This window comes from Catenuloplanes indicus, from assembly GCF_030813715.1.
Lineage (GTDB): Bacteria > Actinomycetota > Actinomycetes > Mycobacteriales > Micromonosporaceae > Catenuloplanes > Catenuloplanes indicus.
In genome coordinates, this window is record NZ_JAUSUZ010000001.1 from 8,179,551 (window position 1) to 8,234,741 (window position 55,191).

Consider the following 55,191-nt stretch of genomic DNA (forward strand, 5'->3'; position numbering starts at 1 on the left):
GGCACCGACCCGGAGTACATCTGGTACTTCGACGCGGATGACGACGGCGCGGTGTGCGAGCCGCCCCCGGCCGGTGGCGGCTCGTCCTCCGGCAGCGGTTCCTCGTCGGGCGGCGGTTCCTCGTCCGGTGGGGATTCCGGTGGGTCCGGTGACCCGGGGGCGGCGCCGTCTACTACACGAACTGCTCCGCCGCGCGGGCCGCCGGTGCGGCACCAGTCCACGCGGGGCAGCCAGGCTACGGCACGCACCTGGACCGCGACGGCGACGGCGTCGGCTGCGAGTGAGCGCGCCCGGCGGGCGGGCGCCGCTCAGCGGGGGCGCCGCAGCGCCGCGTCGAGCCAGGCGAAGCTCTCCTCCTGCATGTCCGCGTCGAAGACGTGGCCGGAGAGCGCGGCGACCTGCCACGCGCGGAACGCGCCCATCGAGAAGCCGAGCGCGGCGATCCGGCCGCGGTCGACCTGGGGGAGCGAGGCCAGGAACGCAGCCGCGCGGGCGTCCTCGCGGGCGGCCGGGCCGGCCGGGGAGGAGCCGAGCCCGTAGAGGTTGCCGGCCAGCGCCTGCTGCGCCTCGTAGGTGAGCCCGGCCCGGTCACCCCAGCCGAGCGTGTCCACGGCCAGCACGGCGTAGCCTCGGGCGGTCAGTTCGTCGGCGACGAACCGGCCGCTCATCAGGCGGGTCGTCCACTCCCGGGCGGAGGCGAGGCGTGCCTCGTCGTACCACGGTTCGACGAGCTTCTCCTTGCCGATGTGGAAGCGGGAGCCGTGGTCGTGCAGCAGCAGCACGGCCGGGTGCGGGCCGGGGCGGTCCGGCGTGAGCAGTGCGGCGCGCACCCGGCTGTACCGGGTGATGTCGAACGCGACCAGGCGCCGCACGTACCCGCGGGGTGGTCCTCTGCTCGTCCGCACGGGCGTGCCGGCGCCACGCGCCGAAGTCGCGGATCGGGGAGTTGCCCCAGGCGTCCGGGTACGTCAGGCCGGTGAACACGTGCCCGGGTTCCGCCGGCCGTAGCCGACGGCCGCGAACGACGACGTCACCACGGTACGGCCGACGCCCGCGTCCCGGGCTGCCCGCAGCACCCTCAGCGTGCCGTCCCGGGCCGGCCCGATCACGTCGGCCGCGCGGCGCGGCTCGCCCGCCGGGAACGGCGACGCCACGTGCAGCACGGCAGCGCACCCGTCGACCGCGGCGTCCCACCCGTGGTCCGACATGAGGTCCGCGACCACGATCGACAGTCCGGCCGGGTCGCCGAGCGCGGCGCGGACCGCGTCGGCGCGAGCCGGCGACCGGACCGTGGTCCGCACCGGGTGCCCGCGCCGCAGCAGACGGGCCACGCAGTGCGCGCCGAGGGAACCGGACCCGCCGGTGACCAGCACGGTCACGACTGCGTTCCGGCGGCCGGAATGCGGTCGGTCAACGGACCATCGTAGAAGCCGCGGGCCCGGCACGGGCAGCCGCCGGGTACGGTCCGGGGCGTGGACATCGTGCGATCACTGGTGCTGTTCGGCCTCGCGGCGCTGGCCGAGATCGGCGGCGCCTGGCTGATCTGGCAGGGCTGGCGGGAGAACCGCGGCCTGTGGTGGATCGCGGCCGGCGTGATCGCGCTCGGCCTCTACGGCTTCGTGGCCACGTTCCAGCCCGACCCGAACTTCGGCCGCATCCTGGCCGCCTACGGCGGTGTCTTCGTGGCCGGCTCGCTCGCCTGGGCCGTGGTCGTCGACCGGTTCCGCCCGGACCGCTGGGACCTGGCCGGCGCGGCCCTCTGCCTGGCCGGCGTGGCCGTCATCATGTACGCGCCGCGCGGGGACGCGGGCTGAGGGACCTAGGTCTCGAAGTCGACCTCGTAGTGGCGGACGAGCGTGTCGTAGCGGACGAACAGCGCGCGCACCGCGTCCGCGATCACCGGTGCCTCCGGGTCGTCACCGGCGAACCGGTGCACCGCGTCCATGTCGGCGAAGTACGTGATGGCGAGGAACTCGACCTCGTCGCCGACCGTGCGGCGCATCAGCCGGGCGCCGCCGAAACCGTTGACGGCGCGCAGCGTGGACAGCACCTCGGCCCGGTAGTGCCGGTCGTAGCCGTCGGCGTCCTGGGCGCGGACCCAGCCGCGCCAGACTCGTGCGATCACGAACCGACCTCGCCTTCAGCGTTGGGTGTCGGGTCGATTGTGCCCGTTGGCCGCCGCACGCAGGGGGCGAACACGCGCCTCCAGCAGCGGGTTCACACGGCCGAAACAGAGCTGTGCGAACCCGCCGGGCCCGGGTTCAGCGGCGCTTCGCCCGGACCACCACGTCGTGCACGGTGGTGCCCCGCGCGGCCCGGGAACGCTCCTCGGCCACCTGGACGTCCCATTCGTCCGGCTTGAGGGTGGCGGCGATCTGTGCCGCGGTCATGAACATCTCGGGCAGGTCCGGGCGGTTCAGCGGCGCCTGCGCGACGTCGGTGTAGCTGTGGTTGACCACGAGCAGCGTGCCGCCCGGCGCCACGCCGGACCCGAGCCGCCGGTACAGGTCCTCGGCCGCAGCGCCGTACATGTGCACGAAGTGCGTGCTGACCAGGTCGTACGCGCCCGGCTCCGGGATCCACCCGGCCAGGTCGCCCTGTTCCCAGGCGACGGTCACGCCGGCCTCGGCCGCGTGCTCGGCGGCGCGGGTGAGCGCGGTCGCGGAGATGTCCACGCCGGTGGTCCGCCAGCCCTGCTTCGCCAGCCAGATCGCGTCGCCGCCCTCGCCGCAGCCGGCGTCCAGCGCGCGGCCCGGGGTGAGCCCGGCGACGTCGCTGACCAGGTGCGGGTTCGGGTTGCCGCTGAACCGGTGGCCGTGCGCGCTGTACCTGCGCTCCCAGTAGTCGCGGGAGTGGAGCTCGGCCGGGTCGTCGCCGCTCACGCCGAGCCGCCGGAACGCGACCGCGCGCCGCGTGTCCTGCTCGATCAGGTCCATGTTGAGCGCGGCGCCGGCCACCAGGCCACTGCCGGCCGCCACGATCACCTGCGCCATCGGGTCGACCACGTTGCCGGCCGCGAACACGCCCGGCCTGCTGGTCGCGCCGTTCGGGGCGACCGGGACGAATGCGCCGATCGGCACCGGGCCCATCCGCTTCTCCTCGGCCACGATGCCGAGCCCGGTCAGCAGCCCGTCGCGCGGCCGCACGCCGGTCTGCACCACGAGCACGTCGCGGGGGACGATCTCGCCGGACTCCAGGCGGACGCCGGTCAGCCGGTCACCGGTCACCTCCACGGCGGTGACCCGGCCCTCGACGATCCGCACCCGGCGCGCGTCCAGCTGCTCGCGCTGCTCGTCCGTGACCGTGAACCCGTCGTGCAGGAAGAGCGCGACGTCGCCGGTCCACTGGCCCCAGAGCAACGCGCCGTGCACCGCCATCGGCCCGGTCGCGATGATCCCGATCGCCCGGTCGCGGACCTCGTACCCGTGGCAGTACGGGCAGTGCAGCACGTCCCGCCCGAACCGCTCGGCCAGCCCGGGGATGTCCGGCAGCTCGTCGACGAGCCCGGTGGTGACGAGCACCCGCCGGGCTCGGACCCGGGCACCGGGTGTGGTCACGACGAAACCGTGGTCGGCGTCGCCGGTCACGTCGGTGACGGTGGCGTCCAGGAACTCGCCGCCGTACGAGGTGACCTCCGCGCGGCCGATCCGCAGCAGCTCGGCCGGTGGCGTGTTCTCCCGGCCCAGGTAGTTGTGCACGTGCCCGGCCGGTGCGTTGCGCGGCTCGCCCGCGTCGATCACCAGCACCGAGCGGCGCGCCCGGGTGAGCGCGAGCGCACCGCTCAGACCGGCGGCCCCGCCGCCGATGACCACCACGTCGTACTGCTCTCTCACGGTCCTGCCTCCTCGTTCTCCGCTGGAACGAGGGTGTCCCGGCTCCGTTGCAACGGCAAGAAACCTTGCCGTTTCGGCAAAATCGGCCCGGCGCGACGTCAGGCCAGCGCCCGGAAGATCAACGCGGTCGACGTCGCGCCCGGGTCCTGGTGGCCGATGCTGCGTTCACCGAGGTAGGACGCGCGTCCCTTGCGGGCCTGCAGGTCGGTGGTGGCGCGTGCGGCCTCCTCCGCCGCGGTCGCGGCCGCCTGCGGGCCCTTCCGCCGGAACGCCGCGACCGCCGGTAACCACGCGTCCACCATGGTCTTGTCGCCCGGCTGCGCACCGCCCAGCTTCCGGATCGCGGCGAGTCCGGCGTCGAGCGCGTCGCCGAGCTGTTCCGTGGTCACGTCCGGGCTGGTCAGCGTCTTGCCCATGGCCCGGAACGCGGAACCGTAGAGCGGCCCGGACGCGCCGCCGACCTTCGAGATCAGCGTCGCGCCGGTCTTGGTCAGTACGTCACCGACGGTGTGCGCCTCGAACCCGTCCAGCGCCGCCCGGACGGCCGCGAAGCCGCGCTTCAGGTTCGCACCGTGATCACCGTCGCCGATCGCGGAGTCCAGCCGAGTCAGCGTCTCCGCCTCCGCCTCCACGGTGGCGGCGATCGCGGCGATCCACTCGCGCGCCTGTTCGACGTTCACGATCACACCCCCCAGCGCAATCCGGGGGTACGGACCGGAGCGTCCCACAACCGCAGGATCTCCTCGTCCGCGTGGCAGACCGTCAGCGCCGCGCCGGCCATGTCCAGACTGGTCACGTAGTTGCCGACCAGGCTCCGGGCGATCGTGACGTCCCGTTCGCCGAGCAGTCGTGAGACCTCGCCGAACAGCACGTAGAGCTCGATCAACGGCGTCCCGCCGAGCCCGTTGACCAGCACGATCGCGTCGCCGCCGCCCGGCTTCGCCGTCAGGATCGCGTCCACCATCAACGCCGCGACGTCGTGTGCCCGGGTGACCTTCGCGCGGCGCCGGCCGGGCTCGCCGTGGATGCCGACGCCGACCTCCATCTCGTCGTCCGGCAGGTCGAAACCGGGCCGCCCGGCCGCGGGCGTGGTCGCCGCGGTCAGCGCTACCGCGAACGAGCCGGACCGCTCGTTCACCAGCCGCCCGATCGCGGCCACGTCCTTCAGCGACGCGCCCTCCGTGGCCAGTGCACCGGCCACCTTCTCCACGATCAGCGTGGCGCCGGTGCCGCGCCGGCCCGCGGTCCAGGTGGAGTCCTGCACGGCCACGTCGTCGTCGACGAGCACGGTCTCCACCGCGATGCCCTCGTCGCCGGCCAGCTCCGCCGCCATCTCGAAGTTGAGCACGTCGCCGGTGTAGTTCTTGACGATGTGCAGCACGCCCGCGCCGCCGTCGGCCGCGCGCGTGGCGGCCAGGATCGCGTCCGGCACCGGGGAGGTGAACACCTCACCGGCGCAGGCCGCGTCCAGCATGCCGGGGCCGACGAAACCGCCGTGCAGCGGCTCGTGCCCGGAACCGCCGCCGGAGACGATGCCCGTCTTGCCGCGGACCGGCGCGTCCCCGCGGATCACCAGTTGATTATCAGGGTCTACACGCAGCTCGGGGTGTGCGGCGGCCAGACCGGCCAGCGCCTGCGCCACCACGTCACCCGGGTCGTTGATGAACTTCTTCATCGGTGCGCTCCCTTCCACCGATCAGCTTCTCCCGATGCCCCGGATAACGCCAGGCGTTACGATCCCGGCATGGTGGGGATAGTGCTTGTTTCGCACAGCAGCCGGCTCGTGGACGGCCTCCGGGATCTCCTCACCGAGCTGAGCAAGGGCGTGGTGCCGGTCGAGACGGCCGGTGGCACCGCGGACGGCGGTCTCGGCACCAGCGAGGAGCTGATCCTCGGCGCGATCGCGCGCGCGGACCACGGCGACGGCGTGCTGCTGCTGGCCGACATCGGCAGCTCCGTGCTGACCGCGCTGACCGTCCTGGACGACCTGGACCGCACCGACCTGCGGCTGGCGGACGCGCCCCTCGTCGAAGGCGGCGTGGCCGCGGTGGTCACCGCGTCGACCGGCGCGACGCTGTCCGATGTGCTGGCCGCGGCCGAGGACGCCCGGGCCGCCCGGAAGCTGCCCTAGAACACCAGGTCGAGGTGGTGGCGGAGGACCGCCGTCGCGGAGCCGGCGTCGCGCTGGCCGCTGAGCACGCTGGAGCCGAGGCCGTTGGTGAGCGCCAGCAGGCCGGCGGCGGCCAGCTCGGGCTCCGCGATCCCGGCCGTGCGCAGCTGTGACGCGACCAGGCGTTCCAGGCCGTTCGGGTAGTTCATGCCCTGTTCGCTCAGGTGCGGCTCGGCGAGACCCAGGCTGTAGAAGGCGGCGAACGTACGCGTGATGCGCACGCTTTCCGGATCGGTGGGCAGCACGGCCAGCAACAGCTCGGTGACGAACTCGCGCGGCTCCATCGTGGCCGCCAAGCGCGCCTTCATCCGGTCGGCGAGCTGCTCGGCGAGATAGCCGAGCGACGCCAGCAGCAGCTCGTCCTTGGTGTGGAAGTAGTACTGCACCAGGCGGACCGAGACACCCGCGGCCGTGGCCACCTCCCGCATGCTGGCGTGCTGCAGGCCGCGCTCCTCCGCGATGCGCAGCAGCGCGCCGGCGATGTGCCGCTTCCGCTCGTCATGGTCAACCCGCTTCGGCATATTTTGATGATACGGTCGTACCATGAAATCGTCGTTCACCACCCCCGCCGCCCGCGCGCGTTTCCTCGCGCTCTACCGGCCCGCCCTAAAGCCGTTCTCCTCGTCGACGTCGATCTCCACGCCGTTCGGCACGGCCGTCGCGCACCGCGGCGGTGCCTCCGCCGGCACGCCGGTCGTGCTCCTGTCCGGCGCCGGTGGCAACGCGGTGGCCTGGCACCGGTTCGTCGAGCCGCTCGGCCGGGAGCGCCCGGTCATCGCGCTCGACCTGATCGGCGAGCCCGGTCTCGCGGAGCAGACCCGGCCGATCACCACCTCGGCCGAGGCGGTCGAGTGCCTCACCGCCACGCTCGACGGGCTGGACGTGCCGCGCATGCACCTGGCCGGCATGTCGTACGGCGGGTGGGCCGCGATGCGGTATGCGATCGCGGCGCCGTCCCGGGTGGCCGGCCTGGCGCTGCTCGACCCGGCCGGGTTCGGGCGGGTGTCCGCGGGCTTCATGGTGTGGCTGATCGCGGGCGGGCTGGCCGGCCTCGCACCGCGCGGGCTGCGGCACCGGCTCGCCGGCCCGGTCCGCAACGCCACGCTCCGCGACGACCACCTGGCCGCGATGCTGCCGTCGCTGATGGCGTTCCGGCGGCGGATACCGGCGCCGGCCGTGTTCACGGACGACGAGCTGGCGTCGATAAGCGCGCCCGCGCTGTTCCTGCTCGGCGAGCACAGCTCGCTCTTCCCGGCCGCCGCGGTCCAGGCCCGCCTGGCGGCGGCGATGCCGGCCGCCCGGGTGGAGATCATCAAGGGCGCGTCGCACGACGTGCCGACCTACGCGCCGGGGCCGGTCGCGGCGCGGATGACGGACTTCCTCGGCTCAGTCCATCATGGACAGTAGCTTCGTCACGGTGTTCCAGTTCCGTACCGTGGCGGCCGGGCCGTTCTTGATCTTCGAGAGAGCGGTCATCACCGGGCTGTCACTGAGGCCGTGCGGGCACCAGACGTACAGTTCCCGCCCGTGCACCGCGAAGCGGTCGTCACCCTGATCGACGCCGTCCAGCGCGGGCGTGAACGGCTCGTGCAGGAACGACACCACATATCGCGAGCCGTCGTGCGCCACGTCGCCGAGTGGGTCGAGCGCGTGCACCGCGGCCAGCTCGGCCCGGTCGCGCACGAACACGTCGACCGTGAACCCGAACCGCTCCTCGATCGCGGCCTCCGCCGTGGCCTGTACCTCCGTGCGCGGCTGGTCCGAGGAGAGCACGACGTTGCCGGACTGCAGCAGCGTGGCGACGTCCCGGCAGCCCCGCTCGGTCAGCAGCGCCCGCAGATCGGCCATCCCGACCCGGCGGTTCCGGCCGACGTTGATGCCGCGGAGCAGCAGCGCGAACGTGGTCACCCGGCCAGCGTAACGATTATCCTCGGCCGTCATGTCCCGACGCCTCACCGCCGCCCTCACCGACGGCGACCTGGCACCGCTGCCCGCGGCCGCGGTCGCCCACCTGGAGGTACTGCACGCGCCACCCCGGCTCGCCGCGCACCTGCGCGCCGTGCACGACGTCGCCCACCGGCTGACCGACGGCCTGGCCGGTCAGCTCGCGTTCGACCGGGAACTCGTGCTGTTCGGCGCGGCGGTGCACGACATCGGCAAGGTGCGGCACCCGCAGGAGCTGTCCGGCCCGGGTCACGCGCACGAGCCCGCGGGCTACGCGCTGCTGCTGGAACGCGGCGAACCGGAGCCGCGGGCCCGGACCGCACGCGACCACGCCTCGTGGACCCGTCCGGACATCCGCACCGAGGACCTGCTGATCGCGCTGGCCGACAAGATCTGGAAGGCCAAGCGGGTCCCCGACCTGGAGGACCTGCTCATCGACCGCCTGGCCGGTGCCGATCGCTGGTCCGCCTTCCTGCGACTCGACGACCTCCTCCAGGATCTCGCCGACGACGCCGACGCCCGCCTCGCGTTCCAGTCGGCCCACCCGATCGCACACTGACCCCGCTCACGCGGACGGCAGGGTGACGATGAAGCGGGCGCCGGGAGAGGCGTCCTCGTAGCGGATGTCGCCGCCGTGGGCGCGGGCCAGCTCGCGGACCAGCCACAGACCGAGGCCGACCGCGCCGGGGACGTCGCCGGACGTGCCGAAACGGGCGAACAGCCGGCCGCGGCCGGCCGCGGGGACGCCGGGGCCGTGATCGCGGACCGTGAGGCGGACCCTGCCGTCCGGGACGGGGCCGGCGGTGATCTCGATCGGGGTGGAGCCGTACTTCGCGGCGTTGCCGATCAGGTTGACCAGGATCTGTTCCAGGCGTTGTGGGTCGGCGCGCACGGTCAGGGCCGGCGGGACGTCGACCGCGACGCCGGGCAGGTTCAGGAAGCCGATCGCCTCCTGGCAGGCCCGGCGCAGGCCGATCGCGGTGAGTTCCAGGCGGAGCGTGCCGCGGGACTCGACCCGGTCCAGGTCGAGCAGGCCGGAGGCGAGGCGGCTGAGCCGGGCGGACTGGCGCAGCGCCGACTCCAGGAACTGGCTGCGCTTGTCCGGCGGCAGGTCACCGTCCCGGATCATCTCCAGCACGAGCTGGATCGTGCTGAGCGGTGACCGCACGTCGTGCGCGACCGCGGAGGTGAGCGCGCGCCGCCAGCGTTCCACGCCGGCCAGCTCGACCAGCGCCCGCCGCTGTGCCTCGACCCGCTCGTTGATCACGAGGGCGACGCCGACCGCGACCGGCATCAAGCCGGCGACGCTGCCCACCACGTCGGGGGACTGGCCGGTGAGCAGCAGCGGCACCACGTAGCAGGCCGCGGCGACCGGGCTGAGCGCCCAGGTCACCCACTTCGGGAAGTGCAGCCCGAGCCAGGCGAAGAACAGCACGAAGAACGGCCCGGTCCCGGCCGCCATCCCGCCGAACACCCAGGTGGAGAAGCCGAGCACGCCGAGCGCGAACGGGGTCACCGCGATCGGGGCCAGCGGCGGCCAGCGCGACCAGGGCAGCAACCAGACCAGCGCGGCGGACAGCAGGTCGGTCGCGGCGATGATCAGCAGTGCGCCGGCCCGCGGCGACCCGGCGGCCAGCGCCAGCAGCGCGACCAGGCCGGAGATCGCCAGCAGCACGGCACCCTGACGGGCGGCGGCCCGCGGACCCTCCCCACCGAGCACTGCCCGCGCGCGTAGCCCGGCCCACCACCGCCGTGAGCTGGCCATACGCCCGAAAGTAGCGGGCCGCCGCCGTGAGATCCGGCGAATCTGCGACAGACTTCGCCATGACGTACCGGCGGAAGGGCCGGCCGCGTGCGGGCGGGCCGGCACATCACCGGTGCCGGACCGGCCTGTGTAACGGCCAGGTGCGCTAGCCGCCCGGAATTTCGGGACGAGGTCATCGTCCACCGCGCCTGGTGTCCGTATCCGTCGTGGGTCCGAAGCCTGTGTGCCCACCTGGATGGCGGGCGCGCTCGGCGACGAGGCCGTCACCGAGATCGGCAGCGGCCGGTTCGCCGACTTCGGCGTGCTCGCCCTGGTCACCACGGGCGCGCTGCGCACGCTCGCGGACCGGCGTGGCGCACCGGTCCCGGCCGCCCGGTTCCGCCCGAACCGCGCAGCCGGGCCACGACGCCGACCGTGCACTGCTCGCCACGCTGGCCCGCCACTACCGGCGCGACCTGCCCGGTCTCGGCCGCGGCGCCTGCTTCGGCAGCTACGCCGAGGTCCTGTAACCCGGCCCGATCACCGTGGGCGACGAGGTTCGCCGGGCCGGGTTCTCGACCGCGCCGGAACCGGCAGGGAGGAGCGCAAGCGACGACCGGGGCCCGCGGGAGCGTGCGGAGATCGGCCACGCCGGAAGCGGGAATATCCGCTTCTAGCGGGTTTTCTGCCGCAGGCCGTCGAGGAGCAGGTCGAGCAGGCGGCCGGCCTGGGTGCGCTGGTCGGGTTTGCCGGCGGCGAGCGTGATGCCGGAGAGCGCGACCAGCACGTCGTCCGTGGTGACGTCGCGGCGGATGAGGCCGGCGTCGGTGCCCGCGGTGAGCAGGCCGTCGAGCGCGGCGAGCATGCGGTCGCGACTGTGCGCGTACGGGTTGCCGCCGGACGCGATGACGGCGCGCAGCGCGTCGGCCATGCCGTGCTTGGTGGTCATGTAGTCGAGGAACCGGTCCATCCAGGCGCGCAGCGCCCGGTCCGGCGGCAGCGTGGCGGCCAGGTCGGGGGCGGCGTCGCAGAGCCGGGACAGCTCGTTGCGGTAGGCGGCCTCGACCAGCGCCTCGCGCGTGGGGAAGTGGCGGTAGAGCGTGCCGATGCCGACACCGGCGGACTTGGCCACGGACTCGAGCGTGACGTCCGGGCCCTCCCGGGTGAAGGCGTTGACAGCGGCGTCGAGCAGCCGTTCGCGGTTGCGCTGCGCGTCCGCACGCATGGGTTGAGCGCCCTCTCTGGTCGTCGAACGGGATTGGACAGGATATCGCGCCTGGTTGTTCCCGCCTGTGGTGGATGAGTCGAGGCCCCGGCGGATAACGTTACCGGAGGAACCTCCGGTTAAGATCCACGAAGGGAGGCACATGGTCAACCGGGAGACCACCGCTGCGGAGATCCTGCGGGACGTCGACCTGAGCGGGCAGCGCGCGATCGTCACCGGCGGCGCCTCCGGCATCGGCCTGGAGACCGCGCGGGCGCTGGCCGGCGCGGGTGCCGAGGTCACGCTCGCGGTGCGGGACACCGCGGCCGGTGCGCGCGCGGCCGCCGGGATCGGTCACGGTGCAGTGCGCGTGGCGTTCCTGGACCTGGCCGATCCGGTCGGCGTGGGCGCGTTCGCCCGGCACTGGGGCGGGCCGTTGCACATGCTGGTCAACAACGCGGGCCTGATGGCACCGCCGCTGCGCCGCAACGGCGTCGGCTGGGAACTGCAGTTCGCCACCAATCACCTGGGACACTTCGCGCTGGCCCGAGGGCTGCACCGGGCGCTCGCCGAGGCTGGCGGCGCCCGGGTCGTGTCGGTCAGCTCCCGCGCGCACCTGCGCTCGCCGGTGGAGTTCGACGACGTGCACTACCGGACCCGGCCGTACGACGCGTGGCAGGCCTACGGTCAGTCGAAGACCGCGAACGTGCTGTTCGCGGTGGAGGCGTCGGCACGGTGGGCACGCGACGGCATCGACGTCAACGCGCTCCACCCGGGCGGTATCCGGACCGGCCTCCAGCGGTACGTGCCGGAGGCCGAGCTTCCGGCCGACGTGATCTGGAGGACGCCGCAGCAGGGGGCGGCCACGTCGGTGCTGCTCGCCGCGTCGCCGACGGTGAAAGGCGTCACCGGCCGGTACTTCGAGGACTGCGCGGAGGCGGCACCGCACGTGCCCGGCGTCCGGCGCGGCGTCGCAGCATGGGCCGTGGATCCGGGCGCCGCGGCCCGGCTGTGGGAGCTGTCCGTGCGGACGCTCCGATGAAAAACCTCACCACGCGGTACGGCCACCGATCGTTGATCATGAGGACATGGAGATCTCACCGCTGACCGCCGAGGACCACGCCGCCGCCGAGACCGACCTGGCGGAGGTGCTGCTGGAGTGCGTGCTCGGCGGTGCGAGCGTCGGGTTCACGCTGCCGTTCACGGTGGCGGACGCCCGCGCGTACTGGCGTGGCGCGCTGGCCGACCCGGACGCGCGCACCTGGGTCGCGCGGGACGGCGGCCGGATCCTCGGCGTGATTCGCCTGCTGCCGGCCGCGCAGGCGAACGCGCCGCACCGCGCCGAGATCGCCAAGCTGCTGGTCCACCCGGACGGGCGCGGCCGGGGCCTCGGCGGCGCGCTGCTGGTCGCGGCCGAGGAGGGCGCCCGTGCGCTCGGCCGCTCGCTGCTGGTGCTGGACACCGAGACCGGCAGCGTCGCGGAAGGGCTCTACGCGCGGCGAGGCTGGACCCGGGTCGGTGAGATCCCGGAGTTCGCGCTCACTCCGGCGGGTGACCGGGCCGCTACCACGATCTTTCGCAAGCACGTGTAAGAAAGCAGAAATAGGTTGGTCGGCGCGCGCCCGGCCCCGGATCATGGGACAGATGAACACGCCCCGGCAGCCCGTCGACTCGCGGGACATGAAGACCGCCCGCAGCGGCGGCAAGGCGGAGCGCAACGGCACCAGGGCCACCGCCGGCAAAGCGGCCGCGAAGGCCGTCGAGCAGGACAACGGCCTGGTCGGTGCGCTGCCGATGGCCGGGTCCGTCGACGACGGCGACCGTCTGGTCGACGTGGTGGACCTGCTGGCGATCAGCGCGTTCACCACCGGCCGGGAGCCGTACGGCCGGACCACCCACCTGGAGAACGTGCGCTCCGACGCGCGGCTCACGGTCGACGGCGCACGCGTGCTGCGCGAGGCGGTCGAGGACACCGGCCGTGGCCGGCTGCTGGCCGGCGACGGGTTCACGCTGCACGTCAACCACTGGACGCAGTCCCGCCGCGCCACCGTCATGGTCACCGCGATCAGTGCGGAGCTGGCCGAGTCCGTGGTTACCGAGGTGATCGACGGCGCGGTGGAGGAGCCCGAGCCGACGCCGGACACGGTCGGCATCGGGTTCTGGCACTTCGGCCCGCACGGCCCGCGCCGGGTGGAGCGGCAGATCGACGCGGCGCCGTGGGAGACGATCCGCGGGAACTACGCCGGTGCGGTCGCGTCCGCGCTGGACCGGGTGATGGCGCAGGACGGCGAGTCGCTGGACGGCCGGCTCCTGCTGCTGCACGGCCCGCCCGGCACCGGCAAGACCACGCTGATCCGCGCGCTGGCCCAGCAGTGGAAGTCGTGGTGCCAGGTCGACTGCGTGCTCGACCCGGAGCGGCTGTTCGCCGACCCCGCCTACCTGATGAACGTGGCGCTCGGCGGCGACGACGAGGACGGCCCGCGCTGGCGGCTGCTGGTGCTGGAGGACTGCGACGAGCTGATCGGCGGCGAGGCCAAGATGAGCTCCGGGCAGTCGCTGTCCCGGCTGCTCAACCTGACCGACGGGCTCCTCGGCCAGGGCCGCAACGCGCTGATCGCGATCACCACGAACGAGGACCTGGCGTCGCTGCACCCCGCGGTGATCCGCCCGGGCCGCTGCCTGGCCCAGGTCGAGGTGGGCCGGCTGCCGCGCGACGAGGCCACCGCGTGGCTGGGCCGCCCGGACGGTATCGGCCCGGACGGCGCGACGCTCGCGGAACTGTTCGCGCTGCGCTCCGGCACCGCGCCGGTGGCGGTGCCGGAGCCGCCCGCGAACACGGGCATGTATCTCTAGAGCCTCTATCCACGTGGGATGCCGGGCTTTCGATACAGGATCCGCGGCCGGGCGCTTGTACTTGCCGGCCGGCTCAGCAGCGGGTCGGTGCCGGTCTGCCGAGCCGGGGCGTCTCGGGCCGGTCCGGCAGGGGTTGGCGCCGGCCTGCCGGACCGGAGTGTGATCAGGCCTGCTCGGCCGGGGCGGCCTCGACGGCCGGGGCCGTGGGGGTGGCCGTGACCGCGCCGGCCGTCGCGCCCGCCGTGACCGGGATGCGCCGCGCCTCGCGGCCCGCGTAGGCGCCGGTCACCCGGACGCTGAGCACGCCCGCGTCGTAGGTGGCGGAGATTGCCTCGGAGGTGACGTGCTGCGGGAGGCCGAAGCTGCGGCGGAACGCGCCGTAGCGGACCTCGCGGAGGCCGTTGCGCTGCTCGGCGCGCTCGTCGCGGCGCTCGCCGCGGACCGTCAGGCGGCCGCCGTCGACCTCGACCGTCACGTCGTTGTCGACGTCCACGCCGGGCAGTTCCAGCCGGACCACCGCGTCGTCGCCGTCGCGGAGCACCTCCGCGGCCGGGGTGAAACCGGCCGGGCGGGTCGTGGCGACCGGGCCGAAAGCGTTGCGCACCAGCGCGTCGAAGTCCGCGAACGGGTCGCGCCGGGTCCAGATCGTGTTGCTCATGTCCATCTCCCCATGTTGTCGCTTCCGATGGAGATAACTTGAGTCGTTGACGCTCAATTCCGGGGCGGCGTGTGCGCCGGGACACAGGCCTGTCAGGATCTCCGCATGAGACGGCTGACCTACTACATCGCCACCAGCATCGACGGCTTCATCGCCGGGCCGGGCGGGGAGTTCGGCTTCTTCCCGATGGCGGAGGACGTGCTGGTGGCGATCAACGCGGAGTGGCCGGAGACCGTGCCGAGCCACCTGCGCGGGCCGGCCGGCCTGGCGGACGTGCCGAACCGGCACTTCGACACCGTGCTGATGGGCCGCGGTACCTACGAGCCCGGTCTGGCCGTCGGCGTGACCAGCCCGTACGCGCACCTGCGCCAGATCGTCTTCTCGCGCACGCTGACCGTGGCGGACCCGAACGTCGAGATCGTCTGCGGCGAGGACCCGGTCGAGGTGGTGCGGCGGCTGAAGCGGGAGGACGGGCTGGGCATCTGGCTGTGCGGCGGCGCGGACCTGGCCGGGCAGTTGCTGCCGGAGATCGACGAGCTGATCGTGAAGCGGTACCCGGTGGTCGCGGGCGCGGGCAGGCCGATGTTCCGCGCCGGGTTCGGCCCGGTGCCGTTCACGCTGACCGAGAGCCGGACGTTCGAGTCGGGTGCGGTGATCGGCTTCTATCAGCGGTAGGCCGCGTGCCCGGTCAGCGCCTCGCCGATGACCAGCGTGTGGATCTCCGAGGTGCCCTCGTAGGTGAGCACCGACTCCAGGTTGTTGGCGTGCCGCAGCGGCGAGTACGCCAGTGTGATGCCGCTGCCGCCGAGGATGGTCCGGCACTCCCGGGCGATCGCCAGCGCCTCCCGTACGTTGTTCAGCTTCCCGGCGCTGACCTGGTGCGGCTGCAGCCGGCCGCCGTCCTTGAGCCGGCCCAGGTGGATCGCGAGCAGCGCGGCCGTGCCGAGCGTGACGCCCATGTCCGCGAGCTTCTGCTGGGTGAGCTGGAACGCCGCGATCGGCTTGCCGAACTGCACCCGCTGGCGCGCGTAGTCCAGCGCCACGGTCAGGCAGTCCCGGGCCGCGCCGACCGCGCCGAAGCAGATGCCGAACCGGGCCTCGTTCAGACAGCTCAGCGGCGCGCGCAGGCCCCGCGCCTCGGGCAGCCGCGCGGAGTCCGGCAGCCGCACGTCCGCCAACGACAGCTCCGCGGTGATCGACGCGCGCAGCGACAGCTTGTTCTTGATCGTGCGGGCGGTGAAGCCGGGCGTGCCGGCCGGGACCAGGAAGCCGCGGATGCCGTCCTCGGTCGCGGCCCAGACCGTGGCCACGTCCGCGATGCTGCCGTTCGTGATCCACATCTTGGCGCCGTTGATGATCCAGTCGTCGCCGTCGCGGACCGCGCGGGTCCGCATGTTCGCCGGGTCGCTGCCGAAGTCCGGTTCGGTGAGCCCGAAGCAGCCGATCGCCTCACCCGCGGCCATCCGGGGAAGCCAGGCCTGTTTCTGCTCCTCCGACCCGTACCGGTGGATCGAGTACATGGCCAGCGAGCCCTGCACGGAGACGAAGCTGCGCAGGCCGGAGTCGGCCGCCTCCAGTTCCAGGCAGGCCAGGCCGTACGCGGTGGCGGACGTGCCGGCGCAGCCGTACCCGTCCAGGTGCATGCCGAGCAGGCCGAGGCGGCCCAGCTCCGGCGCGAGCTCGCGCGGGAACGTGCCGGCCTCGAACCACTCGGCCAGATGCGGGCGGACCCGGTCCGCGACGAACCGGGCCACGGTCGACTGGATCTGCCGCTCCTCGCCGGTCAGCAGGCCGGCGACGTCCAGCAGATCCAGCGGATCCCGCATGTGCTCAGCCCTCTTCGATCGCGACGATCTCGACCTTGTCCGGGTAGAACGCGATGTGGCCCGCGATCGAGGCGACCGCGTCGTACGGCTCCGGGTAGTGCCAGACCGCGTCCGTCAGCTCGCCGGCCTCGGTGCGGATCGTGTAGTAGGACGCCTGCCCCTTGTACGGGCAGGTGGTGTGCGTGTCCGTCGGGACCAGCACGGACTCGTCCGCGTCGGCCAGCGGCACGTAGTAGACGACCGGGTAGGACGCCTCCTTCAGCGCCAGCGCCGCGTGCGTGTCCGCGATGATCTTCTCGCCCGCGCGCACCACGACGCGCGCCTTCGCCGGTTCCACCGTGATCGGGTGGTCCGGCCCGGGAATCTTCATCTCGGGGCCTCCCTCTTCGTGTGTCACCCGCCAGCCTATCGGTCACGCCAGAGGTCGCGGAGCAACGCGATCTCCGCGCCGTGGTGGATCACCTCACGGTGGATGTGCAGTACCAGCGCGGCCATCGGCGCCTCCGGGAAGGCCTCCGGTGCCCCGCACGGCCGGGCCAGCGCCGCCTCGTCCAGCCCGCGCACCCCTGCCATCCAGGCCGCGTAACCCGCGTCCAGCTGCGCCAGCGCCCGGTCCGCCGTGCCCGCGTAGTCGTGCGAGTCGTAGTCGACCGCCGGTCCTCCGAAGTGGTGCGCCACCCGCAGTCCGAACACGCCGACGATCAGGTGCCCGAGCCGCCACCCGATCGTGGTCACCGGCGGCGGTTCCGGCTGCGGGAACGCGAAGTCGACGGTGAACTCCCCGCTGCCGGCCGCGATCGGCGCCGCACCGGTCCCGCGCCGCCGCACGTTCCAGCAGCCGTCCACCGGCTCCCAGAAGAACTCCTCATCGGTGAGCCCGGCGAGCCGCGGCCGCAGCTGTTCCGCCCAGTGCCACGACAGCTGCTCCGCCAGCTCATGACTCCACCGCACGGTCGTCATGACCCCGAACCTCCCACACGGGTACGGGTGCGCGCCTCCCGACGCGCGAGCGGTGCCTCGCCGGACCACCGCGGAACGTGCAGGGAGGAGCGCCAGCGACGACCGGTGCCCGCGGGAGCACCGGTGGGTGCCCACGCCGGAAGCGGGAAAACGGGTCATGGTTCTTGATCGTGGGGGTTTGCGGCGAAAGCGCTGGCCAGACCGGCGACGCGGGGACCGGCGGTGGTGACGATGTTGTGGGCGGCGGTGGGGAGCGTGATCGTGCGGCAGCCGGCCAGGGCGGCGAGGTGGGCCGTCCAGGCGGCCGGGGCGATCGGGTCGCGCCGGCCGCGCAGCAGCAGGACCGGCGCGGTGACCAGCGGCAGGCGGTTCTCCATCCGGTGCCGGACCGCGGTGCGCAGCGTGCCGACGACTCGGCGTGGGCCGGCCGCGAGCGCGCCCGCGGTCACCACCGGGAACTGGCGAGGGTCCTCGATCGGCAGGTCGCGCAGCAGGCGCAGCGCGTGCCGCACCGAGCCGGCGGCCGGGTCCGCGGTCGGGCCGGCCAGGACCAGCAGCGACACCAGGTCCGGGCGGGCGATCGCCAGCTCGACCGCGACCTGGCAGCCGTAGGAGCCGCCGAGCAGGCGGGCGCCGCGCAGGCCGTCGGCGTCCATCCAGGTCGCGAGCACGGCCGCGTGTTCGCGAGGCGTGAGCACCCGGCGCGGGCCGGCGGACCGGCCGAAACCGGGCAGGTCGGGGGCGTGGACCGGGCCGGGGAGCGCGCGGGCGGTCGGCATCAGGTAGCGGTGCGAGACCGCGAGGCCGTGCAGCAGCACCCACGGTGTGCCGGAGGCCGCGCGCGATCGCACGTGCAGACGCCGGCCGGCCACCGTTACGTACCGGCTGATGAAGGGCATGATCGATGATGCCCCGCCGGGGCAAGCATCAACCGCGCCCGCGATGATCGGATGCGAGGATGGCACCATGACGACGCGCCTGGCGAAGGTGGACATGTCGGCCCGGCTGTCGAAGCGGGAGGGGCTGGAACGGCTGCAGGCCGCGCAGCAGCGCCTGCTGCGGCTGCGCCTGATGCTCGGCGGGCAGCTCGGCGACCAGAAGATCGGGCCGCCGCTGTGCGTGGTGTTCGAGGGGTGGGACGCGTCCGGCAAGGGCGGGGCGATCAAGCGCCTGGTCGCGCCGCTCGACCCGCGGCACGTGCGGGTGTCCCAGTTCGCCGCGCCGACCTACGACGAGAAGCGGCACCACTTCCTGCAGCGTTTCTGGAAGGTACTGCCCGGCTGGGGCGGCATGGCCGTGCTGGACCGGTCCTGGTACGGCCGGGTGCTGGTCGAGCGGGTCGAGGGGTTCGCGACCGAGGAGCAGTGGCGCCGCGCCTACCAGGAGATCGTCGAGTTCGAGCGGACGCTCACCGCCGAAGGCATGATTTTGATCAAGTTCTGGATGCACGTCTCGCCGGAGGAGCAGCTGCGCCGCTTCCACGACCGCGCGAACGACCCGCTGCGCACGTGGAAACTCACCGACGAGGACTGGCGCAACCGCGACCACCGCGACCACTACGAGACCGCGATCGAGGACATGCTGCAGCGCACCGACAAGAAGCGCGCCCGCTGGCACGTGGTCGCGGGCGACGACAAGCCGTGGGCGCGGGTCGCGGTGGTCGAGGAGGTCTGCCGCACCGTCGAGAAGCAACTCACCGCCCGCGGCTACGACCTGCGCGACGCGGACTGACCGAGGATGATCGGCCGCGGAGCCCGCGGGCCCGCGGCCGACCGGAGGTGAGCGGCGGTCAGGGTGAGGCGGAGACCGCCGGGGCGACGCGGCCGAAGGTACCGGCCAGGTTGCTGCCGACCAGGGTGACCGCGCCGATGATCACGACGGCGATCAGTGCGGCCAGCAGGCCGTACTCGACGGCGCTGGCCCCTCGGTCGGACTTCACGCGTTCGCGGATCACGGTCCGCACGTATGGGATCATGGGCCCTGCTTCCGGATCGGGGTGGCGCGTCCGTGCGCCGTCCTCCCCATCGGGCCGTCCGCGGCCGTCCTGCACCGCCGGACGGTTGCGGATCGGTTGATCCGCGGAGCGCAGCATCGCCCGGATGCCGGCGAACAGGCCGATCGCGGCGGTCGCGCCCGCGGCGACGACGCCCCACAGCGTGTCCGTGCTCGCGATCCGGCCGGCGAACAGCGCGCGTTCCGCGTCGACCAGGTAGGCCAGCGGGTTCGCCGCGGCCGCGGCGCGCATCCGGGCCGGGCCGGTCTCCAGCGGCAGCAACATGCCGGAGAGGACCATCAACGGGAACAGCAGCGTCTGCTGGACCAGCCAGAACATCCATTCGCTGGTACGGACCGCGATGGCCAGCGCGTAGCTGAGCGGGCCGAGGCCGACGCCGAACACGGCCAGCAGCATGCCGAGCGGCCCGCCGGCCGGGTGCGGCGGGACCATCACGGCCACGATCAGCACGGCCTGGCCGGCCAGCGGCATCATCTCCTTCAGGGACTGGCCGATGAGCAGCGACGACCGGGACAGCGGGGGTCCCGTGGCATCGGTTTCAGCTCGCGGACGAGGACGATCCTGGTGTCGCGTACCAGCGCGGACCGCACGCACCGGTCCGAGTTCTCCTCGTCAGGTCGCGTGTCCTGATCATGAGAGCTGTCCTCCTCTCGTCGTGAACAGCCTGGCAGCAGTAGCGGACAGAACCTGTCCTATGTCCGTGCAATCGTGGGTGCATGCTGGAGACCTCGGGACGCCTGCTGAAACTGCTGTCGCTGCTGCAGGCCCGCCGTGACTGGCCGGGTGGCACGCTCGCCGACCGGCTCGGCGTGAGCCCGCGCACGGTCCGCCGGGACGTGGACCGGCTGCGCGAGCTGGGCTATCCGGTGCAGGCGACGAAGGGGCCGGACGGCGGCTACCGGCTCGGCGCCGGTGCGGACCTGCCGCCGCTGCTGTTCGACGCGGACCAGGCCGTGGCCGTCGCGGTCGCGCTGCAGACCGCCACCACCAGCGTCGACGGCATCGAGGAGGCGGCGCTGCGCGCGCTCGGCACGGTCCGCCAGGTGATGCCGGCCCGGCTCCGGCACCGGGTGGACGCGCTGCAGGTCACGTCCGTGCGCCGGACCGAGGACCGGCCGCGGGTGGACGCGGAGGTGCTGCTGACCGTGGGCGCCGCAGTCCGCGCACGGGAGGTGCTGCGCTTCGGCTACAAGGACGTGGTGCGCCGCTGCGAGCCGCACCACGTCGTCATGTGGGGCGGCCGGTGGTACCTGGTCGGCTGGGACACCGATCGGGACGACTGGCGCACGTTCCGGGTCGACCGGATGACGCCGCGCACGCCGAACGGGTCCCGGTTCACGCCGCGCGAGCTGCCCGCGCCGGACGTCGCCACGTACATCGCGGAGCGGTTCGCAGCGCCGGAGATGCCGTGCACCGGCACCGTGGTCCTGGCCGCGCCCGCGGCGCAGATCATGCCGTGGGTACGGCCCACCGACCTGGTCGAGCCGCTCGGCGACGACCGCTGCCGGCTCACGCTCAGCTCCTGGTCCTGGGTCGGGCTCGCCGCCACCATGGGCATGTTCGACGTCGAGCTGGAGATCGAGGGCCCGGCCGAGCTGCGCGAGGCGGCCATTCGCCTCGCGCGGCGCTACACCGCTCACCTGGACAGATGACGGCGGAGAAAGTCGCCGGTGACCGAGCGGGGCTCGTTCATCAGCTCGGCGGGCGGGCCGGCGAAGACCAGCTCGCCGCCCTCGTGACCGGCGCCCGGGCCGAGGTCGACGATCCAGTCCGCGCGGGCGATCACGTCCAGATGGTGCTCGATCACGACGACCGTGTTACCGGCGTCGGCCAGCCGGTCGAGCAGGGCGTTGAGCTGGGCCACGTCCCGTAGGTGCAGGCCGGTGGTCGGCTCGTCCAGCACGTACAGCTGCGTGGTCCCGCTCCCTGAGGCCAGCTTGATCGCGAGCCGGAGACGCTGTCGTTCGCCGCCGGAGAGCGTGTCCAGCGACTGGCCGAGCGTCAGGTAGCCGAGGCCGGTGTCCAGCATCGCGGCCAGTACCGGTGCCGCGGCCTTCTCGGTCACGAACGCCGCCGCCTCCGCGATCGGCATCGCGAGCACCTCGGCGATGTTCTTCCCGCGCAGCCGGTATTCGAGCACCGACGGGATGAAGCGCTTGCCGTCGCACTCCTCGCAGACCGTGGCGACCTGGTCCATGAACGCGAGATCCGTGTAGATCAGGCCGACGCCGCCGCAGCGCGGGCAGGCGCCGGCCGAGTTCGCGCTGAACAGCGCCGCGTTCACGCCGTTCGCCTTCGCGAACGCCTTGCGCAGCGGGTCGAGCACGCCGGTGTACGTGGCCGGTGTGGACCGCCGCGACCCCTTGATCGCGCTCTGGTCCAGCAGGACCGCGTCCGGGTACAGCCGGGGGAGTGAGCCGTGGATCAGCGAGCTCTTGCCGGACCCGGCCACGCCGGTGACCACGGTCAGCGCGCCGGTGGGCAGCTCCACCGTGACGCCCTTCAGGTTGTGCGTGCGGGCGTTCTCGATGCGCAGCCGGCCGGTCCCCGTGCGGGGTGCGGCCCGTAACGTCGCCTTCTGCGACAGCGCGCGGCCGGTGAGCGTGCCGGACGCGCGCAGGCCGGCCAGGGAGCCCTGGTAGACGACGGTGCCGCCGCCGCTGCCCGCGTCCGGTCCCATGTCGATCACGTGGTCGGCGATCTCGATGACCGCGGCCTTGTGCTCCACGACCAGCACCGTGTTGCCCTTGTCGCGCAGCCGGGCCAGCAGCTCGTTGAGCCGGTGGATGTCGTGCGGGTGCAGGCCCACGGACGGCTCGTCGAACACGTACGTGATGTCGGTCAGGCTCGACCCGAGGTGCCGGACCATCTTGACGCGCTGCGACTCGCCGCCGGAGAGCGTGGCCGAGCGCCGGTCCAGGCTGAGGTAGCCGAGCCCGATGTGCGCCAGGTTGCCGAGCCGGTCGGCGAGCGCGGTCACCAGCGGCGTGACCGTGCCGTCGTCCGCCTTCCGCACGAACTCGGCCAGGTCGGTGACCTCCATCGCGGCGCACTCCGCGATGTTCCGCCCGTTGATCCGGCACGCGCGGGCCGCCTCGTTGAGCCGGGTGCCGCCGCAGTCCGGGCAGGCGCTCCTCGTCGCGACCCGCTCCACGATCGCGCGCGCGGCCGGCTGCATCGAGTCCAGGTCCTTGCTGAGGAACAGCCGGCGGAACTTCGGCAGCAGCCCCTCGTAGGTCGCGTTCATCGTGCCGCCGCCCGGCATCTGCTGCTTGATCTTCGCCTCCGGCAGGTGCAGCAGCTTCTCCCACTCCTCCTCGGTGTAGTCGCGGAGCGGCTTGTCCGGGTCGAAGAAGCCGGACTGCGCGAAGATGCTCCAGAACCACTGCCCGACCGCGAACTGCGGCAGCAGCAGCGCACCCTCGTTGAGTGATCGATCGCGGTCGACCAGCTGGTCCACGTCCAGCGTGGAGATGTCGCCCAGCCCTTCGCAGGCCGGGCACATGCCGGCCGGGTCGTTGAACGACAGCGCGATCGGGTGCGGCACCGGCGGCGTGCCGAGACGCGCGAAGAGCAGGCGCAACATGGTGTACGCATCGGTGGCCGTGCCGACGGTGGAGCGCGAGTTGCCGCCCATCCGCTTCTGGTCGACCACGATCGCGGCGGACAGATTGTCCAGCGAGTCCGCGTCCGGCTGGCCGTAACCGGTCATCAGGCTCTGCACGAACGCCGGGTACGTCTCGTTGATCAGCCGCTGCGACTCGGCCGCGATCGTGTCGAAGACCAGCGACGACTTGCCGGAGCCGGAGACGCCGGTGAAGACCGTGATCATGCGCTTGGGGATGTCCACGTCGACGCCCCGCAGATTGTTCTCCCGGGCGCCACGCACCTCGATGTTCCCGTAGTCAGTCACGGCAATACCGTAGCATGTACCGTACATAGTACGTTTTGCTCCACGACCGCGATCTTGGAGAATGTGTGCCGTGACCCGCCGCGCTCCCGATCCCGCCCGTACGCTCGCGCTGCTCTGGGGCGCACAGCGCCACGAGGGCCGCAGCGGTCTCAGCGTGCGCACGATCGTGTCCGCTGCCATCGACATCGCGGACGCGGAGGGCCTGGAGGCGGCCGTCATGCGCCGCGTCGCCGAACACCTCGGCGTCGGCACCATGTCGCTCTACACCCACGTGCCCGGCAAGGCCGAGCTGACCGCGCTGATGGCCGACACCGCGCTCGGCACGCTGTACCCGACCGCCACGCCGTCCAGCGCCGGCGACTGGCGGGCCGGCCTCCGGATGATCGCGCGGGAGAACTGGGCGCTCTACGACCGGCACCCGTGGCTGCTCGCCGCGATGGACGGCCGCGGCGAACTCGGGCCGAACGTGATGCGCAAGTACGAACTCGAACTGGCCCCGCTCGACGGCATCGGGCTCACCGACGTGGAGATGGACTCGACGCTGACCATGGTCCTGGTCTATGTCGAGGGCGTCTGGCGCACCCGCCACTCACTGCGCCGCGCCCAGGAGTACACCGGCCGGACCGACGCCGAGTGGTGGCAGACCACCGGCCCGATCCTGGAGCGCGTGATGAGCGGCGGCGCCGATCAGTTCCCGCTGGGCGGCCGGGTCGGCACCGCGGCCGGCCAGCAGCACAACGCGATGATCGACCCGGTGCACGCGCTCGAGTTCGGCCTGGACCGGATCATCGACGGGATCTCCGCGCTCATCGCCCGTTGATCGACTCGTCCAGGATCTCCACGGTGTGCGCGAGCCGCGGTGTGCGTGCGGCGTGCCGGGTGAACGCGTCCGCGATCTGCAGCAGGCAGCCCGGGTTCGCGGTGACCAGCACGTCCGCGCCGGTCCGCGCGATCGCGTCGGCCTTGCGGTCGCCCAGCTCGGTCGCCGGCTCCGGATGGAGGATGTTGTAGATGCCCGCGCTTCCGCAGCACATCCCGCCGTCCGCGATCTCACGCAGCGTCAGACCGGGGATCTGACGCAGCAGCTGCCGCGGCGCCGTCCGGATGCCCTGTGCGTTCGCCAGGTGGCAGGCATCGTGATAGGCGACCGTGATCGGCAGCGGACGCCGTTCCGCCACCGGTCCGAGCTCGTGCAGCAGCTCCGCCACGTCCATCACCCGGAACGGCGGCTCCTCGCCGAGGATCTCCCGGTACTCCTTCAACGCCGAGCCGCACCCGGCCGCGTTCGCCACCACGACGTCGACGCTCTCGAACGCCCGCACCGTCCGCCGGGCGAGGTCGCGGGCCTCCCGGTCCCGGCCGGTGTGCAGCGACAGCGCACCACAGCAGCCCTGCCGCGCCGGCGTGATCACCTCGACACCCTCGGCGGCCAGCACGCGGGCGGTCGCGGCGTTCACGCCGGGGAAGAACTCGCGCTGCACGCAGCCGGTCAGCATGCCGACCCGCGCGCGGGCCGGGCCCTTCGCGGGCGTGCGCGCCGGGATTCGCTCGCGGGGGCGCCGCTTCGGTGCCCGGCCGGCGGTATGCGGCTCCGGCGTCAGCGGGGCGCCGCGCCGGTCCGGCGCCAGCCGGGCCAGCATCGCGAGTCGCGGCATCAGCCGCCCCAGCCGCGCGTCCGGCGCCACCAGCCTTTCCAGACCCATCGCACGGTACGCGGTGAGCGGCCCCCGCAGCAGCCGCAGCCGTGCGGGGTGCGGGAAAAGCGCGAAGATCAGGCCACGCAGCAGCCGGTCCGGCAACGGGCGCCGATGCTCGTCCTCGACCTGCGCCCGGGCCGCACCGATCAGCAGGTCGTAACGCACGCCCGAGGGACAGGCCGGCACACACGCCAGGCACCCCAGGCAGGCATCCAGGTGTCCGGTCAGGACGTCGTCGGCCGGCGCCCCTTCGATCATCTGGCCGATCAGGTGGATCCGCCCGCGCGGCGAGTCCATCTCCTCGCCCCACAGCTCATAGGTCGGGCACGCCGGCAGACAGAACCCGCAGTGCACGCAGTCCCCGGCCAACCCCGGATCCGGCCGCCGCACCTCATCCATCAGCACCTCCCAGCTTCCCGGCAACCCCGCTCACCCGCACCGCCCGGGACCACGTCGTTCCCGGCGACCGCCCGTGCCGGCCTGCCGCCGCCGGCGGCGTGTGCGCTGGTCCGGCTGCCCGCGGCGGTCGCCGGGTATTCGGCGGGCGCGTTGCGCCCGGCATCTCGGTCCATCGAGTGACGGAGCCGCATGTCACAGACCGCCGACGAAGCGGCCGGGTGAGAGGCGGTGGTGCGGATCGAACTGGGCCTTCACCCGGCGCATCAGGCCGAGCGCCGGGACCGGCCCCCATACGTCCACCGTGTCGCGGATCGCGGCGGGGGCGTCCAGCACGATCGCGGTGCCGCCGTGCCGTGCGCATGCCGCGCGCAGCTTCACCAGCGCGGCCGCCACGCGCTCGGCGGCCGCGGTGTGGCCGGTGCGGCCGGGCGGAGCGGTGGGCGGGAGTGCGGCGGTGAGGACGCCGCCGGCGGCGGATCCGGAGACGGCGGCGCCGGTGTCGCGGGCGGCGGAGAGGACGTCGGGCAGGCCGGAGCGGACGAACGTCAGGCGCAGCAGCGGGCCGCCGGGAACTGCCGGGGGCGTGCCCCAGTGGGGTGGGGGTTCCGCGCGCACGTGGACCTCTTCCGCGCCGGTCCTCTGCAGCAGGGCGCGGACGGCCGCGGCGCGTGCGGCCACGCCGGCGGGGGCGCCCTCGACGAGGACCACGACCGCGCCGGTGGCCGCGCCGGTGGTGTCGTCGTGGGGTGGGGCGGGCAGGTCGAGCTCGATCGCGGACGGGGTGAGCTGTGCGGTGGCGATCGCCTCGACCAGCGGGGGGACCAGGGACGGGCCGAGGACCGGGGCGGTGATGAACGCGCGGGCGGCGGGGAGCGGGCGGAGGCGGAAGATCAGGCGGGTGAGGACCGCGAGCGTGCCGTAGGAGCCGCACATCAGGCGGCCCAGGTCGTACCCGGCGACGTTCTTCACGACCCGGCCGCCGGCGGAGGCGGGCGTGCCGTCGGGGCGGACCACGGAGATGCCGATGAGCTGGTCCTTGACCGGGCCGGCCAGCAGGCGGGACGGGCCGGAGTGGCCGAGCGCGACCGTGCCGCCGAGCGTGGCGCCCGGCGGCTGGCCGTCGACGGCCAGCCGCTGGCCGGCGCTGGCGAGGTGGCGTTGCACGTCGGCCAGCCGCGCGCCGGCCTCCGCGACGAGCACCAGGTCACCGGCGGCGTGGTCGACGATCCGGTTCATCGCGGACAGGTCGAGGATCAGGTCGGCGCGCGACGGTGGGAGACCCCAGTGCAGCCGGGTCCCGCCGCCCCGGGCGACCACGGCGAGATCGTGCGCGGCCGCGGCCCGCAGCACGTTCGCGACCTGCGCGGTGTCGCCGGGCCGAGCGACGTAGGCGGCCCGGACCCCGGCCACCCGGTCGGCCGGGCCGGCGCGCTCACACACGTCGCCGAGCGCGGACAGCACATCCCGCGTCATCGCCCGCTCCGCGATGCGGCAGGGCGGCGCGACGCGGCACGGCGGCGCGATCCGGAGAGGCGACACGGCGTGGCCGGACGACACGGCGCGGCAGGGCGACGGGAGGGCACCGGGGGCCGCCGCGCGTCCGCGCCGACTGGCGGGGGCGGACCGGAGGGGACGTCAGGACGTGCCCGCCGGACGTCGCGCGTCCCCGGCGTACCGATGAAGGGTGGTGAGAGCCGCATCAGAAGATCTCCGCGGCCGCGGGCGGCTCGGTGGCGGCGTGGTGTTTGCGGGGGACCTCGCCGCACAGGCGCGGCGTCGGGAAGATCTTGCCCGGGTTGGCTATGCCGGCCGGGTCGAAGGCGCAGCGGAGCAGCTGCATCGTGTCGAGATCCGCGTCGGTGAACATGCGCGGCAGGTACTTCGCCTTGTCGACGCCGACCCCGTGCTCGCCGGTGATCGAGCCGCCGTGGGTGACGCACAGGTCCAGGATCGCGCCGCTGACGTCCTCCGCGCGGTCCTCCTGGCCGGGGACGGCCGCGTCGAAGAGCACGAGCGGGTGCAGGTTGCCGTCGCCGGCATGGAACACGTTCGCCACCCGCACGCCGGTGTCGGCGGAGAGTGACGCGATCGCGCGCAGCACCTCGGGCAGCGCGGTCCGCGGGATCACGCCGTCCTGCACGATGTAGTCCGGGCTGATCCGGCCGACCGCGGCGAACGCGGACCGGCGGCCCTTCCAGATCAGCTCGCGTTCGGCCGGGTCCGCCGCGATCCGCAGCTCGGTCGCGTCCGCGCAGAGGCGGGTGACCGTGGCCAGTTCCGCGTGCACGTCCGCGGCCGGCCCGTCCAGTTCGATGATCAGGACGGCGCCGGCACCGGGCGGGTAACCGCAGGCCACGGCGGCCTCGGCGGCCTCGATCGCGAGCGCGTCCATCATCTCGATCGCGGCCGGCACGATCCCGGCCGCGATGATCGCCGAGGTGGCCGCGCCTGCGGCGTCGGTGCCCGGGAACGCGGCCAGCAGCGTGGTCACCGCCTCCGGGTCGCGGGTCAGCCGCACGGTCACGGACGTGACCACGCCGAGCGTGCCCTCCGCGCCGATCACGGTGCCGAGCAGGTCGTAGCCGGGTGCGTCCGGCGCCTCGCCGCCCAGTGTGACCAGCGTGCCGTCCGGCGTGACCAGGTCGGCCGCGACCACATGGCCGGCCGTGAAACCGTACTTCAGGCAGTGTGCGCCGCCGGAGTTCTCCGCCACGTTGCCGCCGACCGAGCAGATCTGCCGGCTCGACGGGTCCGGCGCGTAGTGGTAGCCGTACGGCGCGGCGGCGCGCGTCACGTCCAGGTTGATCACGCCGGGCTCGACCACCGCGCGCTCGTCCGCCGGCCGCACCGCGAGGATCCGCCGCAGCCGGGACGTGACGATCAGGACGCCGTCGGCGTGCGGCAGCGCGCCGCCGGACAGGCCGGTGCCGGACCCGCGGGCGACGAACGGCACCCGGTGCCGGGCGCACGCGGCGACGATCGCGGCCACCTGCTTTGCGGTCTCCGGAAGCACCACCAGGCCGGGTACGACCCGGTGGTGGGCCAGGCCGTCGCACTCGTAGGTCCGCAGCCGCGCCCGGTCCGTGATCACCGCGTGGTCCGGCAGCAGCGCGCGGGCGTGCCCGGTGACGGCCGCGAGCGCATCCATGGCCGTCACGTTACCCGCTCGTTGCGATCAAGGTCGTTAATCGAGCAAAGTGGATACCCTTCGGCTTCCGGAGGCCCCGATGAGCGACTGTTCGCTCGGTGTCAGCCGTCCACCGCTCGGCATCCGCGACCTGCCCGAACCGGAACAGGTGTTCGGCGTGCCCCGGCTCGGCCCCTGGCAGGTGGTCAAGTTCGCGGTCGGCCCGAGCATGATCGCGCTCGGCATCTCGATCGGCAGCGGCGAGTGGCTGCTCGGCCCGCAGGCGGTCTTCGCGTTCATCGCCGGAGGCTGGGCCGCCTCCGCGCTGGTCAGCGGCCTGAACTGGTACGTGATGGGCCACTACCGGGACAAGGGCTACGGGATGGGCCACCACACCGGGTTCATCTCCGGGCTGCGCGGCGGTGGCGGCGGACTGCGCGACGTGGGCGTCACGTTCCCGGACGACGACGTCAACCGCGGCCGCTGGCGTCGCTGGTACCGGTTTGCTGCTGCTGGACATGTCGGGCGTGTTCTTCCCGATGTACCTCAACAGCCGCCTGCCACGGCCGGCCCGTCCCCGGCCGTGGCACTACCTGCTGCTGGTGGCGAACGTGCTGTTCTTCGGCTTCTTCTTCGTCAACTTCGTCGCGAATCTGGCCGGAGACCCACTGGTCACGTTCCGACCGGGGCGTGGGCTCAGTACAGCGTCACCAGCGTCATGCAGTTCGCGGCGTCCGGTGCCGCGGGGCTCGGGTGCAGCGTCACCACCCAGGCGTGGCTCTCGCCGAGGTCGATCTCCTCGGTGATCGTGCCCAGCCGCCGGATCTGCGCCAGCAGCGCCGCCGGGGTCTTCGGCTCGGTGCGGATGCCCTGGTAGACGAGGAGGCGCTGATATCCGGCGACCGCGGCGTCGAGCTTGGCCGGGTCGCAGTCCGCCGAGCTGGACGCGCGCACGTAGTGTCCCGGGCGCAGCAGGCGCGGCTTCGCGTACCAGACGATCGACGGCGCGGACGAGATGGTGACCAGCACCAGGTCGCCGCCGCGCTTGCGCTGGCTGATCCACTCGACGCCGCCGCGGTCGTCCGTGGTCAGCGTCTCGGTCACCGGCCGCCCGGCGTGCGCGATCTGCGGCGCGGCGACCAAGCCGGTCATCGCGATAACGAGCAGCACCGCGACCGCGCCGGCCACCGCCGGCACCCGTCGCCCGGCGCGGGCGGCCGGGCTCGTCGTGACGCGGACGTCCGGACCCCCGTCCGCCGCGCTCCCGGGCGCGCTGCCGTCGACCGTCGCGCCGGTCCCGGCCGCCGTGCTCCCCGTCGTACCGCCGACGGGCGTGGCCTTCGCGGGAACCGCGGGCCGGAACCAGGCCGCGGCGCGGGGGAACGGCGTGACCGCGGCGCGGACCGCCGCGTCGGCCGCGATCGCGACCAGCGTCAGCATGATCGGGGCCAGCCAGAGCGCCAGCCGGCTGCCCATCGGCACCGCCCGGACCGCACCGTAGATCAGCGCGGAGATCAGCGGCGCGGCCAGCAGCCAGCCGGCCGCGGGCCGGCGCCACAGCGCCAGCGCCAGACCGGCTACCAGGGCCAGATAGAACAGAACGGACACCACCCCGGCCGGTACGTGCAGCGGCTCGATCGCGAGCGCCTCCGGACGGGCCGCGGCCCACTCCAGCAGCTGACCGGCGCTCGGATGCTCCGGCGGCAGCGCACCGCGCTCGGTCCAGAACGGCTTCAGGTGCGGCTCGCCGGTGGTCGCGGCCAGCCCGGCCACCCAGTGCACGCCGAACGACGCCAGCCACCCGAAGCCCCACGCGGCGGACCGGACCGCGGCGGCGAACCCGTCCCGGCGCCAGATCGCGATCACCAGGACCAGCGCGAAACCGGGCGCGGCCAGGATCGCGGACATGCTCAGCCACGACGACACCAGTGCGGCCAGCCAGAACAGCGCGACCGGCAGCCAGCGCCGGTGCGTGACCGCGGCGGAGCGCTCCAGCGCCCACAGCGCGATGCCGGCCATCATCAGCACCAGCGTGGCATCGGCCGAATACTGCTTCAGCTCGGCCGAGTAGCGGATCAGCGACGGGGAGATCGCGTACAGGCCGACCAGCGTGACCGCGCCCGCCGGGCCGAGCCAGCGGCGGGCGACCAGCCACGCGACGATCAGGCCGGCGATCCCGATCAGCAGCGGGACCAGGCGCAGCGCGCGCTCGCCGTCGCCGAACAGCACCCGGGCGATCCGGACCAGCCACAGCCAGGCGAGCGGCGCGCTCTGGTTGTACATCAGTTCGCCGGTCAGCTCGCCGAAACCGGACTCGCGGACGTTGATCGCGATCATCGCCTCGTCGAGCCAGAGTGAGGCGTCCTGCGTGTAGTGCCAGAGGCGCAGGACCACCCCGATGAGGACCGCGACGAGCGCGATGTCGGCGGGCCGTAGGAGACGGCGGGCAGGAGTCACGGCGGGGGACGTTACCGGCCCGGGCCGCGCCGCCGTGCCCCGGGTGTGATCAACTCAGTCCGCCCGGGGCACGGCCGGCACCAGCCAGTTGCCGAGGTCGAGCGGCGCGGCGGAGCGCGGGTCGATGTGGTCCCGTGCCCGGCGCAGGTGCGCGAGCGGGCCGGTGGCGGCCGTCAGCCGGCCAGCAGCACCAGGACAGGCCCACCGCGGCCGGCGCCGCCTGCACGAACAGGATGCGCCGGCCGACCGTCGCGCCGCCGTAGAGACCGGCGGCCAGCACACAACCCAGGAAGAACAGCTTCGCCTGGTACGCGGTGGCGCCGTCGGCCAGCAGCGCCCAGATCAGCCCGGCCGCGAGGAACCCGTTGTACAGCCCCTGGTTCGCGGCCAGCGTCTTCGTGGCCTCCGCGTACTCGGGCGTGGTGCCGAAGACCGCCCGCCCGCGGGGCCGCGTCCACAGCACCATCTCCAGCACCACGATGTAGAGGTGGATGACGAGGACCAGCCCGATGACGACGTTCGCTGCGATGCTCACGTCGTCGCACCCTACGTCCACGACCCGCCGCCGGTCTCGCCGGTGCCCGGAGAACCGTGGCTGGCCTGATCGGCCGGCGCGGCAACGTACGCCCGGCAGCATCGGCGGGCCCGAGCCCACGTGGTTCGGCACCCGGCCCCCGGGTCGATACAGGCTCTAACCGGGCCCGTCGTCCGGCGGCCGGCGTCGTCCGGCCGTTGCCACCGGCGCGACGGCGCGGAGCTCGGCGGTCAGCCTGGCGGCCAGCTCCCGCGCGGATTCCGACGGAGGCGGCGGCGTGGGCGCGAAGAACGTCACCTTGAGCCGCGGGCGTCGCGGGAACCGGGCGATGTCCACGGTCCCGGAGACCGCCGCGCAGACGATGTGGGCCTCGGGGACGGCCTGTGCGAGACGGCCGGCACCGCTGCGGGCCCGGAGCCGGCGGCCCTGCGAGCGGGTCCCCTCGGGGAAGATGCCGAGGCAGCCGCCGCCGGTCAGGCACCGCACCGCGGCATCGAGCGCGTCCGTGTCGGCCTCGCCGCGCCGGACCGGAATCTGTCCCATGCCGTCGAGCACGCGGCGGAGCAGCGCGTTGTTCCACAGCGAAGCCTTGGCGAGCGCGTGGATCTGCCGGTGCCGGCGGGCGGCGACGGCGATGACGACCGGGTCCCACATGCTGTCGTGGTTGGCCGCGACGATCGTCGCGCCATGCGCCGGGAGGTGGTGCAGGCCGGTCACCTCGAGCCGGCCCCACCAGCGGACGATCGGCCCGGCCGCCGCCATGACCGCGCGGTAGACCGGCGGGATCCGCCCGGCGTGGCCGGTCCCGGCGGCGGAACGGTTGCGCTTCATGCCTCACTCTCCCATCGAACGGGCCGCGCCGCATCGCCCGGCCGCGGTGCCGCGATGGCGCGGCGTACCGCCGAACTCGCGGGCCGGGTCGCTGAACGGCACGTCCCGGGGCCTGACGGTCCGGTCACGCGTGTCCGTGTCGCTGGGCCACGTCGGTGAGGTGGGTCAGCGTCTACGCGACCCACCGGGTGCTGGAGATGCTCGACCGGATCGTGCCGTTCTTCGCGGAGGACCTGCCCGAGCCGGCGGCGTGACCGGTGGTCAGCTGGTGGCCAGCGCGCTCTTGCCGCGGCGTTTCGCGTCGTACATCGCGGCGTCCGCGGTGCGGAGCAGGCCGTCCGCGGTGGTACGGGTGCCGATCGCGACCCCCACGCTGGCCCGGATCTGCAGGTGGTGGCCGTCGATGACGGCGGCCTGGGTGACGGCGGCGCGGATCCGGTCGGCGGTGGCGGCGGCGAACTCCTCGGTCGTCGGGGAGAGGATGACCGCGAACTCGTCGCCGCCGAGCCGCGCGACCGTGTCGTACGGGCGCACGCACCGTCGCAGCCGCTCCGCGACCAGCGCCAGCACCTCGTCGCCGACGTGGTGACCGAGCGTGTCGTTGATCGCCTTGAAGCCGTCCAGGTCGATGGCGAGCACGCCGACCAGGCCGTCCGGGTCGCCGGGCTGTGCCGGGCCGCGGAGCTTGCGGTGGAACAGCAGGCGGTTCGCGAGCCCGGTGAGCGCGTCGTGGGTCGCGTCGAAGCGCAGCTGGTCCTGGAACGCTCGTGCGTCCGTGACGTCCCGCGCGTTGCAGATGTAGCCGCGCACGTTCTCGTCGTGCAGCAGGTTCGTGCGGGTCACCTCGAGCCAGCGCCAGGAGCCGTCCGCGTGCCGTACCCGCAGCTGGGTGGTCTGCACCTCGTCCGGGCCGGCCGGGAGCGCGAGCGTGCCGAGGTCGTCCGGGTGCAGCAGCGCGGAGAGCGGGCGACCGGTCAGCGCCTCGGGGGAGATGCCGAGCACACGCTGCACCGCGGGACTGGCATAGGTGACGACGGCGTCCGCGTTCGCGACCACGGTGATGTCGGAGGCGTGCTGGACCAGCGCGCGGAACCGGGCCTCCTGCTGCGCGATCCGGTGCAACAACGCGTGGTTCTCGGCGAGCGCGGCGAGCTGGCGCGCGACGACGAGCGTGCTGATCAGGATGGCACCGGCCACGATGCCCCAGGCGCGCGGCGACAGCTCGGCGCTCCACAGCACGGAGACCAGCAGCGCGTACGTGGCGGCGACCGCGACGTACGGCAGCAGGCTCACCCGCCCCTCGCGCCGCACCGCGCCGGACGTGGCGCCGCCGTGCCGCATGCCCAGCTCCTGAACCTTCGGCGCGAACGCCATCAGCACGCACGGCACGAAGCTGGCCGCCATCGCCAGGTGGTAGTGGCCGGCATCGGTGAACGCGCCGCCGACCGCGATGCCGGCGCCGGTCGTGGTGACGCCGATGATGCCGATCGCGGCCGCGGTGCGGGTGAACGGCGGGTTCCCGCCGAGCGCGAGTTTGAGCACGCCGAGCGCGCAGATGAGCATGCCGGCCGCACCGGCCACGGTCAGCGCCAGCCGGGGCAGTCCGCCGTCGTTCGCGGCGCTGACCGAGTAGACCCAGATGAACGCGCCGACCGCGGCCAGGATGATGATCGCGTCGAGCCAGAACCGCAGCCGTTCGCCGCGGGTCACCGCGCCGATCGGGTGGGTGATCATGGTCCACAGCGGCAGGCAGACGCCGGCGGCCAGGAACGCGAGCTGCACCGAGCCGCCGGTGATCGCCTCGGCCGGGGTGTCCGCACCGGCCGCGAGGAACGCCTGACAGGAGTCGCCGACCGTGAACAGCGCGGTGGCGTGCGCCATCGACCGCCAGAACCGCCGGGTGGTGGGTTCCGCGCCGGCCATCCGCCAGATCTGCCACGAGGTGAGGCAGATGGTCACGTCCAGCACGACCTGCGCGGGCCAGAACAGCCGCAGCGCGCCGTTCATGTCCGCGAGCGGCACCACGTACCAGAGCGTCCCGAGGACGGAGAACACGATCAGGCCGACGAAGAGCGGATCACCGAGGGCGGCGCGGCGCACCGACCGCTGCCCTGTACCCATCTGCTGAACCCCCGGCGAAGCGCTTCGACTGTGATCGCATCATCGCGCGCGGTGACGCCGACCTGAGGGCTTCGGCCGTACGCGTGCGCCTTGCTAGGGTTCCGGCGTGCTCGGGACGAACGAGATCGCGGCCGAGGTGGCCCGCGTCTCCGCCGGCAACCCGTTCTTCGGCATCGGTCTCGGGCCGCTGCCCGGCGCGCTACCGATCGAGGACGTGGTCGCCGCGGTCGGCGCGTGGGCGCGCACGGACGAGCCCCGGGTCGCCGCGTCGCTGACCGTCCTCGGCTACTCGGCCCGCCTGGTCGGCCCGGTGCTGGCGCTGCTCACCCGTGCCGGTATCCTGCTCGACCTGACCGCGGTGAGCTGCGCGTATGCGCCGGGCACCGGTTTCCGGCTGTCGCTCGACGCACCCGCCGGAATTCGCGGTGCCGGTCTCGAGGCCGCCTGCGGCGCCGCGCTGGTCGCGCACCTTTCAACGATCATCACAAGGGTACGGATGGCGGCCCCGGCCGCACACGGACTCCTGTGGGGGAACGTCGCGTCCGGGATCGTGGGCACCATGCGGCAGCTGTCCCGCGTCGCGCCGCCCGCGCACTGCCGCCGGATCCGGGACGCGGTGCTCGCCACCGTGCCGCTGGACACGGCCGGTGACTTCGGCACGGGCGACGCGTACACCCGGCGCAGTTGCTGCCTCTACTACCGCCTCGGCGCCGGCACCTGCGGCGACTGCCCACTGCCCCCGGACATCGCCCGTGTGCACCGCGGCTGAGCCCGCTGCCGGCTCAGCCGCGGTGCCGGCGTCAGATCGGCAGGCTGATGAACGTCCGGCCGGCCGTGTTGACCACCTCGATCGCGGTGACCTGAGCCGGGTCGACCGAGGCGCTGCCGTCCAGGTTCGTGCCGCCGGTCTCGGCCGCCTCGGAGACGATCCAGCCGCCTGCGATCTGCCGGTCGCCGTCCGCGGACACCACGATCAGCCGGCAGTCCTCGCCCGGCGGGATGCCGGCCACGGCCGCGTTCACCCGGACCCAGCCGGCCGCGGGCGTGACCGTCGCGGTCATCCGCACGTTCGTGGCCGGGTCGACGCCGGACCGCACGCGCGTGCCGGCCGGTGCGCTCTGCGCGGCCGGCGGTGCCGTCACGCCCGGGTCGCCGGTGCCGCGGCCGAGCAGGACACCGCCGCTGACGGCCGCGATCAGGGCCAGCGCGGCCGCCCCGATCATCAGCCCGCGCTGCCAGCGGGCCCCGCTGGACTCCTCCGCGCGGATCTGCCGCAGCGTGCGCTGCAGCACCAGGTCCGCGTCCGGCGGGCCGTGCATCAGCGCCTCCGGCGGGACCTCGCCGAGCGCCTCCTTCAGCGCCTCGAGCTCGGCGAGCTCGGCCCGGCACGTGTCGCACGCCGCCACGTGCGCATCGACTTCGTTGCGCTCAGCGGGTTCGAGCGTGTTCAAGACGTACGCTCCGATCAGCTGGCTGTGCTCGACCTCGGCACTCATCGGGTCACCTCCGCCACTCGCGCGACGGACGTGCCGGGCGCCTGTGCTCTTCTGCCTATGACGTGCTCACGGAGCGACTTCATGGCGTTGTGTGATCGGGACTTCACCGTACCGGGTGGGATTCCCAGATGCTCCGCCGTCTCGGTGACGGTGCGGCCCCGGAAGTAGATCTCCACGAGCACGCTGCGGTGCTCCTCGGAGAGCGTCTCCAGCGCGTCCAGCGCGACGATCGAGTCCACGACCTGGTCGGAGTGATCGTGGGAGACCGGCACGGTCACCGGCGACTCGGCCACCTCGGTCGGCCGGACCGACTTCGCCCGCGCACGGTCCGTGATGATGTTCCGGGCGACCGTGAACAGCCAGCCCCGGATGGAGCCGGTCGACTCGGACAGCTCGTGTGCGTGCCGCCAGGCACGCAACAGCGTCTCCTGGAGCACGTCCTCCGCGGCGGTCCGGTCGCCGGTCAGCCGCGTCGCGTAGGCGATCAGAGCGCCGCCGTGCTCCTCGTACAACGACCTGATCAACGCCTCGTCGCTCGACGTCCGGCGGTTGCGCGGCCGTAGAATCGCCATCGCGTCGCCCCTTAGAAGGTGTCGGTGGTGGTGAGGACCCGTCGGCCCGCACCACCGCGAGCTACGACCGGCCTCCGGGAACGGTTCACAGCAGTTTCTACTGACAGGTGCGGTTCGCGTTCAGGCACGCGACGATCTCGGCCATCAGCGGCTCGGGGGCCAAGTTGATCATGATGCCGTGGTCGGTGCGCGGGCTTCGGTGCTGCTCAGGGAACGCGTCCACGGTGAAATCGCCGGACACACGGTAGCCGACCGTGACTCGCAACCGGGGGACGGCGAACGTGCGCGGTGGGCAGGCGCCGTCCGGGCCCGCGAAGCTCAGGTGCCGGCGATGCCCGGCGCTGTCCGTTCGCACGCCGTCCCAGCAACTCGGGAAGTCGAACACGCGCCGCACCTCCCGGCCGTCCGGGCAGCGCGGATAGCGATCGGTCCGCCGGTCCTCCGAGTCCTCGCAGGTCCAGGCGCGGATGCCGGACGTGCCGGTGGTCGCGGCGCGCGCGTCGCCGGTCATCGCGCGCAGCCCGCGCGGCGCCGCCACCACCGGGCCGGTCGCGGCGGCCAGGTACTCCATCCGTACCGACGCCGGGTGCAGGATGGCGGAGTGTGCGCCGCCGGCCCGCAGCACCGGCCAGTAGATCGTGGAGAGGTCGCCGTTCGTGCAGGTCGTGGTGCCGCGCAGCAGTGACGCGTCGGTCGAGTCGACGCCGGTCGAGCGGTTGCCGACATAGTCGTGCACGTGGTGCTCCGGGCCGGCGACGCCGGGCGTGACCACGACGTTCGCGGTGTTTCTGTGCGCCTCGGCGTTCGTGCCGCAGTCGAACACGTACCGGCCGGGTCCTGTCGGGATCACGACAGTAGCGGGCGCCCGCGCGATCGGCACCCGGTCGGCGTGCTGCCCGGCGCCGGCCGCGCCGACTACGGTCAGCGCGCCGGCCAGCAACGCCACCTCCACCGCCAGTGCGGCGGCGAGCGACACCGTGCGGCGCGACCCGGCCATAGTCGTCACTCTATTGGCCGCGGTCCGGCACAGCACGTGAGCGCGGTGGCGGCTGCCGGACATCGGCCGGAAATATGTGTGAACCGGATCCCCGCGGTGGTCGTTCTAGCGTCAAGCGTCGAATGACCGGAGGCCGACCATGACCGTTCCGCAGCACGCCACCCGTGACCCCCGAACGGCCCCCGGGCTCGTCGTGCCCATCGCGGGGCCGGTGCGTCACGGGCGGCGCCGCGCCGCGAAGCTCGCCGGGTTCGCGCTGCTCGCGGTGGGTGCGCTCGCGCTGCTGGTGGCGCTGCCGTGGCTCGGCATGGGGCCGGGCGTGGCGGAGGCCCAGCCCGGGCTGGTGCGGGTCGAACACCCGCTGCTCTACGCGGCCGGCGGCGCGGTGGCGGTGGCGTGCGCGATCGTGGTCATCCGGCGCACCCGCCGGGCCTGACGAGCGGAAACCAGCGGGGGTACGGCGTACCCCCGCTGGTTCCTGGATCCGGGTTATGCCCGGCCGCGCTGGGCGCGGTAGCGGGCGATCAGCGCGTTCGTCGACGAGTCCTGGTCGCCGGCCGGCGCCGCCTCCTGCGTGAGCAGCGGCGCGAGCTGGTTGGCCATGACCTTGCCCAGCTCGACGCCCCACTGGTCGAACGGGTTGATGTCCCAGATCGCGCCCTCGGTGAACACGATGTGCTCGTACAGCGCGACCAGCTGGCCCAGCGTCGACGGCGTCAGCTTCTCGCCGAGGATCGTGGTGGTCGGGTGGTTACCCGGCATGATCTTGTGCGGGACCACGGCCGCGTCCACGCCCTCCGCCTCGACCTGCTCCCGGGTCCGGCCGAACGCCAGCGCCGCGGTCTGGGCCAGGAAGTTCGACATGAACAGGTCGTGCATCTCCGCGGTGTCGTGGTTCGGCACGCTGAAGCCGATGAAGTCCGCCGGGATCATCTTCGTGCCCTGGTGGATCAGCTGGTAGAACGCGTGCTGGCCGTTCGTGCCCGGCTCGCCCCAGAAGATCTCACCGGTCTGCGCCTGGACCGGCTCGCCGCTCCGGGTGACCGACTTGCCCAGGCTCTCCATGGTCAGCTGCTGGAGGTAGGCGGCGAACCGGTGCAGGTACTGCGAGTACGGCAGCACCGCGTGCGTCTGGACGCCGAGGAAGTTGTTGTACCAGACGTTGAGCAGGCCCAGGGTGGCCGGTACGTTCTGCTCCAGCGGCGCGGTCCGGAAGTGCTCGTCCATCGCGTGATAGCCGGCCAGCATGTCCCGGTAGTGGTCCGGGCCGACCGTGATCATGACGGACAGGCCGACCGCGGACGGCAGCGAGTAGCGGCCACCCACCCAGTCCCAGAAGCCGAACATGTTCGCCGGGTCGATGCCGAAGTCGACGACCCGCTTCTCGTTCGTCGACACCGCCACGAAGTGCTTCGCGACCGCGCTGTCGTCCACGCCCAGCTTGCCGAGCAGCCAGGTGCGGGCCTCGCGCGCGTTGGTCAGCGTCTCCTGCGTGCCGAACGTCTTCGACACCACCACGAACAGCGTGGACGCCGGGTCCAGATCCTGCGTCTTCACCGCCAGGTCGGTCGGGTCGATGTTGGACACGAACCGGGCCGTGATGCCCGCGTCCCGGTAGTCGCCGAGCGCCTCGTAGGCCATCACCGGCCCGAGATCGGAGCCGCCGATGCCGATGTTCACGATCGTGGTGATCCGCTGCCCGGTCGCGCCCCGCCACTCGCCGCCGCGCACCTTCTCCGCGAACGCCGCCATCCTGTCCAGCGTGGCGTGCACGTCCGCGACCACGTCCTGACCGTCCACGGTCAGCTGCGCGTCCCGCGGCAGGCGGAGCGCGGTGTGCAGCACCGCCCGGTCCTCGGAGGTGTTGATGTGGTCACCGCGGAACATCGCCGCGATCCTGCCCTCTAGGTCCTGCGCACGCGCGAGATCACGCAGCAGGTCGAGCGTCTCGTCCGTGACGAGGTTCTTGCTGTAATCGACGTAGAGGTCCGCCGCCTGGCCGGTCAGCCGCTGCCCGCGGCCGGGGTCACCGGCGAAGAGATCACGCAGATGCGACTGACGGATCTTCTCCGCGTGCGCCTGCAGCGCCTGCCACTGCGACGTGCCCGTGACCGTTTCACTCATCAGCTCGACCTACCCGTGTAGCCGTTTGTCTGTCGTTCCATCCTTACGTACTCCGGCCCGCCACGGTTGACAACGTGCCGCGCCTTACCCCCGCCGCCGGTAGACGTTCACCGCCACCACCCCGGTCCCCGCCCCGAGCAACGGGACCAGCGCCAGCAACGCCGCCGGCACGTGGCCGGCGAACGCGACCAGCAGCATCCCGACGCCGGTGAGCAGGGCCAGCAGCATGATCAGGGCAAGGGCGACGGACACCAGGGTGCTGATCAGAATCAGGATCGCCCGCTTGGCGTTCGCGTCACTGGTCTCCGCGAATCGCCAGCGGTTATCCAGGAATTCGATCAGTCCGGCCCGCGGTGCCGCGGCCCTGATGATGGTCAGCTCTCCGACGACTTCGCCTTCCCGAACGGGTTCCCCGGTGCCTGCTTCGCTCGGCCTCATGTTTCCTCCCCCGGCCGGTTCCGCGCGCAGAGTTCCCCCTTCTGCGTGCGGGTATTGGTCAAGTAAGGTGCTCTGAAAACCAAGGTCGCAGGCGCGACTCGCACGTGCAAGTTTTCATTCGCACCATTCACGTGAGCGATTTTGCGGCATCTTTACAGCTAGGTGGTGTTCGGATGTCCGGCAATGGGAGACCTGGCGATCTGTCAGGTGGCAATCCGCTTGCCCGTCGCCGCGCACTCGGCGCCGAACTGCGTCGGCTTCGGCTGGGTCGGGCGCTGACCGCGGAGCAGGCTGCTCGTGCCATCGACCGCTCCGGTTCGTGGATCAGCCGGCTGGAGTCGGGAAAGGTGGGGATCCGGCCGAGGGAACTGCACGATCTGCTGGACGTCTATGGCGTCACCGGCGGGTCCCGCCGGGACCGTCTCGAACTACTGGCCGTCAGCGGCCGGGAGCGTGCCTGGTGGAGTGCCTATCGTGACGTGGTGACGGAGTCGTTCGCCGTCTTCATCGGCATCGAGGACTCGGCCGAGTCCATCTTCGAGTACCAGGAGCGGGTGATCCCCGGTCTGTTGCAGACCGAGTCGTACATGCGGGCTCTTTTCAACCGCTACGCCGCTGTTCCCGAGTGGGGGATAGCGGCCGCTGAAATTGATCGGAGAATCGAAGTCAGGCTCGCCCGGCAGGAGATTCTCGATCGGCCCCGTCCGCCTCGGCTCACCGTGGTGATAGACGAGTCGGTGGTGCGACGGACTGTGGGTGGCAGAGAGATTCAGCGGACTCAGCTTCGCCGGCTGCTCGACAGCATAGAACGCGGAGTCGATGTGCGAGTGTTGTCATTCGATAGTCCGGCCGGACCGCCGGTCGTACCGTCCTTCGCCATCTTGAGGTCTCACGCCGGGTCGGAAACGGCCTGCTCGGAGACGCGTGACCGAGCGGTGACCTATGATGGGGATCTGGCTTCTCCGTATGTGACGATCGGTCGTTGGTTGCTTTCCGTTGCATTGTCGTCACGTAATTCGGAGAGGCTCATCGTTGAGGCTCTCTCGGATATGGGTGTGTAGTTTCGTGAACAGAAGTATCTTGACGCGCGGCAGGTGGACCAAGAGCTCGCGGAGCGAGCTGGGTGACTGTGTCGAGGTGCGAGCGGGTGAGGATGCTGTCGATATTCGTGACAGTAAGCATCCGTCCGGTCACCGTCTGAGTGTTTCTGGTGCGGCATGGACCGCGTTCGTGCGGACGATCGTCTGAACCGGACCCCGAACGAAAAGGCGCGGTCTTCGGGCCGCGCCTTTTCGTTGTGGTCGACCGAACCTGAAACTTTCCGGACGGCGGATGGGAGTAAGCGGGTCGATGCGGGGGCACAGATAGGGCGCTGAGGCTGGTAGTCGGGAGGTGGGCCGCGGTGGTGGGCAGCGTTCGGGCGCATGTGGAGAGTGGCGCGCTGGTCGTGGCGCTGGGGGAGCGGGCGGGCCTGCTGTCGGCGGAACTGTTGCGGCGGGCGCTGGTGCGGTGCACGGCGCACCACCCGCCGTTCGTGATCGTGGACTGTGCCCGGGCCGGGCGGTCGAAGCGGCTGGCGTCGCTGCTCAACGCGGCGGTGGTGTTCTGCAACGCGCGGCGGCCGGGGATAACGATGGTGGTGTCGGCGCCGAACGTGGCGGTGCGGCGGGTGCTGCGCGGGCGGGTGACGATGTTCCCGACGCTGAAGGCGGCGCTGACCGCGCTGCCCGCGCGGCGGGCACACGCCGCCCGCGAGCACGTGCGGATGGAGCCGGAGGTCTCCGGTGCGTCGGTGGCGCGGGCGCTGGTCCGGTCGTTCTGCCGGCGTCGCGCGCTCGGTGAGGAGGTCGTCGAGGCGGGCGAGCTGATCGTGTCCGAGCTGGTGTCGAACGCGGTGCAGCACGCCGGGACCACGGTCGACGTGACGGTCAGCCACTACCGGGGGCAGCTGCGGATCGCGGTGGCGGACCGGTCGGCGGACCTGCCGCGGTTCGGTGGCAGCGCGCCGGAGCCGGGTCTGCCGGTACGCGGCCGCGGGCTGGATCTGGTGGCCCGCTCGGCGTCACGCTGCGGCGTGCTGCTGGCGCCGGACGGCAAGGCCGTGTGGGCGAGCGTGGCGGTGCCGCGCCGGCGCTGGCGGCGTACCCGTGCGTCCGTCGCGGCCCTGGGCCGGGTCGCCTCGTGGCGCCCGGTCGCGCGCCGCCGCTTCGCGTCCCACCGCCCGGTGCTCGGCCTGCGCACCGCCTGACGGCGGGCGGTCCGCCGCACCGAACACCGTGACCGATCCGCCGCGACGGGCGGAAAAGTGTCGGCGCCCGCTGCTACCGTCCGTTCGATCACAGGGATCGCACCGGCGGCTGGAGCGCTATGACCATCAACTCGCACGTGACCACGTTCGCCGGGCTCCCGGTGGTGCCGTCCGGCAGCGACGTGCGGCCGGACGATCCGGGCGCGGTGGCCTGGCGCGTCGAGATCGACGACTACGACTCCGCGCCGGGCGAGTTCGAGGCCGCGATGGAGACGATGCTGGAGCTGGCCGGTGCCGGCGGGCCGGTCGCGCTGGTGATCGGCCAGTGGGGCGGGGCGTACGAGGAGGCGCCGCCGATCGACCTGCTGACCCGGCTCGCGCCGCGCATGCCACGGCTGCGGTCGTTGTTCCTCGGCGACCTGACGTTCGAGGAGTGCGAGATCTCCTGGATCCGGCATCGAGACATCGCGCCGCTGCTCACGGCCTATCCCGCGCTGGAGCGGCTGGTCGTGCGCGGCACCGAGGACCTGGCGATCGCCGAGGGCGTGCGGCACCCGGCACTACGCGACCTGGAGATCCAGTCCGGCGGTCTCCCGGCGCGTCTGCTGCGCGCGGTGCTCGCGTCGGAGCTGCCCGCGCTGGAACGGCTGCACCTGTGGCTCGGCGTCGAGACGTACGGTGGCGACGTCGTTCTCGAGGACCTGCGGCCGCTGCTGGCCGAGGCCGATTCCCGCTGGCCCCGGCTGACCGCGCTGGGCCTGCGCAACAGCGAGATGCAGGACCAGGTGGCGGCCGCGGTCGCGGAGTCGCCGGTGCTCGGCCGGCTGCGCGCGCTGGACCTGTCGCTCGGCACGCTCGGTGACGAGGGCGCGGAGTCGCTGCTCGGCGCCGGGCTGGAGCACCTGGAGGAGCTTGACCTGCACCATCACTTCATGAGCCCGCAGGTGGCGCAGCGGCTGGTCGACGCGCTGCCCGGCGTGCGCGTCGACGTCACCGACCGGCAGGAGCCGCGCGGCGACTGGGGGCGCTACGTCGAGGTCTCGGAGTGACCGTGCTGTCCGTGATAGGCAACCCCACGAATCGGCGGGTCACGATGTTCGCGCGCGCGGTGACCGACGCCGGCCTGCCGCCGCCGCGCGTCCACGCGTGGCGTGACGTGCTCACCGGTGGGCCGGTCCCGGGGGCCGGCGAGGTCGTTCGCGTCGACTCGCCGGGCGAGGACGCCGAGGTCGGGCGGCTGCTGCGCGGCCCGGCGGAGCACGGCGAGATCATCGGGACGGCGATGGCGCACACCCGGCTGGGCGCGGCGTTGCGCCGGGTCGAGGCCGGCGGCGGCCGGCTGCTCAGTGCGCCGGACGACATCCTCACCATGAGCGACAAGCCGCGCTGTCACGCGACGCTGCGCGACCGGGGTGTGCCGGTGCCCGCGGCGCTGCCGGCGGTGACGGGCTACGACGGCCTGCGGGTGGCGATGCGGGCGGCCGGCTGGGCACGGGTCTTCGTGAAGCCGGCGCACGGCTCGTCTGCGTCCGGCGTGCTCGCGCTCTCCGCCGCGCACGGCCGGATCGCGGCCGTGACCAGCGTCGAGCGCGGCCCCGGCGGGCGCCTCTTCAACAACCTGACCATCCGGCGGTACGAACGGGAGGCCGACGTCGCCGCGATCGTCGACGCGCTGGCCGGTGACGGGCTGCACGTGGAGCGGTGGTTCCCGAAGGCGGGGCTGGGCGGGCGCACGGTCGACCTGCGCGTGGTCGTGATCGCCGGTGAGCCGCGGCACGTGGTGGTGCGGGCCAGCCGGTCACCGCTGACGAACCTGCACCTCGGCAACGCGCGCGGCGACGTGGCCGAGGTCCGGGCGCGGGCCGGTGCCCGGGCGTGGGACGCGGCCATGGAGACGTGCGCCCGGGTGGGTGCGGCGTTCCCACGTACCCTGACGGCCGGTGTCGATCTGATGTTCCACGCGGGCTGGCGGCGGCACGCGGTGGCCGAGGTCAACGCGTTCGGCGACCTGCTGCCCGGCGTGCTGCACCGCGGCGAGGACACCTACACCGCGCAGGTCCGGGCGACGCTGTGCGCGGTCTGATCCCGGGCCACGACCTGCTCCTGGTCACGCTGGACACGCTGCGGTACGACGTCGCCGCGCGGCTGCACGCGGCCGGGCGCACGCCGGGGCTGGCCCGCCGGCTGCCGGGCGGCTGGGAGCGGCGGCACTCACCGGCCAGTTTCACCTACGCGGCGCACCACGCGTTCTTCGCCGGGTTCCTGCCCACGCCGGTCACGCCGGGGCGGCACGAGCGGCCGTTCGCGGCCCGGTTCGCCGGCAGCGAGACGACCGGGCCGGGCACCTGGGTGTTCGACGCGGCGGACCTGCCGGGCGCGCTCGCGGACGCCGGCTACCACACGGTCTGCCTGGGCGGCGTCGGCTTCTTCAACCCGGGCGCGCCGCTCGGCCGGGTGCTGCCCGGCCTGTTCGCGGAGGCGCACTGGGAGCCGTCGTTCGGCGTGACCGCGCCCGGCTGCGTGGACGCGCAGGCGGACCGGCTCGCCGGGATCGTCGCCGGGCTGCCGGCGGACCGGCCGCTGTTCACGTTCGTCAACGTGGCGGCGATGCACCAGCCGAACCGGCACTACCTGCCGGGTGCGGAGGAGGACACGATGGACAGCCACGCGGCCGCGCTGGAGTACGCGGACCGGGCGCTGGAGCGGATTTTCGCGCTGGCCGGCGGCCGGGGCCGGCCGTGCCGGGTGATCGTCTGTTCCGACCACGGCACGCTCTACGGCGAGGACGGGCACGTGGGACACCGGGTCGCGCACGAGGCCGTGTGGACCGTGCCGTACGGGGAGTTCACGCTGTGACCGACTCGCCGTACCAGGGATATCTGTACGCGTACCCGCACAAGACCGCCTATCGCCGGTTCGACCCGCGGCCGGCGCTGGCGGACGTGTGGGCGGGGGAGCGGCAGGACGCGCTCTTCGGGTACGTGCACGTGCCGTTCTGCGAGATGCGCTGCGGCTTCTGCAACCTGTTCACCCGGTCCAACCCGGCCGGCGAGCAGGTCACCGCCTACCTCGGCCGGCTGCGGGCGCAGACGCGGGCGGTGCGGGAGGCGCTCGCGCCGGGCGCGCGGTTCGCCCGGCTGGCGATCGGCGGTGGCACGCCGACCTACCTGACCGCGCCGGAACTCGTGGAGTTGTTCGACATCGTCGGCAGCCACGGCGTGCCGCTGTCGGTGGAGACGTCGCCCGCGACCGCCACGCCGGACCGGCTGGCCGTGCTGGCCGGGCACGGGACCACGCGGGTCAGCATCGGCGTGCAGAGCTTCCTCGACGCGGAGGCGCGCGCGGCCGGGCGCCCGCAGCGCCGCACCGAGGTGGAGGCCGCGCTCGGCGCGATCCGGGAGGCGGCGATCCCGGTGCTGAACATCGACCTGATCTACGGCATCGACGGGCAGACCGCGCAGACCTGGCGGCGGAGCCTGGACGCGGCGCTGGCCTGGCGGCCGGAGGAGCTGTACCTCTACCCGCTGTACGTGCGCCCGCTGACCGGGCTCGGCCGGCGGGCGTCGTCCCGCGCCGACTGGGACGGGCAGCGGATGGCGCTCTACCGGCAGGCGGTGGACGTGCTGACCGGCGCGGGCTACACCCGGCTGTCGATGCGGCAGTTCCGGCGGGCGGACGTGCCGGCCGACGACGGGCCGGACTACTGCTGCCAGGACGACGGCATGGTCGGGCTCGGCTGCGGCGCCCGGTCGTATACGACGTCGCTGCACTACTCGTTCGACTACGCGGTCACGGTCGGTGAGGTGCGCGCGGTGCTGGACGACTACCTCGCCCGGCCGGACGACGACTTCCGGTTCGCCGAGTTCGGCTATCGGCTGGATCGGTCCGAGCAGCGGCGGCGGTGGCTGCTGAAGTCGCTGCTGCGCGCGGACGGGGTGGCGGCGGCGGACTACCGGGCGCGGTTCGGCACGTCGCACGCGGACGACTTCCCGCAGCTGGCGACGCTGGTCGAGCGCGGCTGGCTGGAGCCGGGCCGGTCCCGGCTGACCGCGGAGGGCCTGGCGTGGTCGGATGCGATCGGCCCGTGGCTGGTGTCCGGGGAGGTGCGCGCGGCGATGGACGGGTTCGCGTTGCGATGAGCGGACCGGCGCTGTACGTGCTGTACCGCGGGCCGCTGACCAGCTGCAACTACGACTGTCCGTACTGCCCGTTCGCGAAGCGGGTCGACCCGCCGGAGCTGCTGCGCGCGGACCGGGCGGCGCTGCACCGGTTCGCGGACTGGGTGGCGGCGACCATCGACCGGCGGCTGTCGATCCTGTTCACGCCGTGGGGTGAGGGGCTGACCCGGAGCTGGTACCGGGAGACGATCACCCGGCTGTCACACCTGCCGCACGTGGACCGGGTCGCGATCCAGACGAACCTGGCCGCCCGTACCGGCTGGCTCGCGGACGCGGACCGGGACACCGCGGCACTGTGGACGACGTACCACCCGGGTCAGGTCGGCCGGGACCGGTTCCTGGCGCGGTGCCGCGAGCTGGACGCGCTCGGCGTCCGCTACTCGGTCGGCGTCGTCGGCCTGCCGGCGCACCTGGACGAGGCGCGGGCACTGCGCGCGCTGCTGCCGCCGCACGTCTACCTGTGGGTGAACGCGGCGGACGGGCACGTCTACACCGCGGACGAGGAGGCGGCGTGGACCGCGCTCGACCCGCGCTTCGGCGACAGCGTGCGCCCGCACCCGTCCCGCGGCCTGCCCTGTCACGCCGGGGAGACCGCGATCTCCGTGCTCGGCGACGGCACGGTGCGCCGCTGCCACTTCGTCGACGGCGCGATCGGAAACCTCTACGACGGTACGTGGCGGGCCGCGCTCAAGCCACGGACCTGTCCGAACGTCGCGTGTGACTGCCACATCGGGTACGTGCACCTGAAGCCGCTCGGCCTGCGCGACGTCTACCGCGACGGGCTGATGGAGCGGGTTGTCCACAGGGCCGAAGAATTTACCCGGGGAAGTATTTACACGCACTAACATGCTCGTAGCTCAGCCCCTCGAACAGGGAGAACGCATGTTACGTCGATCCGCGGTGATCCTGGTGGCGACGCTCGCCGCCGTCGCCGGAGCGGTGTCGCCCGCGTCCGCCGGCGGCCCCCGGCACGTGCGCGGCACCGAGACGATCCCGGTGTACGACTACGGCACCGCGATCCGCGAGACCGTGTGGGTGGAGTCGCCGCTCGACTCCGACGGTGACGGCGCCCGCGACCGGATCGCCGCCGACATCGTCCGGCCACGCGAGGCACGGACGCGCGTCCCGGTCGTGATGGAGGCGTCCCCGTACTACGCGTGCTGCGGCCGCGGCAACGAGTCCGAGCTGAAGGAGTACGCGGCGGACGGCACGGTCTCGCTGATGCCGCTCTACTACGACAACTACTTCGTGCCGCGCGGTTACGCGTTCGTCGGCGTCGACCTGTCCGGCACCGCCCGCTCCACCGGCTGCGAGGACGTCGGCGGCCCCGCCGAGGTGGCGAGCGCGAAGGCCGTGATCGACTGGCTGAACGGCCGGGGCACCGCGTTCGACGCGTCCGGTGCGCGGGTCACCGCGTCCTGGACCACCGGCAAGGTCGGCATGATCGGCAAGTCCTGGGACGGTTCGGTGGCCAACGGCGTCGCCGCGACCGGCGTGCGCGGCCTGGAGACGATCGTCCCGATCGGCGCGATCTCCAGCTGGTACGACTACCAGCGCTACAACGGCATCCTGCGCACCCGGGAGTACGTGCGGTACCTGCACTCCTACGTGAACGGCCGCCCGGCCGAGGCGTGCGCGGACGAGCTGGCCGCGATGCGCGCGGCCAGCGGCGAGACCACCGGCGACTTCACGGCGCACTGGGCCGAGCGCGACTACCGCACCGCCGCCCGCAACGTGCGGGCCAGCGTGTTCATCGCGCACGGCGTCAACGACAAGAACGTCAGCACCGGCCAGTTCGGGCTGTGGTGGGACGCGCTGGCGAAGCACGGCGTGGAGCGCAAGCTGTGGCTGTTCCAGGCCGGCCACGAGGACCCGTTCGACGTGCGCCGCGCCGAGTGGGTGCGCACGCTGCACCGCTGGTTCGACCACGAGCTGCACGGCCTGCGCAACGGCATCGACCGCGAGCCGCGCGCCACGCTGGAGACCGCACCCGGCGTCTGGACGGACGAGCGTGACTGGCCGGCGCGCGGCGTCCGCGACCGGTCGCTGCCGCTCGGCGACGGTACGCTCGGCGCCGGCGCCAAGGGCCGCGGCGTGACGAAGACGTTCACGGACGAGTCGCTGCGCGAGGATGCGCTGGTGGCGAACCCGACCGCGGTCGTGCCCGGCCGTGTCGCGTTCCTGTCCGCGCCGCTGACCGCACCGCTGCGCATCTCCGGCGAGCCGTCCGTGACGCTCCGGATCCAGGTCGACAAGCCGACCGCCGCCCTGTCCGCCCGCCTCGTCGACTACGGCACCGGCACCCGCGTCGACCACTTCCGCTCCGAGGGCGTGGTCAACCTGGCCACCGAGTCCTGCTGGGGCGCCGCCACCGCCACCGACGACGCCTGCTACCTGGACACCACCGAGGTGACCGCCACCGCCGACCACGCGGTCCTGACCCGCGGCTGGGCCGACGCGGCCCACTACCGTTCTCTGCGCTTCACCACACCGCTGGAACCGGGCCGCTGGTACGACGTGACCGTACCGCTGAACACCTACGACGTGACGGTTCCCGCCGGACACGTCCTCGGCCTGGTGATCGGCCAGTCTGATCCGCAGTTCACGGTCACGAACGACCAGAACGCCACGGTCACGCTCGACGCCGGCCGCAGCACGCTCACGCTCCCGGCCACCGGCGCCGCCGTCACCGCCCCCACGACGCCGCAGAGCATCACCACGACCACGCTCCCGGGCGCCGCCGAACGCCGCGCCACCGACAACACCCCGGTGGTTCCGCTCCGCTGACCCGCGCTCCGCGTCCGGCAGCCGTCGCCGCTACGGCTGCCGGACGCGGGCGCCGGGGAACCCGGTGCCACCGGACCGGGCGGGTCGGCCTCTCGATCAGGCGGTGAGCACCTCTCGATCAGGCGGTGAGCACCTCTCGATCAGGCGGTGAGCACCGAGTGTGCCTCGGTGAGGTCCGGCGCCTCCCACTTGCCTGTCAGACGGTCGATGACCGCGGCGGGAACCGGTGCGGCCCGGCCGGCGTTCTGCCGGTGCACCACGTCGCGGGTGGCCTCCAGCGCGACGATCTCGATCCGCGCGTGGTAGGCGGCGCCGAGACCGATGCACAGGTCGCGGTGCTGCCGGGAGACGTTGGTGGCGTTCCAGACGAAGTCACGCCGGGCGCGCAGGTGCACGCGCGCCTCCTCGTACGCGGCGGCCGCCACCGCGCGCTGGCCGCCGGACGGGGACACGCCGAGCCGGGCGCGGATCGCGTCCAGGCTGACCACCGGCCGGTCGCCGGCGTGCGCGGACACCCACGTGTCCTTGCCGACGCCGGGGAGTCCGGACAGGACGGTCATGGTGCAGCGCGTGTCGTCGTAGGCGGCGTAGCGCGGGTCGCGGCCGGGGGTGCGGAAGTACATGAACCGGGCGTGGTCGGACGCGAACGGCCACGGCGTGTCGAGGACGCCGAGGTCCGCGCAGTAATCCCGGAACAGCGCGATGTTCTCCAGCACGAGGTCCAGGTCGGCGCAGATCCGGCCGGTGATGTCCGCGACGGCCAGCATGGCCAGGTCGCGGTTGCGGGTGACCAGGCCGGCCCGCAGCACGATCTGTTCCAGGTCCGGCCGTTCCAGCGCCCAGAACGGCACCTGATGGTGCCGGACCAGCGCGGCTACGTGTTCCCGCCAGTCCCGGGGTGCGCCCAGTTCCCACAGGATGCGGCGGGCGGCCAGGTCGCCGCGCCGCGAGTGGCCGTGCGCGGTGATCCGGCCGACGTCGTCGGAGGCGGTGCAGTCCGGCTTGGCCACGTCGTGCAGCAGCACGGCCGCGAACAGCCGCACCCGTTCGTCCTCCGGCAGTGCCCGCCACTCCGGTTGTGCCGCCAGCGCGGTCGCGGCCATGAACGTGTGGGTGAGCACGTCGCCCTCGCCGTGGTGCACCGGGTCCTGCGGCACGCCCTCGAGGCGCCGGATCCAGTCGAACTCCGCGACGATCCGCGACCACGGCACGCTCCACGACGGAGCGGCCGGGCACAGCGCGGCGAACACCGTCCAGTCAGACCGCATACATCACCGCCGGGTCGGCGAGCCGGTTCGCCACGATCGGCCGGTCCGCCCAATGCGAGCCGGAGTCCAGCACGGCCTGGAGGAAGCCGGCCCGGACCCATTTGTAGCGAGCGACCACCCGGCCGTCCTGTTCGTCCTTGAGGTAGAGGCCTTCCATGTCGTCGCCGGGGTCGGTCTCGGCCAGCGCGCGGCCGGGGTCGACACCGGCCTCCAGCGCGGCCGCGCGCAGCGATTCGCGCCAGTCCGGTGTCCGTACCGTCGACGGTCCGGCGAGGGCGGTCAGCTCGGCCGGCGAGGAGAACGTGCCGGAGCGCAGCACGGGCACGCTGACCACCGGCGTCCCGGCCAGCATGGCGTGCCGGGCGCCGGTCGACAGGAATGCGCCGGTCGCCCGGTCCAGGATGTCGAACTCGCAGAACCAGTGCGGCAGCGCGTCGTAGAAGACGGTGTGCTTGGCGTAGAGCCACTCGCCGTACAGCACGAAACGGTCGGTCAGGACCGGCCGGAGCGCCGGCGCGACCGTGGCCGCCCAGGACTTCAGCGGGGCGAACTGGCGCTCGCGAGGGCCGCCGGTCAGGTAGTGGCCGCGCGACTGGAGCCGGAGCGTGCCGCCCGCGTCGAAGCTGATCGCCGCGTTCGCGCCGTCGAGCTTCTCCTCGACGACGAGATGCCGGCCGCGCAGTGCCGCGAACGGCGTCTGGGACAGATCCTCGTCGCCCGGCTGGAGGCGGGAGCCCGCCAGGTGCGGGGTGCGTGGATACTTGACCATCACGGTCGTATTTGTACAGGTGGGCACGGCCGTGCGGCCACGGGATTACGGTCCGGCCGGGATTCCCAAAAGCATAGATCCATTCCATTTCTGGTACGAAAGTCCGATACCTGACTGTCGGATCATCCAGGTGCCAGTAGAACTCAGGGGTGCCGATGTATGTCTGGGTGGCCCTGGCGCTCGCCCTCGCCTCGTGTGGCTTCATGGTCGTCGGGCTGGTGACGTTGCAGGCCCTGCGGCGCGAGCGTGCGCTGCTGGCGGCGGCCCGGGCGGTGGCCGCGACGACCGAGACCCCGGAGTACGCGGGCGCCGGCCTGCTCGCCGACGAGAACGTGGCCGCGGGCGCCATGCTCGGCACGATCCTCGAGGCGGACGTGACCGCGCTCAACGCACGGCTCAGCGCGGCCCGGACCGGCGTGGTCGATCTCGGCGTCAAGGCCGAACTGGACCGGGTCGCGGACAAGCTGCGCGAGGCCACCACGGAGGCGCACCTGTGGCGCACCGTGCCGGAGGGCCGCGAGCACCTGCGCGCCGCGACCGGCGCGCTCGCCTCCGCGGGCCGGCACCTGGCCCGCGCGGCGGCGATCGGCACCGGACGATCCGCGCCGGCGGACGCGCCGCCGTGCCTGTGCGATCCCGCGCACGGGCCGGCCGCGGCCGAGGTGACCTGGGCACCGACCGGCGGTGTGCCGCGCCGCATCCCGGTGTGCGAGGCCGACTACACGCGCATCTCCGCGGGCCGCTCCGCGGCCGTGCGTTCGGTGATCGGGCCCGGCGGCCAGCAGCCCTACTACGATCTTCCCGGGTACGGTGACTGGCTGCTCGGCTACTTCACCGGCTACGACCCGTACCTGGTGGCCCGGCTGCTGGACGGCACCGCGCTCGGCCGGCAGCTGCCCGGCCGGATCGATGGCGGCGCGCTCCGCCGCTCCGCCGGTGGCTCCAGTGGCGAGTTCGGCACCGTCCACTTCGCCTGACCGCGGCTGCACGCCCTCCCTGGAAGGCTGACCTGCGGAAACGCCAGTTCGGCGAATTGCTGTTCGCCGTAGCGGGTCTCATCCTGATCAGGAAGACCGAGGCGAAGGAGCGGGGCCCGTGGGCGTGCGGCAGATCAAGGCGGCGGAGACCGAGGCGGCGTTGAAGACGGCGGCGCGGCAGCTCTTCGCGGAACAGGGATACCTGAACACGAAGATCACCGACATCACGACCACGGCCGGGCGGGCCACCGGGTCGTTCTACGACCATTTCGCCAGCAAGGAGGAGCTGCTCCAGGCGCTGGTCGCGGACATGAACGCGCACGCGGACGCGACGATCGCGGAGGAGGCGCACCCGGAGGAGCACGACCTGACCGACCGCGCCCAACTGCGCGCGCACATCGGCACCGCCTGGATCGTGCTCCGCGACCACCTGCCGGTGGTGGTGGCGCTGATGCAGTCGGCGATGACGGACAACCTGGCGGCCGGCCGCGGCTGGCGGACGCTGCTGGAGGACACCGAGCTGCTCAAGCAGCACCTGGAGGCGCTGGCCGAGCGGGGCCATCCGCTGCCCGGTTCGCCGGAGATGGTGGCGGCCGCGATGGGCGCGATGCTGTCGATGTTCGGCTACGCGCTGCTCACCGCCGGCGAGTTCGCGCCCAGGGTCACCGAGGAGGAGATCGTGGACACGCTCACCGGCCTGCTGCTCTACGGCCTGACCGGTCCCCGCGGCGAGGGCGGCACGGAGGCCGGCGGCACGGGTGCGGACGGCACGGATGCGGATGGCACGGATGCGGATGGCACGGATGCGGATGGCACGGATGCGGACGGTACCGGTTCCCGCGGTGCGGACAGCGCCGACATGATCGAGACGAAGGAACCGGTCGCGGTCGGCTAAGTTCCGGACGATCGCGGCCGATCGGGAGGAATGTGCTGCGCCGCGCGATCTGGCCGGTCCTGCTGCCCGTGCTGGCCTACCTGGGCGGCCTGGGCGGCATGCTCACGGTCGCCCTCACCGACGTACCGGCCGGGCCGGTCGTCACCGGCGCGTTCCTCGGCATGCAGACGCTCGGCATCGTGCTCGCCGCGTGGGCCGCGCTGGACCGGCACCTGGACCGCGCCCGGCGACGACCCTGGCTGTTGATCCTGCTGTCCTGGCTGCTCTGGCTGTCCGCCGGTGCTGGCGTGGCGGCCGCGGCCACCGGCGGGTCGCGCGCGGACGGTGTGCTGTGGTGGGCCACGGTGATCGGCACGCTCGTTCAGGGCCCGGCGCTGTTCGCCGCGGTGCTGCTGTTCCCGATGCGCCCGATGACCGGCCGGGAGCGGCTGAAGTTCGCGCTGGACATGGCCACGGTGGCCGGCGGCGGATTCATGCTCACCTGGTACTTCATCATCGGCCCGGCGCTGAGCCGGCCGGTGCGCCTGGACGCCTGGACCTCGACCACGCTGATCTTCCCGCTGGAGGACCTGCTCGTCGTGTTCGGCGTCTGCGCGGTGCTGCTGCGCGGCGCGGTGCAGAGCCTTCGGCACCCGCTGGCCACGCTGCTCGGCGGGCTCGCCGTCTACCTGGCGTGCGACGTCTACATGTCGTACCTGACCGTGCGGACCGGCGTGCACCCGTACCAGAACGAGCATCAGCAGCTCGGGCTGGGTGCATGGATGCTGACCGGGATGTTCCTGATGGCGCTCGCGGCCGGCCAGCAGATCCGGGCCGGGCTCCTCGGCCGGGTCACCGGCCCGGCCCGGTGGCCGCGCGGCGTACCCGGGACCGCTCATCTGCCCTTCCTGGCGCTCGGCATGGGCTATGGCCTGCTGGTGGCCGCGCTGCGGCACGGCGACCTGTTCCCGTGGGCCGGGCTGGTGCTCGGCGTGATCGTGATGACCGGCGCGGTCGCGTTGCGGCAGTGGTCGTCGCTGCGCGAGAACCAGCGGCTGGCGACCACCGACAGCCTGACCGGGCTGGCCAACCGGATCCGGCTGCGCGACGCGCTGGACGAGGCGGTGGACTCCGGCGACGCGGCCGTGCTGCTGGTCGACCTGGACGGCTTCAAGCAGATCAACGACGGGTACGGCCACGAGACCGGCGACCAGGTGCTGGTCGAGCTGGCCGATGTGCTGCGGCGGTCGCTGCGCAAGGCCGATCTGGCGGCCCGCCTCGGCGGCGACGAGTTCGCGGTGGTCCTGGCCGGCATCACCGCACCGGACCAGGCCGTGATGGTCGCGGAGCGCATCCTGGCGGGCGCGCGCGACGTGCGGATCGGCGACGCGGTGCAGGGCATCCGGATGAGCGTGGGTATCGCGCTGACCGAGCCCGGCCTGGTGCCGACCGAGGTGCTGGCGCACGCGGACGCCGCGATGTACGCGGCGAAGCGCCGTCACTCGCACGGCTGGGAGCTGTACGCGCAGACCGCGGAGGATCTGGCCGAGGGCCTGCTCGCGGACGAGCTGACGAACGCGGTCCGCGGCGGCCGGATGGCCGTGGTCTACCAGCCGATCGTGAACCTGGCGGACGGCCGCATGATCGGCGCGGAGGCGCTGGTCCGCTGGCCCGGCCGGGACGTCTTCCCGGACGTGTTCGTGCCGCTGGCCGAGAAGACCGGGCTGATCGGCGAGCTGGGCATGTTCGTGCTCCGCGAGGCGCTCACGCACGCGGCGGCGTGGCGGGCCGCGATGCCGGAGTTCTACGTGACCGTGAACCTCAGCGCGCACCAGCTGCGCGAGCCGGAGCTGGCCGCTCGCGTGGTCGCGGAGCTGGACCGGGCCGGGCTGCCGGCGCGTCACCTGGTGCTGGAGCTGACCGAGAGCGCGCTGGTCACCGATCGCACCGACATCTCGGTGCTGGAGCTGCTGCGGGCGCACGGGATCCGGATCGCGATCGACGACTTCGGCACCGGTTACTCGTCGTTGCGCTACCTGACCCGGCTGCCGGTCGACGTGCTGAAACTGGACCGCAGCTTCGTCGGCGAGCTGAACGGCGAGCCGGAGGGCTCCGCGGTGACCGAGGCGGTGATCCGGCTGAGCCAGATCCTCCGGCTGAGCCTGGTGGCGGAGGGG

57 protein-coding genes and 2 pseudogenes (2 of these 59 running past the window's edge) are annotated in these 55,191 nt (G+C 73.0%); 28 read left to right on the forward strand and 31 right to left on the reverse strand.

From position 1 onward, the window contains the following. Both J2S42_RS42060 and J2S42_RS36665 read left to right on the forward strand, forming a co-directional pair. Positions 1 to 48, forward strand: a pseudogene (locus J2S42_RS42060) (excalibur calcium-binding domain-containing protein) (its annotated part extends 33 nt beyond the left edge of the window); the annotation flags it as partial. Positions 49 to 185: 137 nt separating this feature from the next. Next, positions 186 to 284 (forward strand): annotated as a pseudogene (locus tag J2S42_RS36665) (excalibur calcium-binding domain-containing protein); the annotation flags it as partial. A 24-nt stretch (positions 285 to 308) separates the two neighbouring features. Here the strand turns inward: J2S42_RS36665 and J2S42_RS36670 are convergent. Both J2S42_RS36670 and J2S42_RS36675 read right to left on the reverse strand, forming a co-directional pair. Continuing rightward, positions 309 to 872, reverse strand: a complete 564-nt coding sequence (locus J2S42_RS36670; protein WP_307246810.1) for a dienelactone hydrolase family protein — start codon at positions 870 to 872, stop codon at positions 309 to 311. A 96-nt stretch (positions 873 to 968) separates the two neighbouring features. Further along, on the reverse strand, positions 969 to 1,379 hold the full coding sequence (locus J2S42_RS36675) for an NAD(P)H-binding protein (protein ID WP_307246812.1): 411 nt from the start codon (positions 1,377 to 1,379) through the stop codon (positions 969 to 971). Between the two features lie 93 nt (positions 1,380 to 1,472). Here J2S42_RS36675 and J2S42_RS36680 point away from each other — a divergent pair, with 93 nt between their 5' ends. Further along, positions 1,473 to 1,814, forward strand: a complete 342-nt coding sequence (locus tag J2S42_RS36680; RefSeq protein WP_307246814.1) for a YnfA family protein — start codon at positions 1,473 to 1,475, stop codon at positions 1,812 to 1,814. A 5-nt stretch (positions 1,815 to 1,819) separates the two neighbouring features. Here the strand turns inward: J2S42_RS36680 and J2S42_RS36685 are convergent, their stop codons facing one another. The 4 genes from J2S42_RS36685 to dhaK form a co-directional block, all read right to left on the reverse strand. Then, a complete protein-coding gene (locus J2S42_RS36685) occupies positions 1,820 to 2,125 on the reverse strand; it encodes an antibiotic biosynthesis monooxygenase (RefSeq protein WP_307246816.1) in 306 nt (101 codons plus the stop codon). A gap of 136 nt (positions 2,126 to 2,261) precedes the next feature. Beyond that, on the reverse strand, positions 2,262 to 3,833 hold the full coding sequence (locus J2S42_RS36690) for a bifunctional NAD(P)/FAD-dependent oxidoreductase/class I SAM-dependent methyltransferase (RefSeq protein WP_307246818.1): 1,572 nt from the start codon (positions 3,831 to 3,833) through the stop codon (positions 2,262 to 2,264). Positions 3,834 to 3,931: 98 nt separating this feature from the next. After that, on the reverse strand, positions 3,932 to 4,513 hold the full coding sequence (dhaL, locus tag J2S42_RS36695) for a dihydroxyacetone kinase subunit DhaL (protein ID WP_307246820.1): 582 nt from the start codon (positions 4,511 to 4,513) through the stop codon (positions 3,932 to 3,934). A 2-nt stretch (positions 4,514 to 4,515) separates the two neighbouring features. Beyond that, entirely contained in the window at positions 4,516 to 5,508 is a 993-nt protein-coding gene (gene dhaK / locus J2S42_RS36700; protein WP_307246821.1) for a dihydroxyacetone kinase subunit DhaK, read from the reverse strand. A gap of 69 nt (positions 5,509 to 5,577) precedes the next feature. Here dhaK and dhaM point away from each other — a divergent pair, with 69 nt between their 5' ends. Next, a complete protein-coding gene (gene dhaM / locus J2S42_RS36705) occupies positions 5,578 to 5,964 on the forward strand; it encodes a dihydroxyacetone kinase phosphoryl donor subunit DhaM (protein WP_307246823.1) in 387 nt (128 codons plus the stop codon). Here the strand turns inward: dhaM and J2S42_RS36710 are convergent. Beyond that, the gene (locus J2S42_RS36710; RefSeq protein WP_307246825.1) at positions 5,961 to 6,524 is read right to left on the reverse strand and encodes a TetR/AcrR family transcriptional regulator; all 564 of its coding nucleotides are present in this window, start codon (positions 6,522 to 6,524) and stop codon (positions 5,961 to 5,963) included. The two genes, dhaM and J2S42_RS36710, sit on opposite strands and share 4 nt — an antisense overlap. Positions 6,525 to 6,546: 22 nt before the next feature. Here J2S42_RS36710 and J2S42_RS36715 point away from each other — a divergent pair, with 22 nt between their 5' ends. Then, complete coding sequence (locus J2S42_RS36715) at positions 6,547 to 7,410, forward strand: alpha/beta fold hydrolase (protein WP_307246827.1); 864 nt, start codon at positions 6,547 to 6,549, stop codon at positions 7,408 to 7,410. Here the strand turns inward: J2S42_RS36715 and J2S42_RS36720 are convergent. Continuing rightward, positions 7,390 to 7,911: a DUF1697 domain-containing protein gene (locus tag J2S42_RS36720; RefSeq protein WP_307246829.1), complete on the reverse strand. Its 522-nt coding sequence runs from the start codon at positions 7,909 to 7,911 to the stop codon at positions 7,390 to 7,392. The genes J2S42_RS36715 and J2S42_RS36720 overlap by 21 nt on opposite strands. A gap of 31 nt (positions 7,912 to 7,942) precedes the next feature. Between J2S42_RS36720 and J2S42_RS36725 the strand changes: the two genes are divergently transcribed. Then, entirely contained in the window at positions 7,943 to 8,506 is a 564-nt protein-coding gene (locus J2S42_RS36725; RefSeq protein ID WP_307246831.1) for an HD domain-containing protein, read from the forward strand. Positions 8,507 to 8,512: 6 nt separating this feature from the next. On the opposite strand, the gene J2S42_RS36730 is transcribed toward J2S42_RS36725, so the two are convergent. Next, positions 8,513 to 9,712 (reverse strand): sensor histidine kinase, encoded by a 1,200-nt coding sequence (locus J2S42_RS36730; RefSeq protein ID WP_307246833.1) that lies wholly within the window; start codon positions 9,710 to 9,712, stop codon positions 8,513 to 8,515. A 350-nt stretch (positions 9,713 to 10,062) separates the two neighbouring features. Here J2S42_RS36730 and J2S42_RS36735 point away from each other — a divergent pair, with 350 nt between their 5' ends. Continuing rightward, a complete protein-coding gene (locus J2S42_RS36735) occupies positions 10,063 to 10,221 on the forward strand; it encodes a hypothetical protein (protein WP_307246835.1) in 159 nt (52 codons plus the stop codon). 143 nt (positions 10,222 to 10,364) lie between these two features. Here J2S42_RS36735 and J2S42_RS36740 read toward each other — a convergent pair whose 3' ends face one another. After that, complete coding sequence (locus tag J2S42_RS36740) at positions 10,365 to 10,916, reverse strand: TetR/AcrR family transcriptional regulator (RefSeq protein ID WP_307246837.1); 552 nt, start codon at positions 10,914 to 10,916, stop codon at positions 10,365 to 10,367. A 142-nt stretch (positions 10,917 to 11,058) separates the two neighbouring features. Between J2S42_RS36740 and J2S42_RS36745 the strand changes: the two genes are divergently transcribed. From J2S42_RS36745 to J2S42_RS36755, 3 genes are read left to right on the forward strand one after another with little or no spacing between them, the layout of a single operon-like run. After that, positions 11,059 to 11,937, forward strand: coding sequence for an SDR family NAD(P)-dependent oxidoreductase (locus tag J2S42_RS36745; protein WP_307246839.1), 879 nt, complete (start codon positions 11,059 to 11,061; stop codon positions 11,935 to 11,937). A gap of 46 nt (positions 11,938 to 11,983) precedes the next feature. Further along, positions 11,984 to 12,487 (forward strand): GNAT family N-acetyltransferase, encoded by a 504-nt coding sequence (locus tag J2S42_RS36750; protein WP_307246841.1) that lies wholly within the window; start codon positions 11,984 to 11,986, stop codon positions 12,485 to 12,487. Positions 12,488 to 12,539: 52 nt separating this feature from the next. Next, positions 12,540 to 13,748, forward strand: coding sequence for a DUF5925 domain-containing protein (locus tag J2S42_RS36755; protein WP_307246843.1), 1,209 nt, complete (start codon positions 12,540 to 12,542; stop codon positions 13,746 to 13,748). 163 nt (positions 13,749 to 13,911) lie between these two features. On the opposite strand, the gene J2S42_RS36760 is transcribed toward J2S42_RS36755, so the two are convergent. After that, positions 13,912 to 14,406 (reverse strand): Hsp20/alpha crystallin family protein, encoded by a 495-nt coding sequence (locus J2S42_RS36760; protein ID WP_307246845.1) that lies wholly within the window; start codon positions 14,404 to 14,406, stop codon positions 13,912 to 13,914. 105 nt (positions 14,407 to 14,511) lie between these two features. Here J2S42_RS36760 and J2S42_RS36765 point away from each other — a divergent pair, with 105 nt between their 5' ends. Then, positions 14,512 to 15,081: a dihydrofolate reductase family protein gene (locus tag J2S42_RS36765; protein ID WP_307246847.1), complete on the forward strand. Its 570-nt coding sequence runs from the start codon at positions 14,512 to 14,514 to the stop codon at positions 15,079 to 15,081. On the opposite strand, the gene J2S42_RS36770 is transcribed toward J2S42_RS36765, so the two are convergent. The 4 genes from J2S42_RS36770 to J2S42_RS36785 all read right to left on the reverse strand — a co-directional run bounded on the left by J2S42_RS36770 (position 15,072) and on the right by J2S42_RS36785 (position 18,091). Continuing rightward, the gene (locus tag J2S42_RS36770; RefSeq protein ID WP_307246849.1) at positions 15,072 to 16,232 is read right to left on the reverse strand and encodes an acyl-CoA dehydrogenase family protein; all 1,161 of its coding nucleotides are present in this window, start codon (positions 16,230 to 16,232) and stop codon (positions 15,072 to 15,074) included. The two genes, J2S42_RS36765 and J2S42_RS36770, sit on opposite strands and share 10 nt — an antisense overlap. Positions 16,233 to 16,236: 4 nt before the next feature. Next, positions 16,237 to 16,602 (reverse strand): DUF427 domain-containing protein, encoded by a 366-nt coding sequence (locus J2S42_RS36775; RefSeq protein WP_307246851.1) that lies wholly within the window; start codon positions 16,600 to 16,602, stop codon positions 16,237 to 16,239. Positions 16,603 to 16,637: 35 nt separating this feature from the next. Continuing rightward, positions 16,638 to 17,183, reverse strand: coding sequence for a DinB family protein (locus J2S42_RS36780; protein WP_370879465.1), 546 nt, complete (start codon positions 17,181 to 17,183; stop codon positions 16,638 to 16,640). A gap of 164 nt (positions 17,184 to 17,347) precedes the next feature. Further along, a complete protein-coding gene (locus tag J2S42_RS36785; RefSeq protein WP_307246855.1) occupies positions 17,348 to 18,091 on the reverse strand; it encodes an alpha/beta fold hydrolase in 744 nt (247 codons plus the stop codon). 67 nt (positions 18,092 to 18,158) lie between these two features. Here J2S42_RS36785 and J2S42_RS36790 point away from each other — a divergent pair, with 67 nt between their 5' ends. Then, a complete protein-coding gene (locus J2S42_RS36790) occupies positions 18,159 to 18,923 on the forward strand; it encodes a polyphosphate kinase 2 family protein (RefSeq protein ID WP_307246857.1) in 765 nt (254 codons plus the stop codon). Positions 18,924 to 18,981: 58 nt separating this feature from the next. Here the strand turns inward: J2S42_RS36790 and J2S42_RS36795 are convergent, their stop codons facing one another. After that, positions 18,982 to 19,800 (reverse strand): Flp family type IVb pilin, encoded by an 819-nt coding sequence (locus J2S42_RS36795; RefSeq protein ID WP_307246859.1) that lies wholly within the window; start codon positions 19,798 to 19,800, stop codon positions 18,982 to 18,984. Between the two features lie 122 nt (positions 19,801 to 19,922). On the opposite strand from J2S42_RS36795, the gene J2S42_RS36800 reads away from it, so the two are divergent. After that, complete coding sequence (locus tag J2S42_RS36800; RefSeq protein ID WP_307246861.1) at positions 19,923 to 20,858, forward strand: helix-turn-helix transcriptional regulator; 936 nt, start codon at positions 19,923 to 19,925, stop codon at positions 20,856 to 20,858. On the opposite strand, the gene J2S42_RS36805 is transcribed toward J2S42_RS36800, so the two are convergent. Next, entirely contained in the window at positions 20,843 to 23,146 is a 2,304-nt protein-coding gene (locus tag J2S42_RS36805) for an ATP-binding cassette domain-containing protein (protein ID WP_370879333.1), read from the reverse strand. The two genes, J2S42_RS36800 and J2S42_RS36805, sit on opposite strands and share 16 nt — an antisense overlap. A 34-nt stretch (positions 23,147 to 23,180) precedes the next feature. Between J2S42_RS36805 and J2S42_RS36810 the strand changes: the two genes are divergently transcribed. Beyond that, positions 23,181 to 23,939 (forward strand): TetR/AcrR family transcriptional regulator, encoded by a 759-nt coding sequence (locus J2S42_RS36810; RefSeq protein ID WP_307246865.1) that lies wholly within the window; start codon positions 23,181 to 23,183, stop codon positions 23,937 to 23,939. On the opposite strand, the gene J2S42_RS36815 is transcribed toward J2S42_RS36810, so the two are convergent. The 7 genes from J2S42_RS36815 to J2S42_RS36845 all read right to left on the reverse strand — a co-directional run bounded on the left by J2S42_RS36815 (position 23,926) and on the right by J2S42_RS36845 (position 34,286). After that, entirely contained in the window at positions 23,926 to 25,215 is a 1,290-nt protein-coding gene (locus J2S42_RS36815; protein WP_307246867.1) for a (Fe-S)-binding protein, read from the reverse strand. The genes J2S42_RS36810 and J2S42_RS36815 overlap by 14 nt on opposite strands. A gap of 192 nt (positions 25,216 to 25,407) precedes the next feature. Next, positions 25,408 to 26,688, reverse strand: coding sequence for an FAD-binding oxidoreductase (locus J2S42_RS36820; RefSeq protein WP_307246869.1), 1,281 nt, complete (start codon positions 26,686 to 26,688; stop codon positions 25,408 to 25,410). A 226-nt stretch (positions 26,689 to 26,914) separates the two neighbouring features. Further along, positions 26,915 to 28,363, reverse strand: coding sequence for an FAD-linked oxidase C-terminal domain-containing protein (locus J2S42_RS36825; protein ID WP_307246871.1), 1,449 nt, complete (start codon positions 28,361 to 28,363; stop codon positions 26,915 to 26,917). 675 nt (positions 28,364 to 29,038) lie between these two features. Next, positions 29,039 to 30,799 (reverse strand): glycosyltransferase family 39 protein, encoded by a 1,761-nt coding sequence (locus J2S42_RS36830; RefSeq protein ID WP_307246873.1) that lies wholly within the window; start codon positions 30,797 to 30,799, stop codon positions 29,039 to 29,041. A 49-nt stretch (positions 30,800 to 30,848) separates the two neighbouring features. After that, the gene (locus J2S42_RS36835) at positions 30,849 to 31,334 is read right to left on the reverse strand and encodes a DUF1304 domain-containing protein (protein ID WP_307246874.1); all 486 of its coding nucleotides are present in this window, start codon (positions 31,332 to 31,334) and stop codon (positions 30,849 to 30,851) included. Positions 31,335 to 31,490: 156 nt separating this feature from the next. Further along, positions 31,491 to 32,165: a lysophospholipid acyltransferase family protein gene (locus tag J2S42_RS36840; protein WP_307246876.1), complete on the reverse strand. Its 675-nt coding sequence runs from the start codon at positions 32,163 to 32,165 to the stop codon at positions 31,491 to 31,493. A 261-nt stretch (positions 32,166 to 32,426) separates the two neighbouring features. Next, a complete protein-coding gene (locus J2S42_RS36845) occupies positions 32,427 to 34,286 on the reverse strand; it encodes a sensor domain-containing diguanylate cyclase (protein WP_307246878.1) in 1,860 nt (619 codons plus the stop codon). A gap of 106 nt (positions 34,287 to 34,392) precedes the next feature. Here J2S42_RS36845 and J2S42_RS36850 point away from each other — a divergent pair, with 106 nt between their 5' ends. Then, positions 34,393 to 35,055 (forward strand): (2Fe-2S)-binding protein, encoded by a 663-nt coding sequence (locus J2S42_RS36850; RefSeq protein WP_307246880.1) that lies wholly within the window; start codon positions 34,393 to 34,395, stop codon positions 35,053 to 35,055. 31 nt (positions 35,056 to 35,086) lie between these two features. Here J2S42_RS36850 and J2S42_RS36855 read toward each other — a convergent pair whose 3' ends face one another. The 3 genes from J2S42_RS36855 to J2S42_RS36865 form a co-directional block, all read right to left on the reverse strand. Next, positions 35,087 to 35,782: an anti-sigma factor family protein gene (locus J2S42_RS36855; RefSeq protein WP_307246882.1), complete on the reverse strand. Its 696-nt coding sequence runs from the start codon at positions 35,780 to 35,782 to the stop codon at positions 35,087 to 35,089. After that, positions 35,779 to 36,354, reverse strand: a complete 576-nt coding sequence (locus J2S42_RS36860) for a sigma-70 family RNA polymerase sigma factor (protein WP_307246884.1) — start codon at positions 36,352 to 36,354, stop codon at positions 35,779 to 35,781. Before J2S42_RS36860 ends, J2S42_RS36855 begins: the two co-directional genes overlap by 4 nt. A gap of 97 nt (positions 36,355 to 36,451) precedes the next feature. Continuing rightward, positions 36,452 to 37,351 carry a DUF1996 domain-containing protein gene (locus tag J2S42_RS36865; RefSeq protein ID WP_307246885.1) on the reverse strand — a complete coding sequence of 300 codons (900 nt, stop codon included), beginning with the start codon at positions 37,349 to 37,351 and terminating at the stop codon, positions 36,452 to 36,454. Positions 37,352 to 37,490: 139 nt separating this feature from the next. Between J2S42_RS36865 and J2S42_RS36870 the strand changes: the two genes are divergently transcribed. Then, positions 37,491 to 37,787 carry a hypothetical protein gene (locus J2S42_RS36870; protein WP_307246887.1) on the forward strand — a complete coding sequence of 99 codons (297 nt, stop codon included), beginning with the start codon at positions 37,491 to 37,493 and terminating at the stop codon, positions 37,785 to 37,787. Between the two features lie 53 nt (positions 37,788 to 37,840). On the opposite strand, the gene pgi is transcribed toward J2S42_RS36870, so the two are convergent. Together pgi and J2S42_RS36880 are read right to left on the reverse strand one after the other, a co-directional pair. Continuing rightward, on the reverse strand, positions 37,841 to 39,475 hold the full coding sequence (gene pgi, locus J2S42_RS36875; protein WP_307246889.1) for a glucose-6-phosphate isomerase: 1,635 nt from the start codon (positions 39,473 to 39,475) through the stop codon (positions 37,841 to 37,843). 84 nt (positions 39,476 to 39,559) lie between these two features. Beyond that, positions 39,560 to 39,913 carry a hypothetical protein gene (locus J2S42_RS36880; protein ID WP_307246891.1) on the reverse strand — a complete coding sequence of 118 codons (354 nt, stop codon included), beginning with the start codon at positions 39,911 to 39,913 and terminating at the stop codon, positions 39,560 to 39,562. A gap of 131 nt (positions 39,914 to 40,044) precedes the next feature. Between J2S42_RS36880 and J2S42_RS36885 the strand changes: the two genes are divergently transcribed. From J2S42_RS36885 to J2S42_RS36925, 9 genes are all read left to right on the forward strand, one after another. Next, entirely contained in the window at positions 40,045 to 40,974 is a 930-nt protein-coding gene (locus tag J2S42_RS36885) for a helix-turn-helix domain-containing protein (protein ID WP_307246893.1), read from the forward strand. A 4-nt stretch (positions 40,975 to 40,978) separates the two neighbouring features. Beyond that, complete coding sequence (locus J2S42_RS36890) at positions 40,979 to 41,161, forward strand: DUF397 domain-containing protein (protein WP_307246895.1); 183 nt, start codon at positions 40,979 to 40,981, stop codon at positions 41,159 to 41,161. Between the two features lie 154 nt (positions 41,162 to 41,315). Beyond that, positions 41,316 to 42,161 (forward strand): ATP-binding protein, encoded by an 846-nt coding sequence (locus J2S42_RS36895; RefSeq protein ID WP_307246897.1) that lies wholly within the window; start codon positions 41,316 to 41,318, stop codon positions 42,159 to 42,161. Between the two features lie 119 nt (positions 42,162 to 42,280). Next, positions 42,281 to 43,210, forward strand: a complete 930-nt coding sequence (locus J2S42_RS36900; protein WP_307246899.1) for an STM4015 family protein — start codon at positions 42,281 to 42,283, stop codon at positions 43,208 to 43,210. A gap of 2 nt (positions 43,211 to 43,212) precedes the next feature. After that, positions 43,213 to 44,244: an STM4014 family protein gene (locus tag J2S42_RS36905; protein WP_307246901.1), complete on the forward strand. Its 1,032-nt coding sequence runs from the start codon at positions 43,213 to 43,215 to the stop codon at positions 44,242 to 44,244. Further along, the gene (locus tag J2S42_RS36910) at positions 44,232 to 45,017 is read left to right on the forward strand and encodes an STM4013/SEN3800 family hydrolase (protein ID WP_307246903.1); all 786 of its coding nucleotides are present in this window, start codon (positions 44,232 to 44,234) and stop codon (positions 45,015 to 45,017) included. The genes J2S42_RS36905 and J2S42_RS36910 overlap by 13 nt, the downstream gene beginning before the upstream one ends. Continuing rightward, complete coding sequence (locus J2S42_RS36915; RefSeq protein WP_307246905.1) at positions 45,014 to 46,300, forward strand: STM4012 family radical SAM protein; 1,287 nt, start codon at positions 45,014 to 45,016, stop codon at positions 46,298 to 46,300. The genes J2S42_RS36910 and J2S42_RS36915 overlap by 4 nt, the downstream gene beginning before the upstream one ends. Next, positions 46,297 to 47,184 carry an STM4011 family radical SAM protein gene (locus tag J2S42_RS36920; protein WP_307246907.1) on the forward strand — a complete coding sequence of 296 codons (888 nt, stop codon included), beginning with the start codon at positions 46,297 to 46,299 and terminating at the stop codon, positions 47,182 to 47,184. The genes J2S42_RS36915 and J2S42_RS36920 overlap by 4 nt, the downstream gene beginning before the upstream one ends. A 37-nt stretch (positions 47,185 to 47,221) precedes the next feature. Continuing rightward, the gene (locus J2S42_RS36925) at positions 47,222 to 49,126 is read left to right on the forward strand and encodes a Xaa-Pro dipeptidyl-peptidase (RefSeq protein ID WP_307246909.1); all 1,905 of its coding nucleotides are present in this window, start codon (positions 47,222 to 47,224) and stop codon (positions 49,124 to 49,126) included. Between the two features lie 140 nt (positions 49,127 to 49,266). Here J2S42_RS36925 and J2S42_RS36930 read toward each other — a convergent pair whose 3' ends face one another. Continuing rightward, a complete protein-coding gene (locus J2S42_RS36930; protein WP_307246911.1) occupies positions 49,267 to 50,394 on the reverse strand; it encodes an AAA family ATPase in 1,128 nt (375 codons plus the stop codon). Continuing rightward, complete coding sequence (locus J2S42_RS36935) at positions 50,384 to 51,163, reverse strand: RNA ligase family protein (protein WP_307249242.1); 780 nt, start codon at positions 51,161 to 51,163, stop codon at positions 50,384 to 50,386. Before J2S42_RS36935 ends, J2S42_RS36930 begins: the two co-directional genes overlap by 11 nt. A gap of 149 nt (positions 51,164 to 51,312) precedes the next feature. Between J2S42_RS36935 and J2S42_RS36940 the strand changes: the two genes are divergently transcribed. From J2S42_RS36940 to J2S42_RS36950, 3 genes are all read left to right on the forward strand, one after another. Continuing rightward, positions 51,313 to 52,140, forward strand: a complete 828-nt coding sequence (locus J2S42_RS36940) for a hypothetical protein (RefSeq protein ID WP_307246913.1) — start codon at positions 51,313 to 51,315, stop codon at positions 52,138 to 52,140. Positions 52,141 to 52,258: 118 nt separating this feature from the next. After that, on the forward strand, positions 52,259 to 53,035 hold the full coding sequence (locus J2S42_RS36945) for a TetR/AcrR family transcriptional regulator (RefSeq protein ID WP_307246915.1): 777 nt from the start codon (positions 52,259 to 52,261) through the stop codon (positions 53,033 to 53,035). A 32-nt stretch (positions 53,036 to 53,067) separates the two neighbouring features. Then, a protein-coding gene (locus J2S42_RS36950; RefSeq protein ID WP_307246917.1) for a putative bifunctional diguanylate cyclase/phosphodiesterase crosses the window boundary here: on the forward strand, positions 53,068 to 55,191 show its 5' portion. It continues 141 nt past the right edge of the window; 2,124 of the gene's 2,265 nt are visible here — the first part of the coding sequence; its start codon is at positions 53,068 to 53,070; its stop codon lies beyond the right edge, outside the window.

Coding starts and splice junctions, on each gene's coding strand:
- dhaM (WP_307246823.1), top strand. CDS start 5,578: ATGGTGGGGATAGTGCTTGTTTCGCACAGCAGCCGGCTCGTGGACGGC.
- J2S42_RS36775 (WP_307246851.1), bottom strand. CDS start 16,602: ATGAAGATTCCCGGGCCGGACCACCCGATCACGGTGGAACCGGCGAAG.
- J2S42_RS36710 (WP_307246825.1), bottom strand. CDS start 6,524: ATGCCGAAGCGGGTTGACCATGACGAGCGGAAGCGGCACATCGCCGGC.
- J2S42_RS36845 (WP_307246878.1), bottom strand. CDS start 34,286: ATGGGTACAGGGCAGCGGTCGGTGCGCCGCGCCGCCCTCGGTGATCCG.
- J2S42_RS36815 (WP_307246867.1), bottom strand. CDS start 25,215: ATGGATGAGGTGCGGCGGCCGGATCCGGGGTTGGCCGGGGACTGCGTG.
- J2S42_RS36840 (WP_307246876.1), bottom strand. CDS start 32,165: ATGAAGCGCAACCGTTCCGCCGCCGGGACCGGCCACGCCGGGCGGATC.
- J2S42_RS36930 (WP_307246911.1), bottom strand. CDS start 50,394: ATGCGGTCTGACTGGACGGTGTTCGCCGCGCTGTGCCCGGCCGCTCCG.
- J2S42_RS36745 (WP_307246839.1), top strand. CDS start 11,059: ATGGTCAACCGGGAGACCACCGCTGCGGAGATCCTGCGGGACGTCGAC.
- pgi (WP_307246889.1), bottom strand. CDS start 39,475: ATGAGTGAAACGGTCACGGGCACGTCGCAGTGGCAGGCGCTGCAGGCG.
- J2S42_RS36760 (WP_307246845.1), bottom strand. CDS start 14,406: ATGAGCAACACGATCTGGACCCGGCGCGACCCGTTCGCGGACTTCGAC.
- dhaK (WP_307246821.1), bottom strand. CDS start 5,508: ATGAAGAAGTTCATCAACGACCCGGGTGACGTGGTGGCGCAGGCGCTG.
- J2S42_RS36740 (WP_307246837.1), bottom strand. CDS start 10,916: ATGCGTGCGGACGCGCAGCGCAACCGCGAACGGCTGCTCGACGCCGCT.
- J2S42_RS36790 (WP_307246857.1), top strand. CDS start 18,159: ATGACGACGCGCCTGGCGAAGGTGGACATGTCGGCCCGGCTGTCGAAG.
- J2S42_RS36765 (WP_307246847.1), top strand. CDS start 14,512: ATGAGACGGCTGACCTACTACATCGCCACCAGCATCGACGGCTTCATC.
- J2S42_RS36725 (WP_307246831.1), top strand. CDS start 7,943: ATGTCCCGACGCCTCACCGCCGCCCTCACCGACGGCGACCTGGCACCG.
- J2S42_RS36820 (WP_307246869.1), bottom strand. CDS start 26,688: ATGACGCGGGATGTGCTGTCCGCGCTCGGCGACGTGTGTGAGCGCGCC.
- J2S42_RS36805 (WP_370879333.1), bottom strand. CDS start 23,146: ATGTACGGTACATGCTACGGTATTGCCGTGACTGACTACGGGAACATC.
- J2S42_RS36865 (WP_307246885.1), bottom strand. CDS start 37,351: ATGGCCGGGTCGCGCCGCACGGTGTCGCTCGCCGCCGCACTGGCGGTG.
- J2S42_RS36860 (WP_307246884.1), bottom strand. CDS start 36,354: ATGGCGATTCTACGGCCGCGCAACCGCCGGACGTCGAGCGACGAGGCG.
- J2S42_RS36715 (WP_307246827.1), top strand. CDS start 6,547: ATGAAATCGTCGTTCACCACCCCCGCCGCCCGCGCGCGTTTCCTCGCG.
- J2S42_RS36935 (WP_307249242.1), bottom strand. CDS start 51,163: ATGGTCAAGTATCCACGCACCCCGCACCTGGCGGGCTCCCGCCTCCAG.
- J2S42_RS36870 (WP_307246887.1), top strand. CDS start 37,491: ATGACCGTTCCGCAGCACGCCACCCGTGACCCCCGAACGGCCCCCGGG.
- J2S42_RS36825 (WP_307246871.1), bottom strand. CDS start 28,363: ATGGATGCGCTCGCGGCCGTCACCGGGCACGCCCGCGCGCTGCTGCCG.
- J2S42_RS36880 (WP_307246891.1), bottom strand. CDS start 39,913: ATGAGGCCGAGCGAAGCAGGCACCGGGGAACCCGTTCGGGAAGGCGAA.
- J2S42_RS36750 (WP_307246841.1), top strand. CDS start 11,984: ATGGAGATCTCACCGCTGACCGCCGAGGACCACGCCGCCGCCGAGACC.
- J2S42_RS36785 (WP_307246855.1), bottom strand. CDS start 18,091: ATGCCCTTCATCAGCCGGTACGTAACGGTGGCCGGCCGGCGTCTGCAC.
- J2S42_RS36770 (WP_307246849.1), bottom strand. CDS start 16,232: ATGCGGGATCCGCTGGATCTGCTGGACGTCGCCGGCCTGCTGACCGGC.
- J2S42_RS36810 (WP_307246865.1), top strand. CDS start 23,181: ATGTGTGCCGTGACCCGCCGCGCTCCCGATCCCGCCCGTACGCTCGCG.
- J2S42_RS36730 (WP_307246833.1), bottom strand. CDS start 9,712: ATGGCCAGCTCACGGCGGTGGTGGGCCGGGCTACGCGCGCGGGCAGTG.
- J2S42_RS36925 (WP_307246909.1), top strand. CDS start 47,222: ATGTTACGTCGATCCGCGGTGATCCTGGTGGCGACGCTCGCCGCCGTC.
- J2S42_RS36755 (WP_307246843.1), top strand. CDS start 12,540: ATGAACACGCCCCGGCAGCCCGTCGACTCGCGGGACATGAAGACCGCC.
- J2S42_RS36900 (WP_307246899.1), top strand. CDS start 42,281: ATGACCATCAACTCGCACGTGACCACGTTCGCCGGGCTCCCGGTGGTG.
- J2S42_RS36920 (WP_307246907.1), top strand. CDS start 46,297: ATGAGCGGACCGGCGCTGTACGTGCTGTACCGCGGGCCGCTGACCAGC.
- J2S42_RS36855 (WP_307246882.1), bottom strand. CDS start 35,782: ATGAGTGCCGAGGTCGAGCACAGCCAGCTGATCGGAGCGTACGTCTTG.
- J2S42_RS36800 (WP_307246861.1), top strand. CDS start 19,923: ATGCTGGAGACCTCGGGACGCCTGCTGAAACTGCTGTCGCTGCTGCAG.